Here is a 57,671-nt window from a genome sequence, read left to right as displayed (position 1 = left end):
CTGTAGAGCTCCGTTCCATCAGCGGCCACATGCAGCGGACGGCCAGATTTCAGGATCAGGTTCACCGCGTTCTGGATCACTGTCAGGGTCTTGAGACCGAGAAAGTCGAACTTTACCAGTCCGGCCTGTTCCACCCATTTCATGTTGAACTGCGTCGCGGGCATTTCGGAGCGTGGATCGCGGTAGAGCGGCACCAGCTCGTCGAGCGGGCGGTCGCCGATCACGACCCCGGCGGCGTGGGTGGACGCGTTCCGGAGCAAGCCTTCGACCTGCTGTCCGTATGTCAGAAGCCGGTCGACCACCTCTTCGTTTTTTGCCTCCTCCGCCAGACGCGGCTCGTCCTTCAGCGCCTTTTCGATGCTGACCGGCTTGACGCCTTCGACCGGGATCATCTTGGACAGGCGGTCCACCTGTCCGTAGGGCATCTGCAACACGCGGCCGACATCACGCACCGCAGCCTTGGAAAGCAGCGCACCAAAGGTGATGATCTGACCCACCCGGTCATGCCCGTATTTGTCCTGCACGTAGCGGATCACCTCTTCGCGGCGATCCATGCAGAAATCGATGTCAAAATCGGGCATCGAGACCCGTTCGGGGTTCAAAAACCGCTCGAACAGGAGCGAATACCGCAGCGGGTCCAGATCGGTAATCGTAAGCGCATAGGCCACCAGCGAGCCCGCACCGGACCCCCGTCCCGGCCCCACCGGGATGCCCTGATCCTTGGCCCACTTGATGAAGTCTGCCACAATCAGGAAGTAGCCGGGAAAGCCCATGCCCTCGATGATCCCCAGCTCGAACTCGAGCCGCTTTTCATACTCGTCCACAGAAGCGGCGTGCGGGATCACCGACAGGCGCGCCTTGAGCCCTTCGACAGCCTGCCGACGCAGCTCCACCACCTCGTCATCCGCAAATCGCGGCAGGATCGGATCCCGCCGATACGCCATGAAGGCGCAGCGCCGCGCGATTTCAACGGTATTTTCAAGCGCTTCCGGAAGATCCGCGAAAAGCACCGCCATTTCCTGTGGCGTCTTGAGGTAATGCTGTGCCGTCAGGCGTCGGCGCGGTTGTTGCTGATCGACATAGGCGCCTTCGGCGATGCAGATCAACGCATCATGCGCCTCGTACATCTCCGGTTTCGGGAAATACACGTCATTGGTCGCAACCAACGGCAACCCCATGTCATAAGCGATCTCGACAAGCCCGCTTTCCGACAGGCGTTCCGCTTCCGGGACTGCACCGTCCTCGTCGCGGTGGCGTTGCAACTCCACATAAAGCCGATCGCCGTAAATCTCCGAGAGCCGCGCCATCAGCGCCCGCGCCGCCGGACGCAGACCCGCCTGCAAGAGCCGGCCCACAGGTCCGTCCGGACCGCCGGTCAGACAGATCACGTCCTCGGAATGCCGGGCCAACTCGTCCACGGTGACATGCGGCAATTCCGAGCCTTCGCGCAGGTAAAGGCACGAGTTGAGCTTCATCAAGGCCTCGTATCCCGCCTCCGTCTGCGCGAGGCACACGATGGGCGCCGGCGCTTTGGGCCGTTGACCGGGCTCCGGCTCCTGATAACGCAGATCGATCTGGCATCCGATGATCGGCTGCACACCGGCTCCACTTGCCATCACCGAAAATTCGAGCGCGGCAAAGAGGTTGTTGGTGTCGGTGACCGCCACAGCGGGCATGCCCATGTCTGCGATCAGACCGGGCAGCTTCTTGAGCCGGAGAGCGCCTTCCAGGAGCGAATACTCTGTATGTGTGCGCAGGTGAATGAATCGGGGATCGGACATACGGCCACGATAGGCTGTGTTGAAAGGCTGTAAAACCCCAAGATATGCCGAGATGTCCCAAGCCGCATCCGGCCATGCTGTCCGCCGGACACACGAGATCCGAAAGTCGGCCCAAACGGATACCCGGAGCAGGAACAGCCCTGTGGACTCGCGACGCGGCGTTCCAACCGCCGCACGCGCGCTTTGCCTGACTTCTGCCCAGCAAGCAGTCTTGGCACGGGCAGCCCTCATTAAGGCCATCCACGCGGGTCAAGCGACCAAACCCGGGAATGCCGTCCGCACGCCCGGTGCGCCGCTTGGTGGCCGCCACACCACATTTGATCGTTTCAGCCCTGTCCGCGATGCAGAAACCGCGCGCAGGCGGCCACAACCGGCTGCACCGCCCCGAGGCCGGTCAACAACGCGCTCCGCGGATCGACCGACGCGGACGGTTGAATGCAGGGCGCGCGCGCTCCGCCGGATCATTTGGCGGATGAGCAGCCGGACGCGGCACAGATCCGAGACGCGAAAGCCCCTCCATGGCGGGCTTCTCAGGACCAAAGAGGGTGCACGCCATCGAGCCGTGCCGGCCCCAAACCGACAGGCCTCCCCGATCAGGGCATCTGGATGCTGCGCAGATAGGCGACAATATCGGCAATCGGCTGCGATACCAGAACCGGCTGACCGGAATCCGCCTTCATCGGCACATCCATGACGCCCTGAAAGAAGGGGCCAAATACCGGCATTGGGGATCCGTGGCTTGCCAGAGGGTCTTGCCCGTCAATTCTTTCGATCACCCGCTGCATCGGAAAGATCCCGTCATTGCGCGCACTCAGAGCCGTCAGGTCCGGCGGTGTGATCAGCAAGGCACCGCTCAAGGGGCCATCCCCTTCCGCCGCTGCACCGTGACAGCTTGCGCAATGCCGCTCGAACAAGGCCTCGCCTTCGCTTGGTTCCTGCGCGGTTGCCTGTCCGCCGATGATCGTTGCGGCCGTCAAACATGCCAGAAATATTCGCATAATGGTCTCCATCCCGTTGTGACTGGTTCAGTATGGGCGCGCGCGCGGCATTCCGCGTTGATCCGCCTCAAATGGCGCGGTAGCCTCTGACATGCTCAGATTTCTTCTCATGGTGTGCCTGATCAGCCTTGCCCTGTCCGGGCGCGCGGCGGCACAGGACACCGACCTCGAACTCGTTCTTCTGGCGGATGCGTCGGGATCGATCGACTCCCGCGAGATCGCGCTACAGCGTGAAGGCTATGCGCAGGCGATGACCGATCCGGAAGTGCTCGCCGCAATCCGCAACACCGCCTATGGCTCGATTGCCGTGACCTATGTGGAATGGGCCGCCAATCAGGCGGTGGTTGTGGATTGGATGCGGATCGAGGATGCCGCTTCCGCCGCCGCGTTTGCCAATGCGCTGCAGGACAAACCGCGGCAGGCCTATGGACGCAATGCCATTGGGGCAGCGCTTCTGGAAGGGCTGCGCCTGATGGAAACCAACAGCTTCGACGGATGGCGCCGGGTGATCGATTTCTCGGGCGACAGTGTCAACAACTACTCCGGCCCCTCCATCGCAAGCGCGCGGGAGACCGTTCTGGCCGCCGGTGTGACGATCAATGCGCTGCCGATCCTGCGTCCCAACGATCCCGGTCGGGCGCATGGGGGACTCGAAGCGGCCTATGAAGCACAGATCATCGGCGGGCGCGGCGCGTTTGTGGTCACCGCAGAAGATCGCTCCAGCTTTGCCGATGCGGTGAAGCGCAAACTCATCCTCGAGATCACGGGACCATCCGGTCTGCCGCGCGATGTCGCCACGCGGTGAACCCGGCTGATCCTGACATGATCGGGAGGGGCTCCGTTGTTGGTCTGAGACGCTGAACCGCCAGAGCCACCGCCACTCGCGGCGGCACCGACGACGCTCGCGGACGTATATACGGCCAACCCGCCGGGGCTCATCCCTCCGCCATCCGCACCAATTAGTGGTATGGCTCCAATTCCATTGGTGGTCGTTCCGGCGCCACCCGGCACGATCGCACCCGCGTCATCGTCGTCAAACACTCCGGCGGCAGCAAGACGCGCAGCGCGCTCGCCCGCGCGCTCTCGGCATCTTCGATACTGGCCGGAAAAGCTCCGGAATAACCGGGCGCAAAAAGCACGTCCCGATAATGATACCCTTTGAGATTGGGGGGGGAGCGTGCCTGGCACGCCGCTGGTCTATCCCGTGATTGGGGTTTATCACCCGGCAGGTATCGGGCATGCGGTGGTAGCGCCCGCACCCTGTCAGCATCAAGCCGACCGCTGTCGCGGCTACAATTCCTACCATCCCTTGAATTGTCCTTCCTCGGGTTGGCCTCCGGCGCTCCGATAGCTGCGGAGCGTCTTCACAGGCAGCTTTGCCACGCAGGCTTTTTCGATATCGAAGAGCGTCCGCCCGCATCTCTTGCTTTTCAGCGTGTCACACCGCGAGACCTGCGCGCAGAAGCCCACCCCCCAAAACATCCGCGGAAGTGCGGTCATTGGCACCGGCGTCCTTGCCCGCGAGGGCGGGTCCAAAAGGTCGGCGGCGGCGATGCCAGATTGGTGCCGTCATTCAGTGGCGATATGCGCCTTTGCAAGACCCTGCGCTTGTCAACACCGTCACCCAGACGTCCACCCTGTTCGCAAATGACAGGGCGGGCAGGACCGGTTTCGGAGGCGCGCCGAACGCCGCGATCTGAGGCATTGAGACGGTTCACCGTCCCCAAACGCGGTTTTTGGCTTGCCAAGTTCCGTATCGGCCTTCTACGCTCGGACCCGGAAATCAAGATGGCGCAGCTTCTACGCCGCATCGAAGGCGCCACCCTCGAACAGGGGCAGTTTTGGTATAGCGGCAGGTTTTTCACAATGGATATCACCTTTCTTCTGAACGGAGAGAGCGTGTCGCTACGCGATGTGGCCCCGACCGTCACGCTGCTGGATTGGCTGCGCGAGGAACGCGGTCTCACGGGCACAAAGGAAGGCTGCAACGAAGGCGATTGCGGCGCTTGCACCGTCATGGTGGCGGATGTGGAGGGGGCCAAGGCTCTGAACGCCTGCATTCTGTTCCTGCCGCAACTCCACGGCAAGGCGGTGCGCACTGTCGAAGGGCTGAGCGGCCCTGATGGCGGCCTGCACCCGGTGCAATCGGCGATGGTGGATCACCATGGCTCGCAATGCGGGTTTTGCACGCCCGGCTTCGTGGTTTCGATGGCCGTGGCACATCTCAATGGGGACACCGCGCATGACGACGCGCTGGCGGGCAACCTGTGCCGCTGCACCGGCTATGCGCCGATCATCCGGGCCGCACAAGCAGCCGAACAGGCGCCCGTGCCGGATTGGCTCGAACCCGCCAAGGGCTTTCGCATGCCACAACAACCGGCGCCGCTCGACATGGCTCCGGACAGCGCCGATGCGCTCGCAGACGCGCTTTTGAGGACACCCGATGCCACGCTCATCGCAGGCGCCACCGATGTGGGCCTCTGGGTGACCAAAGGGCTGCGCGATCTGGGGCCGGTTCTGTTTCTGGGACGGTGCACGGACTTGCAGCAGATCGAGGAGACCGAAGACGGGCTCCGGATCGGGGCGGCGGTCACCATGGATCGGATGCTTTTGGCGATGCGGGACCGACACCCGTCCTACGCGGAAATGATCCGCCGCTATGGCTCGGCGCAGGTGCGGGCGGCCGCGACGATTGGCGGCAACGTGGCCAACGGCTCCCCCATCGGGGACAATCCACCCGCGCTGATCGCGCTCGACGCGCGACTGCACCTGCGGTGTGGGCAGGATCGGCGCGTCATGGCCATTGAGGACTTCTTCATCGCCTATGGGCAACAGGACCGCGCCCCCGGAGAGTTCGTGGAGGCCATCACGATTCCTGTCCAGAAAGACCGCCTGCGGGTCTACAAGCTCTCGAAGCGCTTCGATCAGGACATCTCTGCCGTCTGTGGGGCGTTTTCGATCACCGTGGAGGACGACATAGTCACCGCCGCACGCATCGCCTTTGGCGGCATGGCCGGCATTCCGAAACGCGCGAGCCACGTGGAGCGCGCGCTTGTCGGCAAGCCCTGGAGCGACGCCACACTCGCCAGCACACAGGATGCCTGGGAAGAGGACTTTGCGCCGATGACGGATATGCGGGCCTCCGCCGGCTACCGGCTCGACAGCGCACGCAACATGCTACGGCGGTATTTCCTCGAGGATCGGGGCGAAGCGGTTTCCGTGCTTGAGGTGACGCCATGAGCGTGAGCAAACCCCTTCCCCATGATGCAGCACGGCTGCACGTCACCGGTGCGGCGCGCTATGTCGATGATATTCCGACACCGGCCAGGTGTCTGCACCTCGCCTTCGGCCTGTCGCAAGTCGCGGCGGGTCGGATCAAGTCCATCGACCTTGAGGCCGTGCGTCATGCGCCGGGCGTTGTCGGCGTATGGGAGGCCAACGACCTGCCCTCCGACTGTGATTGCTCGCCATCGGCCCATGACGAGCCGATGCTGTCTGGCAAGACGATCCATTATTTTGGCCAGCCGGTCTTTCTCGTCGCCGCAACCTCATACCTCGCGGCACGCAAGGCCGTGAAGGCCGCCGAGATCCTGTTTGAGACGCGGGATGCGATCCTGACCATCGATGACGCTCTGGCCGCGGAGTCGCGCTTCGAAGACGGCCCCCGTGTCTGGAGCAAGGGCGACGCGGGAGAGGCGATCGATACAGCCCCGCACCGGATCGAAGGCGAGATCGAGATGGGTGGGCAGGAGCACTTCTATCTCGAAGGGCAGACCGCCCTCGCGATACCGCAGGAAGGCGGCGACATTCTTGTGCATGCCTCGACGCAACACCCGACCGAGATCCAGCACAAGGTTGCTCATGCCCTGCATCTTCCGATGCACGGCGTGCGGGTCGAGACGCGCCGCATGGGCGGCGGCTTCGGCGGCAAGGAAAGCCAGGGCAACGCGCTTGCGATCGCCTGCGCGGTGGTTGCGGCAAAGACGGGCCGGCCCGCGAAGATGCGTTATGATCGCGATGACGACTTCATGATCACCGGCAAACGCCACGATTTCCGGATTGCCTACCGCGCGGGGTTTGATGCAGAGGGGCGGGTCCTCGGTGTCGAATTCGTGCAATATGCGCGCTGCGGCTGGGCGCAGGATCTCTCGCTGCCGGTGGCCGACCGCGCGATGCTGCATGCGGATAACGCATATCACCTGCCGGCCATCCGGATCGAAAGCCACCGTTTGCGCACGAACACCCAATCGGCCACCGCGTTCCGGGGGTTTGGCGGACCACAGGGGATGCTTGGCATCGAACGCGTCATGGATCACGTGGCGCACCACCTGGGCACGGATCCCTTGGCGGTCAGGCGCGCGAATTATTATGCCGCGGCGCAGGATGTGGACGCAGGCGGGGGGCCAGCCCCCCGTTCGGCGCAGCCGAACGCCCCCCGGGATATTTCAGGCCCAAAGAAAGACGCGGACAGCACCACGCGCGGTGCGTCACCAACTGTGTCGCAGATGCCCGGCGCCCCGCAGCCGGACAGGGTTCGGGCGCCGCAGCACCAGACGACGCCTTACGGGCAGGCCGTGACGGACTTCATCCTTCACGCGATGACCGACCGGTTGGAACGCGATGCAGACTATACCAAGCGGCGGGAAACAATTGCGGCGTGGAACGCGCAATCGCCCGTGCTCAAACGCGGCATCGCATTGACCCCGGTGAAGTTCGGCATCTCTTTCACCCTGACCCATCTCAATCAGGCCGGGGCGTTGGTGCATGTCTACCAGGACGGCTCCATCGCCATGAATCATGGCGGCACCGAGATGGGGCAGGGTCTGTTCCAGAAAGTGGCGCAAGTCGCTGCCAGTCGCTTTGGCCTATCCCCCGAGGCGATCAGGATCACCGCCACCGACACCGCCAAGGTGCCCAACACCTCTGCCACGGCGGCGTCATCGGGGTCGGACCTCAACGGTATGGCCGTAAAGGCCGCTTGCGACACGATCCGCGACCGGATGGCGGAGCATCTGGCACGCCTGTATCAGACGGAGCCCGGGACGGTGCGGTTTGCCGACGGGCACGTGCATGTGGGCGACGCCGTTCTGTCCTTCGGCGAAGCGGCGACGCTGTGTTACGAGGGGCGGGTCAGCCTCTCCTCCACCGGGTTCTACAAGACGCCCGGATTGCAATGGGACCGGATCAAGGGACGGGGCCGGCCGTTTTTCTACTTTGCCTATGGTGCGGCCTGCACGGAGGTAGTGGTCGACAGCCTGACGGGCGAATACCGGATCCTGCGGGCCGACATCCTGCATGATTGCGGTACCTCGCTGAATCCGGCTCTGGATATCGGCCAGATCGAGGGTGGCTACGTTCAGGGTGTCGGGTGGGTCACGACCGAAGAGTTGGTCTGGGACAGTGAAGGCCGGCTGCGCACGCATGCCCCTTCGACCTACAAGATCCCGGCCTGCTCCGACCGACCGGACGTGTTCCATGTCGCGCTTTGGGACGGGGCCAATCGCGAAGACACGATCTATCGGTCCAAAGCCGTGGGTGAGCCCCCTTTCATGCTTGGCATTTCTGCATTGATGGCGCTGTCGGATGCCATTTCCGCCCATGGCTCGCGTTATCCGGACCTTCATGCGCCGGCAACGCCGGAGCGGGTTCTGTCGGCGATCCAAAGGGTGCGCGATGGCGATTGACCTCGAAGAGCTGCGCGACGCGGTGAAGCGCCATGGAACCGTCGCCCGCGTGGTGATCGCGGCGGTGCAAGGCTCCAGCCCGCGCGAGCCCGGTGCGGCGATGCTCCTCTGGCCCGGCGGGCAATCAGGGAGCATAGGCGGCGGCACGCTGGAATACGAAGCCTCTCGACAGGCCTTTACGCGACGCGGGGCAAGCCGCCACGCGCTTGGGCCGGAACTCGGTCAATGCTGCGGCGGTTCCGTCACCCTCTGGACCGAGACCTGGGACGCGGACAGCCTGTCTGAGATCAGAGACAGCGCCCTGCTCGCGCGCGGCCCCGGCGCGCGGCCGCTGGCCGTTGCGCGCATCGCGGAGCGTGCGCGTTCGCGGGGTGCGCCCGTGCCAACCGGTCTTGTGGATGGCTGGATGGTGGAACCGGTCCTGCACCCCCAAAACCCGGTCTGGATCTGGGGCGCGGGACATGTGGGACGCGCGATTGTCTCCCTCCTGGCGCCGCTGCCCGATCTCGCGATCACGTGGGTCGATACGGCGAACGACCGCTTTCCCCAACAGGTTCCGCAGGGCGTCACGGCGATCCCCGCGGCGGAACCCGCGCTGTTGATGCCACGCGCACCGGGCGATGCGGCGCATATCATCCTCACATATTCCCACGCATTGGATCTCACCCTGTGCCATGCGGCACTCGGCCACCGCTTCGGGTTTTGCGGCCTGATAGGGTCACGGACCAAATGGGCGCGTTTCAAGTCACGGCTCGCCGATCTCGGGCATGATCGCGCGCAGATCGACCGCATCACCTGCCCGATCGGACAGAAATCGCTTGGAAAACATCCTCAGGCCATCGCCATTGGTGTGGCCGCGGAGATCGTTGACCATTACACCTCAATCACCAATCGATCCGAGAGGACCAGCAGCGCGTGGCCGACACACTCCTCAGCATCACCGGCCTGACCAAGGCTTACCCGGGCGTTGTCGCCAATGACGACGTGTCGTTTGACATTCGCACGGGCGAGATTCACGCGCTTCTCGGAGAGAACGGTGCGGGCAAGTCCACGCTGGTCAAGATGATCTACGGTCTGGTCGCTCCTGACCGCGGCAGCATGCGCATCGATGGCGCGGCCTTCGCCCCCGGCAGCCCGTCAGAAGCACGGCAATCCGGCGTTGCCATGGTGTTCCAGCACTTCTCGCTTTTTGACGCGCTTGACGTGGCGGAGAATGTCTCGCTCGGCATGGATGATCCGCCCAAGCCCGGCGCTCTGGCGGCACGGATCCGCGACGTGTCGGAAGCCTACGGGCTGCCGCTCGATCCGCACCGGCTCGTCGGAACGCTGTCGGCCGGGGAGCGCCAGCGCGTGGAAATCATCCGGTGCCTGTTGCAGGACCCACGGCTCCTGATCATGGATGAGCCGACATCGGTGCTGACCCCGCAAGAAGTCGAGATCCTGTTCGAGACGCTTCGAAAGCTGAAAACCGAGGGCACGGCCATCCTCTACATCTCCCACAAGTTGGAGGAGATCCGCACGCTCTGCGATCACGCCACCATTCTGCGCCGCGGCAAGAAGGTCGCGACCTGCACGCCAGCGGAGGAAACCGCCCGCAAGCTCGCCGAGATGATGGTTGGGTCCAGTTTTGCCACACCGGTCGCACAGAGCCGCACACGCGGAGACGTCCTGCTGGAAATCCGTTCCTTGAGCCTGCCAGCACCGGATGCCTTTTCGACACCGCTGCGCGATGTGTCCTTTGCCGTGGCCGCCGGCGAGGTTCTGGGCATCGGGGGCGTGGCCGGGAACGGGCAGGACGAATTGCTTGCCGCCCTGTCCGGGGAGCGCATTGCGCCTGCCGGGACGGTGGCGCTCAAGGGCAAGGATATCGCACGGCTCGGTCCCGTTGCCCGACGCGATGCGGGCTTGCTCTCGGGGCCTGAAGAACGGCTGGGCCATGCGGCCGCGCCAAATATGAGCCTCATCGAGAATGGCGTGCTGACCGCCGCCCGGCGAGAGAACTTGGTCAGCCGCGGATTTATCGGCTGGGGCGACGCGCGGCGTTTTGCCGAACGTGTGATCGACGCATTTGACGTGCGCACCCCCGGACCCGGCGTCGCGGCGCGGGCGCTTTCCGGGGGCAACCTGCAAAAATTCGTGGTGGGTCGAGAAATCCTGCAACGCCCGGACGTGCTTGTCCTGAACCAGCCGACCTGGGGCGTGGATGCCGCCGCTGCCGCCGCCATCCGTCAAGCCATCCTCGACCTCGCCGCCAAGGGCGCCGCGATCGTGGTGATCAGCCAGGATCTTGACGAGTTAATGGAAATCTCGGATCGCTTCGCCGCGCTGAATGAGGGGCGCCTATCTGCCGCGCGGCCCGTTGCAGAGCTCGACATGGAGAAGATCGGGCTGATGATGGGTGGTGCGCATGACATGGAGGTGGCGCATGATGTCCACTGATCCCGCGCAATCCGCTCGCGGTCCCGCCAACGGGACGGCCCCTCAGGATTTGCGGCACGAGAGCCGGATTCCCGCATCGCCAGATCCCGCCGGATGGGCACGTCGTGAAAGCCGCGCTCCGGTGGCCGCGTCTTCGGTGTCCCGGCCCGGAGAACCACGCCACGACGCGACGCCGGATTTGATCGGCGCGGGAGGGTCGACATGATACGGCTTGAGAAACGCCCCGAACCGTCGCGGTTCTGGACCGCCGTGACCCCCTTGATCGCGGTGGCCCTGACGATGGTCGTCGGCGGGATGCTCTTTGCATGGCAGGGTGCCGATCCTGTCGAGGCCATCCGGACGATCTTCTGGGATCCGATCTTCAACCCGCAATTTGCCGCCTTCACCCGTCCGCAATTGCTTGTGAAGGCGGGCCCGCTCATCTTGATCGCGATCGGGCTGTCCATCGGCTTTCGGGCCGGGATCTGGAACATCGGGGCAGAGGGCCAATACATCATGGGCGCCATCTGCGGCGCCGGCGCAGGGCTGGCCTTCTACCCGTCCGAGAGCGTGCTGATCTTTCCGCTGATGATCGTTGCGGGCGCCTTGGGCGGCTGGGCCTGGGCGATGATACCGGCGGTCCTGAAGACGCGCTTCGGAACCAACGAGATCCTTGTCTCGCTTATGCTGGTTTACGTTGCCGAGAACATTCTGGCTTCGGTGTCGTCCGGGTTGCTGCGAAATCCCGAGGGCATGGGCTTCCCGGGCTCGCGCAATTTCAAACAGTGGGACGCGACCCATAATGCGGAGCTGATCTCGGGCACGGGCATGCATTGGGGCGTTGTCTTTGCCTTCATTGCCGTGATCGCCGCCTACGTGCTCATGGCCCGCCATATTCAGGGGTTTCATATCCGTCTCACGGGAGAGGCGCCGCGGGCGGCGCGATTTGCAGGGGTGAACCCGACGCGGATCGTGATCCTGTGCCTTGGCATTTCCGGGGCGCTTGCGGGCTTGGCGGGCCTCTTCGAAGTCACGGGGCCTGCCGGACAAATCAGCATCGATTTCAATTCCGGCTACGGCTTCACGGCGATCATCGTCGCCTTTCTCGGTCGCCTGCATCCGGTCGGCATCCTGCTGGCCGGGCTGCTCATGGCGCTGACCTATATCGGCGGCGAGCTTGCGCAGCTGATGCTGGGCGTGCCGGGCGCATCGATCCAGCTGTTTCAGGGCATGTTGCTCTTCTTCCTGCTGGCAACGGATGTCTTCACCAACTACCGCCTGAGGTTTGCGGCACGGGAGGTTTCGTAATGGATCTGGGCTCGATTTCCGTTGTCCTTCTGGTCGCTTCGATCATGGTTTCCGCAACGCCGATCCTGCTTGCCGCCATTGGCGAGATGGTGGTCGAAAAGGCCGGCGTGCTGAACCTCGGGGTTGAGGGCATGATGATCACGGGCGCCGTGGTCGGCTTTGCCTTTGCGGTCAACTCCGGCAGCCCGATGTTCGGTTTCGTCGCCGCGGCGCTGGCCGGTGCGCTTCTGTCGTCGGCCTTCGCGCTGCTGACGCAGTTCCTGTTGTCAAATCAGGTCGCCACCGGGCTCGGGCTCACACTTGTGGGGCTCGGGCTTTCTTCGCTGATCGGCAAGCCTTACGAGGGCATCAAGTCCCCGACCCTGCCCAAGCTGGACATCCCGATCCTGAGCGATCTGCCCGTGGTTGGACGCATGCTCTTTTCGCATGACATCATGGTCTATCTCAGTCTCTTGCTGGTGGTCTGCGTCTGGGCCTTCCTGAAATACACCCGCGCCGGTCTGATCCTGCGGGCTGTGGGCGAAAGCCATGACAGCGCCCATGCGCTTGGCTACCGTGTGGTGCGGGTGCGTTTTCTGGCCATCCTTTTCGGCGGGGCCTGCGCTGGGCTGGGCGGCGCGTATCTCAGCCTCGTCCGCGTGCCGCAATGGACCGAAGGCATGACCGCAGGGGCGGGCTGGATTGCTCTGGCCATCGTCGTGTTTGCAAGCTGGCGCGCGGGTCGGATCCTTGTCGGGGCGTATCTGTTCGGCGGCGTCACCGTGCTTCAACTCAACCTTCAGGCCGCGGGGGCCAATGTGCCAGTGGCGCTCTTGTCGGCATCGCCCTACCTGATCACGATCCTCGTTCTGATCGTGATTTCCGCGCGCGGCGCGCATGGCGCCCCGGCATCGCTCGCGCGTCCGTTTCACGCATCCAGCTAGAGACTGATGAAACATAACCCGAACGAACCTGCGTCTTCGCGCTTTTGGCGTCTCGCCAGCCTCGGGCTAATCCTCATCTCGTTGGTGGTGATCACGCTGGAGTCGGTTCCGGAAATCCGAGCGGGACGCGAAATCCTGTTCCGACAGATCGAGAACGGCTTCATCGCGATTTTTGCGGTTGAATACTTCCTCCGCGCGGCGCTTGCGGGTCGACCGTGGCGCTACGTGTTAAGCTTCTGGGGGCTTGTTGACTTGCTGGCATGGCTGCCGGCGCTGGTCTTCGTTTCTCCGCAATTCGTGGTGCTGCGCGCCCTGCGGGTCCTGCGGATTTTTCACTTGCTGCGCCTGCCCGCATTCGACGCCGCGAGCAAGCGTCTGCTGCTTGCGATGTCGCGCACCAAGGAAGCCCTCGCCCTGTTTGCGATCCTGGGCTTCGTGACGATCTTTCTCGCCGCGGTGGGGATCTATGTGTTCGAGCACGAGGCGCAGCCGGAAGTCTTTGCGTCGATCCCGCATGCGCTGTGGTGGGCGGTGGTGACGCTGACAACGGTCGGCTATGGCGATGCCTATCCCATCACGCTTGCCGGGCGGCTCTTTACAACTGCCATTGTTTTCATCGGTCTCGCCATTATCGCCATTCCAACGGGCATCGTGACCGCGGCCTTGCTTGCAGCCGATGAGGAACTGACAGTAAATAACGCCGAAACGACAAAAACCAAAATAACGACCAACTCGGGAGAATCGCAATGATCCGAAGAACACTCATGACGGGCGCCGCGCTGGCGCTGGCGCTTGGCTCATCGGCTTTCGCCGCAAGCCACAGCGAGACCACGAAGGCCTGCTTCATCTATGTCGGCCCGATCGGGGACGGCGGCTGGACCTATCAGCACCATCAGGGTGCGCTGGCCGTGAAAGAAGAGTTCGGCGACAAGGTCGAGATCGCATGGCAGGAGTCGGTGCCCGAAGGCGCGGATGCCGAGCGCGCGCTGACTCAGATGGCGCTTTCCGGCTGTGACATCATCTTCACCACGTCTTTCGGCTACATGGATGCGACCAACGCGGTTGCCGAAAAGTTTCCCGATATCAAATTCGAGCACGCTACAGGCTACAAGCGCGAGCATCCGAACGTATCGACCTATGATGCGCGCTTCTACGAGGGCCGCGCCGTGGTCGGTCACATCGCGGGCTCGATGACCGAAACCAACAAGATCGGCTATATTGCCTCCTTCCCGATCCCCGAAGTAATCCAGGGGATCAACAGCTACTTCCTGCACGCGCAGAAGGTAAACCCGGATGTGGAGCTGGTTGTGACCTGGGTCTACACGTGGTTCGACCCGGCCAAGGAGGCCGACGCCGCGCGCGCCATGATCGATCAGGGGGTCGATGTGATCACGGCACATACCGACTCGACCGCGCCGCTCGCCGAAGCCGCCAAGGAAGGCGGCAAGGTCATCGGTTTCGGACAGGCCTCCGACATGGCCGCGTTCATGACCAATGATGACGGCACGCCCGGCCCGCGCGTTGCCTCGATCATCGACAACTGGAACCCCTATTACATCAAGCGCGTGCAAGCGGTGATGGACGGCACATGGGAGCAGCAGGCCAGCTGGGCCGGGATGCCCGAAGGCGAGGTGGTCATCGGTGAGATGAACGCGCTGGTCCCGGAAAACGTGCAGCAAGAGGTCAACGACATGGTCGCCGCGATCACCGCGGGCGAATATCACCCCTTCACCGGTCCGATCAACAAGCAGGACGGTTCGGCATGGCTCGGCGAAGGCGAAGTGGCCGATGACGGCACGCTTGCCGGGATGAACTTCTACGTGGAAGGCATCACGGGCGAAATCCCGAACTGACCGACCGCACCAAAGCGACGCACCATCATGAAGCCCCCGGTCCGCGCCGGGGGCTTTGTTTTTGGCGCTCTCGGATGGCGCGATCCGGACGGGCTGGGCCTGTCAGTCGCCCCCGTCCCGAACACCCGTCAGACATGGCGCATCCCCATCCGGCTCCGCCCAACCACGCAGTCGAGGCCGCACGAGAGACGGCCCCAAAGGTGAGAGCTTGATCCCGCCTGTTCATTGCCAATGGTCGTATCGCGGTGCGCTGACAGACTAAAACGCGGGTCAGCATGGGCTGGAAACCCCGTCGTGCAACGCCGCCGAGACAGGATCAGCGCCGCAAGATGCCGTCTTCTCCTGCATCGGCATCGGGGCGACCGGAATAAACCGAGCAGCCAAGCGTGACCCGCAGCGCGCCGACCAACTCCGGAACCGTTTCGGCAGAAAGATACTGTCCGCCGGTTTGATCCGCGAGGCAGCGGGCAACAGACACCGCGTCCTTGTAGTCGAGCCCGTCATCCCAGCCGAAATGCTTGCCCCGCACCTTGAAACCGATCACGTGCACGGTCAGGCCCGGAGCGTCCGCCGCGAATTCGGCTGCGAGTTGGCAGGGTGCGCCACCGCACGTCTCATCGCCATCGGTGACGAGGACAATCGCGCCGGGCTGATTGCGGTAGTCCAACGCCTCGGCTGCAAGGCGCACGCTTTCGGTAAGGGGAGTGCCGCCAACCGGGCGCAGGGCATCCACATCGCCGAGGATTCTCGGGGCTGCTTTCCATTGCGGCCCAAACCGCATGTCGATGTTTGAACAGATCCCGTCACCACCCGGCCCGTAGATCACAAGACCAAGCCTGCGTGCTTCTGCAATGGGCGGGATCGCGGTATGCAGCGCTTCGCGGGCCTCGGTGATGCGCGGCGTTCCGATCAGATTGAACCCGATTTCGGCCATGCTTCCCGATCCGTCGAACACGATCATGGCATCTTCGGTGCAGCGCGGCCCTGTCGCAGCCGCGCCCACCGGTGCCAAGGCAAGCGCCAGACACACGCCCAGCCCGGCGACGCGCTGTGGCAGTGTTCGGATCGCAACGGTCATCCGGTGCTCCTTTTTCATCTCTCGCCACGCGCCCGGCATCGACGCCGGCTGTGTGGGCCTTTGCCATGGCACTTTCTCCATGGCATGATCGCAACATGACACAGGTTACCACAGTTTCGGGGAAATCCGTGCGCCCTTATGCGTTCGGAACCATGCAATTCGGAGGCCGGGCGGACGCGCAGGCCAGCGAGGCGTTGTTCAACGCCGCGCTTGATGCGGGGATCACGCATTTCGATACAGCTTATCTTTATAACGGCGGCGAATCCGAGACCTTGCTCGGGCGGTTTGCCGGATCCCGCCGAGAAGACCTCTATATCGCGACCAAGGCCTGCTATCACGCGCCCGCCACCGCCGAAGCGCTGCGGACCAGCCTCGCTGTGAGCCTTGAACGCCTCGGCATGGATTTTGTCGATTTGCTTTACCTGCATCGGTTCGACCCCGATACACCTCTGGAAGAGACCTTGTCTGGCTTTGCCGAACTTCAGAGCGAGGGATCGATCCGACATATCGGGTTGTCGAACTTCGCGGCGTGGCAAGTGATGAAAGCGCAGGGCATCGCCCGATCGCTCGGCACGCGGATCGACGCCATTCAGCCCATGTACAACCTGGTCAAGCGGCAAGCCGAGGTGGAGATCCTGCCCATGGCCGCCGATCAGGCAATTGCCGTCTACAGCTATTCGCCGCTTGGGGGCGGCTTGTTGACCGGGAAATATGCGCGCGGCGAAGAGGGCCGGATCACGACAGACGCGCATTATGCCAAGCGCTACTCGGACGAGAAAATGCATCAGGCCGCCGGGCGGTTGACCGAATTGGCCAAGACCTATGACGTGGAACCCGCAACGCTGGCCGCCGCATGGGTTGCGCATCACCCGTTGAGACCCCGGCCAATCCTGTCCGCGCGCAGTGTCGAGCAGCTGCGTCCGTCCCTTGCGGCAATGAGTTTCGAGATGGACGCGACGCTGTATGCCGAGCTCTCCGCGCTGATGCCGGCACCACCTCCGGCCACCGACAGGCTTGAGGAACAGATCGGCTGATCCGTCCGTCGCCGGGTGCAGCGGCCGAACGGGGTCATCACCCGGTCCAGCGTGGCGCCCTGCGCTGCACCCCGTCGCCCGGCGCGTAGCCCATTCCGAAGCCCCGGACGGCGAAGGCCAGCGCGCCCGACTTCGCGGACAAGCCTGCGGATCAGCCTGGTCAGACCCGGTGGGACGGCTGCGGACCCGCGCCCAAATCTTCCGTCGTCTCGGGCAGGACAATGGATGCGCAGCACCGCAGAACAGGCATGCCCAAAGTCACCTGAAAAACGTCAGCCATTCTTCTTTCCGTGCGTCGGCGCGCTGCGGATATTTTCGACGATTGCGGTCCGGTGTGTGCCGGGCTCTCGTGGAGCATGTCGGCGCGCCGAGTGCCCCTTTGGAGACAGACCGAAGGCGCAGTTTGCTTCACCGATTCGAAATCCTGCCCCGCGCAAAGGCAAAGGGAACAGCGCACGCCCCACGACAAGATCCAGAGGCGGTGGTCGGCGGGCGCACGCCGAGGGGGCGCGCCGCAGAACCGCTACCCGATTGCTTCGGCTATACCCAGCGCACAGCCTCTTCGGGCGCGGCCCTGTCGGTCCGGAAGGTGTTTGCCGGGTGATCGGGATCGGCATAACCGGTTGCGATGCCACAAACGAGATCGCGGTTTTCTCCAAGATCGACCGTATCGCGAAAGAACTCCGCATAGCCTGCGACGGACGCCATCGCGATGCTGCCCAAACCGCGCGCCGTCAGCGCAAGCAGCACCGCGGAAACATAGGCGCCACAATCCAGCACGCCATAGGGGCCCAGGGCCTTGGGGCTGGTGATCAGCATCACATGGGGCGCGCCGAAAAACCGAAAATTCTCGGCCATCTGGCGCGCTGATCCAATCCGGTCGCCTTTTGTCACCCCGACCGCCTCGTAGAGTTGCCAGCCGCAGGTGCTGCGGCGATCCTTGTAGACGCCCTCATAGCGCTGCGGAAACGGAACATCGCTTTGCGGCGCCGCGGTTGTTACATGCGCCATGAGCGCTGTCGCCAGCGCCTGCGTGCGCTCTTGCGAGAAAACGGTGACCTGCCACGGTTGCGAGTTGCACCATGACGCCACGTGCTGGGCATCCGCCAAGGCCGCGTTGATGCGTTCGGCGGGAACGGGGTCGGGCAGGAAGGCACGGCAGGAATGGCGCGCGCGCAAAAGCGCGGAAAATGCGTCCGGATCGTGGGTCATATCCATCCCTTCCGTTGCAGATCCGCCCGGATCGCGGCGCCCTGCGCGCCGCGCTCGGGAATGGCCCCCGGGCTGCGCAGCTGGTTGTCAAATCTCGGGGCGGGTTGCGGGGCGCCATCGTTCCAGACGCCGCGGGCGGCAATATGCGGATCGCGCATGGCCTCGGCCGGGCTCAGCACCGGACCGACACAGGCATCACTGTGCGCGAACAGCGCCAGCCAATGGTCGCGCGACCGGGTCGCGAAGATGTCGGACAAGCGCCGCGTCTGCTCTGGCCATTGCTCGGGATCGTTCTGATCGGCGAAGCCGGGATCGCCCGAAAGCCCCAGCCGCTCCAAAAACAATGCATAGAATTTCGGCTCGAGACACTGCACGGTGATATGCCCGCCACAGGCGCATGGGTAGCACCGCGACCAATGTGGGCCGTCGAGAAGGGAGCGTCCCCGCGCGCTCATGGAAAACTGCGCCCCCATGGAAACCAGCAGCGCCATCATATGGCTTGCGCCATCAACAATCGCGGCATCCACGACGCAGCCCTTGCCTGTTGCGCGCGCGTTGAGAATGCCCGCAAGCAGACCCACGACCAGATAGAGCGCCCCGCCCCCGATATCGCCCAGCATCGTTGGCGGCGTCGCCGGTATTCCCTCGGGCAACCCGCCATAGAACAGCGCACCGCTCAGCCCGAGATAATTGAGATCGTGACCGGCCTGTTGCGCGCGCGGCCCGTCCTGGCCCCAGCCTGTCATACGGCCATAGACCAACGATGGCCGGAGTGCCCTTGTCTCTTCCGGTCCGAGTCCAAGCCGTTCCATCACCCCCGGGCGCATGCCTTCGATCACGGCATCCGCCGAGCGGATCAAAGCCAGTGCCACGGCGTGATCCGAGCGGTCCTTGAGATCGAGCGTGATCGATTTCTTGCCGCGATCCAAAAGCGGCTCTGCAGTGACCCCGGGCACGCCGCCGCCTTCGGGACGATGCACGACAATCACCTCCGCCCCGAGGTCTGCCAACAGCATCCCTGCAAATGGCGCAGGGCCGAGCGCTTCGAACTCGACAATCCTGATCCCGCTCAGCATGGCTTCCTCCCTTGATGGGCAAGGTTGCGCATTTGAAACAGGATGGAAAGGGGCTTTGCCCCTCTGCCGCCAGGGCGGCATTCACCCCAGGATATTTTTGGCCCAAAGAAGCCCGACGCGTTTTGCATTCCGTCCCGGCGCGTTAGATCATCGACCATGACAGCGCTTCCGTCTTCTCTCCAATCCTGGTTCGATGCGCGTGGATGGCAGGTCCACCCGCACCAACAAATGATGCTGGACAAGTCCGGTGCGCCAGCCTTGTTGCTGATCGCGCCCACGGGGGGCGGCAAGACGCTTGCCGGGTTCCTGCCCACGCTGGCGGACCTTGCCGATGGCGCGCATGACGGTCTTCACACGCTGTATGTTTCCCCGCTCAAGGCGCTGGCGGCGGATATCCGGCGCAATCTGTTGGTCCCGATCGAAGATGCGGGCCTGCCGATCCGGGTTGAGGACCGAACCGGAGACACGCCGGCAAGCCGGAAGCGGCGCCAAAGGGCAGATCCGCCGCATATCCTGTTGACCACGCCGGAGAGCCTCGCGTTGCTGACCAGCTACGAAGACGCGCCCCGGATGTTCGCCGGGCTGAAACGTGTGATCGTCGACGAGATTCACGCGCTGGCCGAAAGCAAGCGGGGCGACCAGATGATGCTCGCCCTTGCCGCGCTTCAGGAGCTATGCCCGGACATGCGGAGGGTGGGCCTTTCCGCGACAGTGGAGGACCCGCAGGCCGTGGCACGGTTTCTGGCGGCGCATCCCGACCCTTGCGAGATCGTGATGGCCGATCCCGGTCCGGAACCGGATATCCAGATGCTGGTGACCGATGAAGCGCCGCCATGGTCCGGGGGCGGCGCGCGCTATGCGATACCCGCGGTGCTGGAGGCCGTGAAGCGACACAAGACAACGCTGATCTTCCACAATACACGGGCGCAAGCGGAGATCTTTTTTCACAACCTCTGGCTCGCAAATGACGATGGGTTGCCCATCGGCATTCACCACGGATCGCTTGACCGGCAACAGCGGGAAAAGGTCGAGATGGCCATGGTGCGCGGAGACTTGCGGGCAATCGTCTGTACCGGCAGTCTCGATCTCGGGATCGACTGGGGTGATGTGGACCTTGTGATTCAGGTTGGCGCGCCGAAAAACGTCAAACGCCTGGTGCAGCGCATCGGCCGAGCCAATCACCGATACAACGCGCCGTCCAAGGCGCTTCTCGTGCCGGCCAACCGGTTCGAGATCGTGGAATGCGTGGCCGCGCTTGAGGCTGTAAAGGCGCATGACCTGGACGGTGCGCCACGCGGGCGCGGGCCGCGCGACGTGCTGTGCCAGCATATCCTGATCGCCGCGGCGGCGGGGCCGTTCTCAGCGGATGCGCTTTATGCGCGGATGTCGAGCGCGGGCCCCTATGCCAGCCTGACCCGCGCGGAGTTCGACGCCTGTCTCGATTTCTGCGCCACGGGAGGCTACGCGCTGCGCGCTTACGATCAGTGGAAACGCCTCATGCAGCGCCCCGACGGGCTGTGGCAGCTGCGCGATCCACGCTCCGCCACGCGCATCCGGCAGAATGTTGGTACAATCCAGGACACGGATACGCTCAAGGTGCGCTGGCGCGGTCGCGGCGGAGCGCCTCTTGGCGAGATCGAGGAAGGGTTCGCCGCGTCGCTGAGCAAGGGGGATACTTTCCTCATCGGGGGCAAGATCGTGCGCTACGAAGGGTTGCGCGACCTCGTGGTCGAAGTCTCCCGCGATGCCACGCGCAAGCCCAAGATCGCGACATTTCTCGGCACGAAATTCGCCACATCGACACAGCTGTCGAACCGGATTCTCACCATGTTCCAGCAAGAGCGCTGGCCGGAGTTGCCGGCGCACACGGCGGAATGGCTGTCGCTCCAACGCGCGGTGTCGCGTCTTCCGGAGCCCGGTCGGCTTCTTGTTGAGACCTTCCCCCGAGACGGGCGGGCGCAGATGGTCGTCTATGGCTTTGCCGGACGTAATGCGATGCAAACCCTCGGACTTCTGCTCACCAAACGGATGGAAGAAGAAGGCCTCGCGCCCATGGGGTTCGTGGCGACGGATTATGCCACCCTGATTTGGGGGCTCGACCATGTGACCGACCCCGCGCCACTTTTTGACATCGCGGCGCTGGAACGGGGCTTGGATGGATGGCTTGCGGGCAATGCCGTGATGAAACGGACCTTCAGGGCCTCTGCCACCATTGCCGGGTTGATCGAACGACAGGTCGGCGGCCAGCGCAAAACCGGCCGTCAGGCGACGATGTCCTCCGATATCCTCTATGACACGTTGCTGAAATACGATCCCGACCATCTTCTCATGCAAATCACACGCGAAGAGGCCATGCGCGGCCTCGTGGATTTCGAACGCATCCGGGAGATGAGTGCCCGCGTGGGAGACCGGATCGACCACGTGACGCTTGATCGCGTGACACCGCTGGCCGCGCCGCTGTTTCTCGAACCCGGTCGCGTGCCGATCCGGGGCCTTGCGGATGAGCGGCTGCTCGAGGAAGAAGTCACGCGGCTGATGGAGGAGTCCGGTCTGGCAAAGGTCGATGCCGGACCGTCGAAACCAAAATGGCGCGTGCCCTATTGACGCCGTCCGGCCTCTTGCTCCCGCACCGGCTGCGCTGCTAGAACAAGACATGAACGTTTTCGACTTCACCTTTTGTGGCACGGCTTTGCAGGCGCTCTCGTCCGGCGCTCTCCATTGGCCTGATCAGCGCTTGCTTGTTGTTTCCGATCTGCATTTCGGAAAATCGGCACGCTTGTCGGCCATCGGCGGGGCACAGCTTCCGCCCTACGAGACGCGCGAGACACTGACCCGGCTGGAGACCGATATCGCCGCGACGCGCGCGGAGGCCGTGATCTGTCTGGGCGACAGTTTCGATGCGGTCGGGCTCGACGGGATGTTGCCGCAGGCGGAACGGGACTGGATCACGCGGCTTGTGACAGGTCTGCGGTGGACCTGGATCGAGGGCAACCATGACCCCGCGCCGGTGGCCTTTGGCGGTGCGCATTGCGCGGAGCATCACCTCGGTGCGATTGCCTTTCGGCACATCGCGTCGCAGGTGGATGACGGAACCGGAGAGGTCAGCGGGCATTACCACCCCAAAGCTGTGATCTCGGCGCGCGGACGCGCCATTTCGCGCCCTTGTTTCCTTGTGGACGACCGGCGTTTGATCCTGCCTGCCTATGGGACCTATACGGGCGGATTGCGCTGCGACAGCCCGGTTTTCAGCACGTTGATGCGACCGGGTGCACGGGCGATCCTCACCGGCCCGCGTCCGAGGGCGATCCCCATGCCACGCGGCGTGCCGGCTTAGCCCCAAGCCACCGCACGACACGGAGAGACGCGCCGACTGGACAAGGGCTGCGCAGCATGCTCCCTTGCCGCCATGGACAGAGCCAACGAAGACCGCATCCGAGACAGTTTCAACAGGCAAGCGCTTTTGAAGACGCTTGGCGCGTCGCTCGGCGCCGTGCGTGAAGGCCATGCCGAGATCGTCGCTCCGATCCTCGATCTTGCCAAGCAGCAGCAGGGATTCGGCCATGCAGGGCTGGCCTTTTCGATCGGAGACAGCGCGGCAGGCTATGCGGCGCTGACCCTTCTCGAGTTGGACAAAGAGGTTGTGACGTCGGAGATCAAGATCAACTTGCTGGCTCCGGCCATGGGCGAGCGCCTGATCGCGCGCGGGCGTGTCATCCGCCCCGGTCGGCGTCTTCTTGTTGTCGCGTCAGATGTCTATGCCGAAAGAGACGGACAGGAGATCCATATCGCGATGTTGACCGGCACGATGGTGCCCGTCCCCGTCTGACGATCAGGCGGTCAGCCCTTGCGGCTCTGCCAGCCCGTTGGCGCGGCAACAGGCCGTGACCGTGTTGGCCAACAGGCAGGCAATCGTCATGGGGCCAACCCCGCCAGGCACGGGTGTGATCGCGCCTGCCACTTCGGCGCAGCTCGCGTAGTCGCAATCGCCCACAAGCCGCGTCTTGGCTTTGCCATCCTCCGTCAGCCCTTTTTCGGGGGCCTCGATGCGGTTGATGCCGACGTCGACCACCACGGCACCGGGCTTGATCCAGTCCCCGGTAACCATCTCCGGACGCCCGACCGCCGCCACGACGATATCGGCCTGTCGCACCACGGCGGGCAAATCCGCCGTGCGCGAATGTGCGATCGTCACCGTGCAGCTGTCGCCGAGCAAAAGCTGCGCCATCGGTTTGCCGACAATGTTAGACCGCCCGATCACAACGGCGCTCTTGCCCGAGAGAGACCCGAAATGATCCCGCAGCAGCATCAGACAACCAAGCGGGGTGCACGGCACCATGCTCTTCTGGCCGGTTCCGAGCAGGCCGACATTGGAGATATGAAACCCGTCCACATCCTTGGCCGGGTCGATGGCGTTGATCACGAGGTCGCTGTCGATATGAGACGGCAAGGGGAGCTGAATGAGAATGCCATGCACCGCAGGATCATTGTTGAGCCTGTCGATCAGCGCCAGAAGATCCGCCTCCGTCGTGTCGCGGTCGAGCTTGTGCTCGAAGCTTTTCATGCCGACTTCGACGGTCTGCTTGCCCTTGGACCGGACATAGACCTGGCTGGCGGGGTCTTCGCCCACAAGCACGACGGCCAGGCCCGGCGTGATGTCGTGATCGGCCTTGAGCCGGGTGACGTGCTCTGCCACCTGAGTCCGGACATTGGCCGCGAAGGCCTTTCCATCGATCCGTAGCGCTGTCATCGCTGCCTCCTCTTCGTTTCCTCGTGCCCCCTCCGCTGCGACACGGGGGCGCGCGGTTTCAACCGTCCTTGCCGCCTTTGCCGATGATCGCCTCTTCACGGGCGATCACCGTATCGATCATGATCCGCCAGAGGCGCTCCGCGAGATCCGGATCCAACCCGTGCCGCTCTGCCTTGTCGCGGACAGAAGTCAGGACCGCCGCAACCCGCCGCGGCGCATTGGCCGCGATGCGCTCGCGGGCCTTGAGCTCCGGCGCCCGATCGGTAAACCGCTCACGCTCCGCCAGCAAAGCAACCAACGCGCTGTCGATCTGATCGATACATGCGCGCAGGTCCGCCATGGTCTCAATCGTCTCGGGGTCCGGTCGGGTCATGGCGCTGTGTCCTGTTTCCATATCGAACCCCCGTATCGGCCGGAGCGCGGCGCGGATCAACCGTGCCGCGCGCGTTTTCTAGAACAGACCTTCGATCTGACCGTCGTCATTGAGATGAATGGCTTCCGCAGACGGCACCCGGGGCAGGCCCGGCATGGTCATGATTTCTCCACAGACCACCACGACAAAGCCCGCCCCGGCCGAAAGCCGGACTTCACGCACCGGCACGGTGAACCCGGTCGGCGCTCCGCGCTGGGATGGATCCGTCGAGAAGGAATACTGCGTCTTGGCCATGCAGACCGGGAGTTGACCATAGCCCTGATCCTCCCAGAGCTTCAGCTGATCGAGGATCTTCTTGTCCATCACGGCCTCGTCGGCACGGTAGATCTTCTTGGCGATGGTCTGGATTTTCTCGGCAAGCGGCATGTCATCGGGATAGATCGGCGCAAAATCTGCCTCGCCGCGTTCTGCGACTTCGGCGACCTTGGTTGCCAGATCCGCGGAACCTTCGGAGCCCAGCTCCCAATGGCGCGACAACACGGCCTCTGCCCCTTTGGAGGCGACAAAATCCTTGATCGCCTGCACTTCCGCGTCGGTATCCGTCACGAAATGGTTGATCGCCACAACCACCGGCACACCAAAGCTTTTGACGTTTTCGATATGGCGTCCAAGGTTCGGACACCCCGCCTTGACGGCATCCACATTTTCCGCCCCGAGATCAGCCTTGGCCACGCCGCCGTTCATCTTCATCGCGCGCACGGTGGCAACGACCACGACAACCGAGGGCGCAAGACCGGCTTTGCGGCATTTGATGTTGAGGAATTTCTCCGCCCCGAGGTCGGCACCGAACCCGGCTTCGGTGACCACGTAATCCGCCAGCTTGAGCGCGGTTGTCGTGGCGATCACGGAATTGCAGCCATGCGCGATATTCGCAAACGGCCCGCCATGCACGAAGGCCGGGTTGTTCTCCAGCGTCTGCACCAGATTGGGTTGCATCGCGTCCTTGAGCAACACGGTCATTGCGCCATCAGCCTTCAGATCGCGGCAATAGACCGGTGAGCGGTCACGGCGATAGGCCACGATCATGTCCCCGAGACGGGACTGCAGGTCCTTGAGGTCCTTCGCAAGACAGAGGATCGCCATGACTTCGGACGCCACGGTGATGTCGAACCCGGCTTCGCGCGGAAAGCCATTGGCCACGCCGCCAAGGCTCGCCGTGATCTGGCGCAGGGCGCGGTCATTCATGTCCACGACACGGCGCCAGACAACACGCCGGATGTCGATTTCCAGCTCGTTGCCCCAATAGATGTGGTTGTCAATCATCGCAGACAGCAGGCTGTGCGCCGATGTGATGGCGTGGAAATCCCCCGTGAAATGCAGGTTCATCTCTTCCATCGGAACGACTTGCGCGTGGCCCCCGCCCGCAGCACCGCCCTTCATGCCGAAATTCGGCCCGAGCGAGGCTTCGCGAATGCAGATCATCGCCTTCTTGCCAATTCGGTTCAGACCGTCCCCAAGCCCCACGGTTGTGGTGGTCTTGCCTTCGCCCGCCGGCGTCGGATTGATCGCCGTGACAAGCACCAGTTTGCCGTTGGGGCGATCCTGAACCGAGTTGATGAAGGACTGGCTGACCTTGGCCTTGTCATGTCCATAGGGCAGAAGATGCTCGGTTGGGATACCGAGCGTATCGCCGATTTCCTGGATCGGCTTCTTGTTTGCCTCGCGGGCGATTTCGATATCCGACTTGTAAGCCATGTCACGCCGTCCCTGTTTGTCATATGCGTTTTGTCACGCATACCGTGGCATGCCAGCGTTGCGCCAAGCGAATCCGACATTTCTCGGCCTTGCAGCGTCGCAAGACCGAACACATGGGGCCTATTGGAAACAGGACGCTTTCAAGGGAACCTTTTGAGGCGTCCGAAACGGCTCATGCGCCGCCTCGCCAAGCGCGCTGATCCGGGACGTGCAAGGTGACCCGGTCTCCGAGCCGCAGCGTGCCCGGACGTTCAACCCAGGCCGTAACACCCCGGCGATGCCGCGCCGCCGCCTTGAAAGCAGCCCCATGGCCGGGGTGCCGCGCGTCGATCTCGCGACCGGGCAAGACGCAGGGGCGATTTTCCATATCAACCACCAGCGTCAGCCCGTCAGGCCCCTGTAGCCGCGATGACGGCGGCAAAAAGGTGAAGTCCTCCAGCCCTTCAAGCACCACGCTCGCCCCGAGAAGGGCCGGGTCCAGCGCCTCCAGCCCGATCGCCGCCGCGATCTGCGCGAGGTCCTCCGCCGAAATCAGGCTGAGCTGGCGTGTATTGGCGATTTCGGTGCCCTTGGCGTGTTGCGCAGTCACCCGAGAACAGGACGGACGGGTGCGCCCCGAATGCTTGGCGCCAACCGGACCGTCCCAATCAAGCACCAGCGATTGCAACGCTGTGGAACAAAGCTTGTCACGCGGATCGACGCGCCCTAACCAAGTGACTTCTGCGCCAAACGGTGTCTTCTTCAAAGCGGGCATGCGCGGTCCTTCATGCGAGTTGGCACAGCCTCTTTGCCGCGTTCCGCAGACACGCGCAAGCGCACGGTGGCCGAATGCCGACCATACCGGCGCGCCGGGCGCCGCGCAGATTAATCCGCGCGCTGCAATATGAAGAACAGCCGACGGAACGGAAACAAAACCGAGCCATCCGCAGCCAGCGGATAAGCCTTGTCGATGACCGCGTCATAGGCCCGGCACAACGCATCTTGATCCGCCGGATCGAGCGCGTCGAGCACCGGTCGCGCATAGGTCGCCTGGGTGAAATGGCGCACCGGGTGACCGTCGTCGGATGGGTCGAGATGCTGATAGTACTCGGTTTCCCACATCGAAACCGGCCCCATAGGCGTCAGCATGTGATGGTATTGAGCCGGCAGCAGGATGCTCGGAGCGTCCTCGGGATCAAACGCTCCGGGAAAGAGATCGGCAACAAGGCTGTGCCACATCCGGTGCGAGGCGGCATTGTTCTGATGCGGCATCTGGACAGCCAGAACGCCATGCGGCGCCAGTGCCCTGGCCAGCGCAGGGATCAGCGTCTCATGATCCCCAACCCAGTGCAGCGCAGCGTTGGAGAACACCAAGGCGGGCGGTTCAGCCGGGGTCCATTGCGCAATATCGAACGGGTGCAACCGGTCGTAGAGCGCCAGATCGGCCGCTTCTTCCAACATGGCTGGCGATTGATCCACGCCGATCAACTGCGCCTTCGGAAAACGATGCCGCAGACCCCGCGCCGCATCGCCAGCGCCGCAACCGAGGTCAATGACATCACCCTCCGGCACGGCGGGAATACGCGCCATCAAATCGACGGCAGGCTGCAAACGAAGACCCCGAAACCAATGGTAGGTTTCGGGGTCCCAGTCAGTGTTCGTCAGGTCCGCGCTCATGCAGACGGCTCAGGCTCCATGCCACCATCGTCTTTGGCCGGCTTGGTCTTTGCCTTGGTCTTGGGGATCGCGGTCAGAGACGGTTTCTTTTCCACCTCACCCGCATTGCCATCATCGTCATCCGCCGAGGTGGGCGGCTCGCCCCGCATCACGCGCTTGATCTCTTCGCCTGTCAGGGTCTCGTATTCGAGCAACCCCTGTGCCAGCCGTTCCCAGTCGTCCTTGCGATCGGTCAGGATCTGGAATGCACGGTCATACGCGTCCTGGATGAAGCGCCGCACCTCTTCTTCGATCAGTTCCTTGGTCTGCGCCGAGACGGACAGGCCCGCAGTGTTACCCGAATACCCTTCGGCCGCTTCGCGATAATCGATATTCCCGACCTTGTCGGACATGCCCCATTGCAGAACCATTGCACGCGCCAGCGCGGAGGCTTGCTGAATGTCACCCGCCGGGCCGTTGGAGACGTTCTCCTCCCCGTATTTGATGATTTCGGCCGCCTTGCCCGCCATTGTCATGGCCAGCTTTTCCTCGCATTCCGACTTGTGCCAGTTGAGGCGGTCAATCTCGGGCAGGGAGACCACCATACCCAGCGCGCCGCCGCGCGGAATGATCGTCGCCTTGTAGACCGGATCACATTGCGGGAGCGTCAACCCGACGACCGCGTGTCCGGCTTCGTGATAGGCGGTCTTTTCCTTCTGATCGTCGGTCAGGACCATGGAGCGGCGCTCGGCACCCATCATCACCTTGTCCTTGGCGTTCTCGAAGTCTTCCATGGTGACAAAGCGACGACCGTAACGCGCAGCCATAAGCGCCGCCTCGTTCACGAGGTTGGCGAGATCCGCACCTGAGAAGCCGGGCGTGCCGCGCGCAATGAGGCGCAGGTCCACATCCGGGCCAAGCGGCGTCTTGCGGGCATGCACACCGAGGATCTTCTCGCGACCCTTGATGTCGGGATTGCCCACCGTCACCTGGCGGTCAAAGCGCCCCGGACGCAACAATGCCGGATCCAGAACGTCACGACGGTTGGTTGCCGCGATGATGATCACACCCTCGTTCGCCTCGAAACCGTCCATCTCGACCAGCAACTGGTTGAGGGTTTGTTCCCGCTCGTCATTGCCGCCACCATAGCCTTGCCCGCGGGCCCGACCAACGGCGTCGATTTCGTCGATGAACACGATACAGGGCGCGTTTTTCTTGGCTTGCTCGAACATGTCGCGCACGCGGCTCGCACCTACACCGACAAACATTTCCACGAAGTCAGAGCCTGAGATGGTGAAGAAAGGCACGCCTGCCTCTCCCGCCACCGAGCGGGCCAACAGCGTCTTGCCGGTGCCCGGCGGTCCGACGAGCAAGGCACCCTTCGGGATCTTGCCGCCAAGCCGAGAGAACTTCTGCGGGTTGCGCAGGAATTCCACGATTTCCTCAAGTTCTTCCTTGGCTTCGTCGATGCCGGCGACATCATCGAATGTCACGCGCCCGTGCTTTTCGGTGAGCAGCTTGGCCTTGGACTTTCCAAAGCCCATCGCGCCGCCTTTGCCGCCCCCCTGCATCCGGTTCATGAAATAGATCCAGACGCCGATCAGAAGCAGGAACGGCAGCAGGCTCAGCAAGAAGGACTGGAACCCGCTTTGTTCTTGTTGCTCGGCGCGGAGCGGGACGTCGTTCTCAAGAAGGAGATCCGTGACATTGGCATCCTCGGGGCGGATCGCGATGAAATCCTGCCCGTCATTTGTCCGGTATCGCACCTGCTCGCCATCGATCGTCACCGAGCTCACGCCCTGATCCTCGACCGCGCGCACGAAGTCGGAATAAGACATTTCGCGGCTTTGCATCGTGCTGCTGCCGCCGGAGAACAGGTTGAAAAGCGCCAGGATCAGCAAGAAAAGCACGACCCAGAACGCGATGTTGCGTGCGTTGCCCAAAACGCGAACTCCTTCATGGAAAGGTTCAGTGCGCCCGAGCGGGCGCCTTTGTCCCTTAACATAGCCACTCGGCGGGTCGGTTCAATGCGAAAGCAGGAATGCCCCGAATGTCGGACCGGTTTCCCTGCCCATGGGCCAAAGGGCCATTTGCGCCGCCTCGCCAAAGGCAAGCGCAGGGCAGGCAATCAGATTTGCCCCCCGCCAGAGCGCCGGCAGCGACCGTGCAGACCGAAAGGGCGGCGCCTCTTCGGGCTTCTGCGGCACTTGACGCCAACCATCTTCGCCCAGCGCGCGAATCTCGACGCCCGGGTCGGCGGTCGCGGTCGCTCGCCAACGCCCGTCCCAAAGCACGCCGGACGCGGCCCCGCACGTTTCCGAGCGCACGGCCTGAAATTCCCGGAACACGCACAGCCTGTCGCGCTCCATCACCGCTTCGCACCCCTGCAAGGTGCCGGCGCCGCCCCCCAGAACCCGATCAAGCAAACCCTCCAGAGCCTCCATGCGGGGGCGCAGCACCGTGGACGATACCCATTGCACCCCTGCCGCGAGAAGACGCAACTGTGTGTCGCGCTCAACCGTTTCGAACCCGTCGCGGTCAAACAGCAGCGCACCGGTCGCAATGCGTCCGACGCGCTCCTCCTGCCCGATGGTTGCCCAGACCTGCGCCGCACGTGCGCGCAGGGCCACCTGCGCCCGCGCCATGCGTGCCGCCGTGTCGCTGAGCGTCGCGGCATCCAGGCCCAATGCTTCAAGCGTTTCCGCCGCCTGGCGTATCCGCACCCGGGCAAACCGGGGATCGTCGTTTGACGGGTCTTCAACCCATCGCCCCTTCAACGTCTCAAGGTAATGTCGCAAGTCTGACCGGCTTATCTCAAGACACGGTCTTACGATATGAAACCCGCGCGAAACCGCGGGAACGCCCGCCACACGACGCGCAGGCGACGGCGGATCAGCAGTCTGCGTCACCTCATCGGGCGACAGGGCATTCTTGCCGGCATGCGGATGCGGCACGACGTAACGCGTCGCCGCCATGGCCGACAGGCCCTCGACACCGGAGCCGCGCGCCAGACGCATCAGGAAGGTCTCGGCCAGATCGTCCCGGGTATGCGCCATGAGCACATGCTCGATCCCGTTTCGCCATCGGTCAATGAGCGCCAGGCGCCCTCGGCGGGCCGCATCCTGCAAATTGCCCTGTCCGTCCCAACGCCAACGCAGCGTCGCGTGCGGATGCCCAAGCAACGCGCATTCTTGCGCAACCATCTCTGCCTCGGCTGCCGATCCGTCACGCAACCCGTGATCCACCGTCACAACCCAGAGCGAGACGCCCCAACGATGGGTCCAGTTATGCGCCAGCGTGAGCATTGCCATGCTGTCACCGCCCCCGGAGACGGCCAAGGCAAGATGCTCGGGAAAATCCGGCCCGATCAAGGCGCCCATGGCATCGGCGAAACGCTGGTCGAGACTCATGGTTCGCCTTCAGGCCGCGCCTTGGAAAGAACCGGACGGCAATGAGCCAACGTCACAACAGCCAACGCCATCTTTGAACATCCTGAAATGCGCGACGGGCGCACCGGCCGGATGGACCAGACCGAACCGAGCCTGTCAGGAACAGCCAAGCTCGGCCTTGCTGGCCGCGGCGCGCGCAACGAATTCCGATTGCGGGTAGCGATTGGGCAACTCCGCCAGCGTGACGCAGGCTTCCGGCACGGAGCCAAGCGCGGCCAATGCCGTGCCCAGACGCCAAAGCGCCTCTGGTGCGACCGTCGCGCCGGGATAATTCGAATAAACCGTCAGGTAACGCCTTGCGCCCTCGCGGGTGTCGCCGCCGGCCTCAAGCGCACGCCCTTCCCCAAGCAAGGCTGCCGCTTCAAGTGGACCTTGCGGGTAGTTCTGCCGAAACAGGGCAAAAAGCTGCGCCGCCCCGCTGTAATCTCCGGCCTCAAGTGCGGTTTGTGCTTCGCGGAAATCAGCCTCTTCGCTGACCGCAAGCTCTCCGCTGTTCAGAACAAGCGCATCCGTCGCATCCTGCGCCGGTGGCACCGCAGCGGCCGGCGCCGGGACGGTATCGCCACCAAGGCGCCCCGGATCCGGAAGGTTGGCGATATCGCAATCGGGTTCGACTTCGCACAAGCGAAAGTTGAGGTCTCCGACCCGGTTGCTGCCATCCTCGACCACCTGTCCAATGCGGAACTCGAGGTTCTCCGCCTTTGCCGTCACGCGCTGCAATTCGCTTTCTATCGTGTTGATACGGTCCAGCATGGAACCGGACACCTGCACACCGCTGCTGCCCGTGGTGTTGAGCTCCTGCTTCAGGCGCTGCAACTCCACCGACAGCACCGCGAGGTCCTGACGGATATCGGCAAGCGTCGCCGATTGCTGCGCGGCACCCGGCTGGGCACCGCATAGGAGAAAAACCGCCAGCGCCGCTGCGATACCCGCTTTCATGCGCTTATCCCGTCAGACCCTGGCTGATAATCGTGACCGACCGGCGGTTCTTGGAGTAGCACGCTTCTTCGGAGCAGATCTCGACCGGCCGTTCCTTGCCATAGGAGATGAATTTCAGCCGGTTCGCCGGAATTCCGCGCGAAATCAGGTATTCCATCACGGTGTTTGCGCGGCGCGCGCCAAGGGCGATGTTGTATTCCCGGGTGCCCTGTTCGTCCGCGTGGCCCTCGATGACCGCAAGGTAGTCCGAATTGGTGGTCAACCACTGCGCCTGCGCGTCCAGCGTGGCGCGCGCCTGAGCGGTCAATGTGGATTGGTCCACCTCAAAGAAAACCCGGTCGCCGATGGTCTGGTTGAAATAGGCCGGCGCGCGCGGATCGTTCACGCTGCCCGGAATGATGCCATTGTCGATCCGGGTTGCGGCGGCATCCTGGCCGACCATGTCATCGTCGAAACGGTTGGCATTGCTGCACGCGGCCACAGCGAGGGCCGCACCCAGTAGAAAAGCCTTGGAAATGTGTTTCATCTGTCCTGTTTTCCGTCGGTTGGATACTGTTCTTGTAATCGGTGCTCGGTTGCCTTGGGCTTGACCCTATCACAGCGCGCGGCACGTGTGAATCGCCTACTGCAACGGTCCCCAGCTTGGATCGGACGCACCGGCGGGTGTCCGCACACGCTTGAGATTCCGCCCGGAGATATCGACGGAGTAAAGCGCCGATGCCCCTTGTGCGCCCTGAGTTTCGCGCGAGAACATGATCACGCGCCCGTTGGGTGCCCATGTTGGCCCCTCATCGAGGAAGGACGCGGTCAAGAGGCGCTCTTCGCTGCCATCGGTGCGCATGACACCGATATGGAAGCGACCCGCGTTTTGCTTCGTGAAGGCGATGAGGTCGCCGCGCGGGGACCATACCGGCGTGCCATACCGCCCCTGCCCGAAACTGATGCGCGTTGCCTCACCGCCGCTGGCGGGCATGATGTAGAGCTGCTGCGTGCCGGAACGGTCGCTTTCAAAAACGATCTGGCTACCGTCGGGGCTGTAGCTCGGCGCGGTCTCGATGGCTGGCGAAGCGGTCAGCCGACGCGGTGTGGCACTGGCGATGTCCATGGCCCAGATATCGGTATTTGACCCTTGTGTCAGCGAATACACAACGGTCGCCCCGTCAGGCGAGAACCGCGGCGCAAAGCTCATCACGCCATCATTGGGCTGCAGGATGCGGCTCTGCACATCCCCGACATTGAGCACATGCACCGCCGGGAACCCGGTCTCGTAGCTGGTATAAAGGATCCGCGAGCCATCCGGCGAGAACCGCGGCGCCAGAACGATCGAGGCGCCATTGGTCAGGTACTGCACGTTGGCGCCGTCGTAATCCATGATCGCCATACGCTTGACGCGCTCGTTCTTGGGGCCGGTCTCCGAGATGAAGACAACGCGGCTGTCAAAATATGGCGCCTCGCCTGTCAGGCGGGAATAGACCTGGTCAGCCACCTTGTGCGCCAGCCGTCGCACGCCGTCAGGGGTCGAGACAAACTGCATCCCCTGCCCGAGTTCCTGCCCTGCAAAAACGTCCCACACCCGAAACTTCACGACGACCCGACCATTGGCGTCGGTGGATACGGCCCCGGTAACAAGGGCCTGCGCATTGATGGCTTTCCAATCGGCAAATGGCACCGGCGCATTGAAGCTGCTGATACGGCTGATATGCGCGTCGCGCGGGATTTCCCGGAACAGGCCGGTGCCGTTGAGATCATCGGCGACCACCCGGCTGACCTCTTCGGTGAAGGCCGCGGCCCCGTCGGTCTCCGCCACGAAGGCCGGCACCGCGTAGGGCATCGGTTCGATCACGCCTTCGGTGATCTCGATCCTGAGCGGTCCGTCCTGCGCGAGAACCGGTGTGGCGAGAATACCGAACCAGAGACTGAGCGCGGCGCTCGCCAAAAGACCGAGCCACGTCAAGACTGGCACCAGAATTGCTTTCATGGACCGGTCCCTCCCTGAAGACCTGTGTGGGGTCGGCAAATCGGTCGCGACCCTCGGATGCTGCACACCATAGCGCGGTGTCTTGCCCTGCAAAACACCCCCTCCATCACGACTAAGCGGGGAATTCCCGGGCAACTGCATCATCTCAGGCGCATCTCGCTGGGGTTGAAGGTCATTTCGATCTCCTTCCACTGATCATATTTTTCCGGCGGCAGCTCGTAGCCGCTCCGCTGACAGCGCAGCAAAGCACGGCGCGCCGCCTGAAAGGCGGTCTCGACCGCGGCCCCGGACCCGCCCGAGGCGTCGATCATGCGCAGGCTGCCTGCGACGACGGTGCCGTCCCGGGCCATTTCAAAACCGAGGACAACCGTGACATTGGCGGCCTGCGAGCCGACATCCACGACCCAGCAATTCTGCACCGCAAGACGCAACGCTTCGCGTTCTCCACGCGTCAGCGGCGGGCCGGACGGCGCGGCGTTCGCAGCATCTGCCGCGCCACCCAGAATATCGGCCAACGCCGCATCGACCGCGCTTCCGACCTCTTCAGCAACAGCGGCCACCGCCTCTTCGTCTACCTCTGCCTCAGGCGCCGGGGCGGCTTCGGCCAAACGCTGCGGGCGCAGTTGCGGGCGCACCGACCGGCTCGGAGCGCTTGCCGCGGCTGGTTCCTCGGCCTCGGTCACGATCTCGGTGGCGGCCTCTTCCGGCGCGGTCTGCTCCTGTTCGATTTCCGCCTGCTCCGGCGCATCGGCCACGTCATCGGCGGCCTCGCTGATGTCGGGATCGATGACGGCATCCGGCGGTGGCGGGGCCACAGGCGTCGGCGCAACACGCGGAGCGGGGCGCGGAATCGGCCGCAGCGACGCCTCCGGTGCATCAATCTCGGGCGCGGGCTGGGCCAGAGGCTCCGGCGCGGCGTCCTGCACATCGGTCGGCGGCGCAGGCACCAGCGGAAGCGGCTGCGGCACCGGGTCAGGCTCCGGCTGCGGCGCAGGGTCCGGCTCTGGCACGGGTGCTGGCGCAGGTTCGGGGGCCGGCGGCTCGGGCGCAGGGTCAGGTTCCGGCACAGGCGCCGGTGCCGGCGGGCCGGTATCCGGTTGCGGCGCCGGATTCGGCTGTGTCAGCGCGGCAAACTCCGCTTCCGACAGCACCGTGACGTCGGCAACCTGCATCTCGGGCGGATCCGCCCGAAAGACATTGCCCAACAGCAGCCACAAGATCAGCGCCGCATGCAAGCCTGCGGATATGGACGTTCCGGGTGTCACGGGGCGCGGCCTAGTTGCCCTGCCCGTCGAGCGCGGGTCCACCAATATCCGTCACCAGCCCGATGGAAGAAAAGCCTCCGGCATTCAAGGCGCCCATCACCTCGGCGACCTGAGCGTAAGGCACCGCCCCGTCCGCCCGCAGGAACACGCGGTCGTCGCTGCGTTCCGCGGCGATGGCGCGCAGGCGCGGGATCAGGTCATCGCGCGCGATTTCCGTGGTCTGCAACAGCACCGTGCCATCCACGGCCAATGTGACGGTCAGCGGTTCTTCCGTCTCCGACGGCAGCGCTTGCGCAGCGGTCTTGGGAAGCTCCACCGGCACACCCACGGTCAACAGCGGCGCCGCCACCATGAAGATAATCAGCAGCACCAGCATCACGTCGACAAAGGGCGTGACGTTGATCTCGCTCATGGGCTGCGACTTGCCGCGCCGCCCGCGCCTGCGACGGCTGCCCCCGCCGTCACCGCCTTTCATGACACCCGCGCCCATCGGTCAGGCGTCCAGCTGGCGGGAAAGGATGGTGGAGAACTCGTCGGCAAAGGATTCATACCCGGCCACGATGCGATCGCTGTCTGCGCTGAGCTTGTTGTAAAAGATCACGGCCGGGATCGCAGCCAGCAGGCCAAGCCCCGTTGCCAGAAGGGCCTCGGCGATGCCGGGCGCCACAACCACAAGCGACGTATTCTGTTGTTCCGCGATTTCGATGAAACTGTGCATGATCCCGAAGACCGTGCCGAACAGGCCGATAAATGGCGCGGTAGACCCGACCGTCGCCAGAACCGGCAGTCCCTTCTGCAGTGCTTCGCTTTCCTTGAGGATCGCCACGTCCATGCTGCGATCAATACGGGACTGCGCGCCCGGGATCAGCCCGCCATCGTCACGGTGTGACCGTTGCCACTCGATCATTCCGGCGGCAAAGATCCGTGCGGCGCGCCCTTTTGGTTCCGGGCCGATCTCGTCGAACAGTTCGTCGAGCGGCTCGCCGGTCCAGAAACGCCCGTCAAAGGTCTTGGCCTCGCTGCGCGCGCGCCGATAGGCGATCAGCTTGTCGAAGATGATTGCCCAAGCCCAGACCGACGCCACGATCAAGGACAACATGACAAGTTTAACGGTCAGTGTTGCGCGGGCAAACAGCCCCCACATCGAAAAATCGATTTCCTGCGCGAGCGCAAGCGTCTCTGCTTCCATGAACCTGCTCTTTCCACCTGTTCGGCCCTCTTGCGGGACCGTATATGTGGGCACTGTAGCCGATTTGCAGGCCCAAGGCCAATAGAATGCCGTTTCACGCGTTCTGACGCGCTTTGCACGGTGCATCATGGGCGGATGTCCGCCAAAACCGGGCGCATGGTGGCCACAAAAGGCCGCCCGCAAGACGGATTGAAACAAAGGCGCCCCTTTCGCGATCCACAATGCGCATCACCTGCTGGCGCGCGGCCTGCCCGGCGCTCACACGCGCAGCTTTGGACAATCCGCGCGCCCCGTGGCACATCTGGCAAGTCAGGCAACCGCGAGGCAGAGATGGTCAGCGTTCAGGAACAGTATGAAGCCTATCCCTACCCGGACCGCGATCCGAAAGACGAAGCCAAACGTCTGATCCTCGGCTCGCCTTCGCATCCTCTGGAACTGGACCATTGGCTCTTTGGGGGCGCGCGCGACTGGTCGCAGCCTTTCAGAGCGCTTGTCGCTGGCGGCGGCACCGGTGACGGGCTGATCCAGCTTGCCCAGGTGCTTGCCTCCGCGGACGTTCCGTATGAAATCACCTACATCGATCTCTCAACCGCTTCGCGCCAGATCGCCGAGGCAAGGGCACGGGCCCGCGGACTGAAGGGGATCCGCTTCGTGACCGGGTCGCTGCTCGATGCGGCCAACCACGGCACATTCGACTATATCGACTGCTGCGGTGTGCTGCATCACCTGCCCGATCCGGGCGCGGGCTTTGCCGCGCTGCGTGCCGCCCTCGCGGAGGGCGGCGGCATGGGCTTCATGGTGTATGCCCCGTTCGGGCGGTCCGGCGTCTACCCGCTCCAGGAGGCCTTCGCCGCGCTGTTCGATGATCTTGACCCGAAGACACGGCTGAAACGTGCAAAAGCGATCGTCGCCGCACTGCCTGATGCGCATCCTTTCAAACGCAACCCGCTGCTTGTCGACCATCACGAAAGCGACGCGGGCTTCTATGACCTGTTGCTGCACGGGCAGGACCGGGCCTTTGCGATCCGTGAACTTGTGGAGGTGATGCATGACTCCGGCTGGCGATTGCAGGGCTTTGCCACGCCCGCACTTTATGACCTCGCCCGCATCACGGAGCGTCCCGAGGGTATGGACGAGACCACTTCCATGGCCACGGCTGAAAAGCTTCGTGGCACGATCCGGATGCACATCGCCTATGCCGTGCCATCGGAGGACACGCGCAAACCTGCGCGCGGCAGCACCCGCACGCTCATCCCGCATTTGCGCGGTGTGACCGCACGAGCTCTGTCGCAGGCGGTGTCACAGGGAAAGCCGATCCCCATTCGCATGAAAGAAGCACAGACAAGCCTGCGTTTGCCGCAACAGGCCGCGCCGTTGATTGCCGGGATCGACGGTCGGCGCAGCATCGCGACGCTGTCGCAAGCGGCGGGGCTCGATCCGCTGCAAGCCGGGACGCTCTGGGCGCAGGTCGAACGCGATCTCGTCGAATGGGGGCTTCTGCTCTATTCCGCGCTCCCGCAGGGCGGGCGCTGACATGTGCGGACGGTTTGCCCTGACCCTGCCCACCGACGCCATGGCGCAGCTCTTTGACGCGGTGCCGGCCAACGACCTTCCGGACGTGCCGAATTACAACATCTGCCCCACCAACCAGGTCCACACCGTCCGCACCGAGGAAGGCCAGCGCCGCCTTGCCCCGATGCGGTGGGGGTTCCTGCCGCACTGGTACAAGGCAACCAATGGCGGCCCGCTGCTGATCAACGCGCGTGCCGAAACCATCGCGGAAAAGCCCGCGTTCCGCGCTGCCGTGCGCGAGCGCCGCTGCCTGATCCCGGCGTCGGGTTTTTACGAATGGACCAAAGATGACGACGACAAACGCCTGCCTTGGTACATTCATCCAACCGGAGAGGCGCCGCTGGCCTTCGCGGGCATCTGGCAGGATTGGGAGCGAGAAGGCGAAGCCTACCGCACCTGCGCCATCGTGACCTGCCCGGCGGACGGTCCGATGGCGTCGATCCATCACCGGATGCCGGTGATCCTCGCTGCAGGCGACTGGGCAAAATGGCTGGGCGAAGAAGGCCACGGCGCGGCCACCCTCATGAAAGCCGCTCCCCATGACGCGGTGCGGTTCTACCGGGTTGATCCAAAAGTCAATTCCAACCGGGCAAGCGGCAAAGACCTCATCGCGCCTCTCGCCTCTTGACCCCGCCTGCGGGCCATCTCTAAGCGCCAAGCGCCCTGCGTTCGCGGGCTTTTTTGCGCCTCGATACGGCACAGGCTTTCCCTGCCGCACCGTGTTGGCCGTGCCGGCCTCCAGAGCATCGGCAGCATCGTTTTTCTTGACCGCAGCCCCCACCATGGCCCACGCTCATCCCAAGGTTTTTTCAAAGTCTTTCAGGCGCTGCTGTTTGGCGCGCCGACCGCTGGTTCAGGGAGTCATTCATGAGCACGACATCCAACGCCTCTGCGCTCGAACAGGCTGTCTGCAACATTGAGGATTTCGACGCCGCTCTGAACACCAGCCTTGGCCATGTGACCGAAATCCGCGGCGGCGTTGGCAGCGTGCTCGACACGCTCGGCACGGTGGACCGCGCCATCGACAAAGTCGAAGAGCTACGCGACGAAGTCGCGGCCTTTGGCGACGACCTTTCCAAGCTCGAACTGGTGTTTTCCCTGATGGGTCTGGTCTCTGCACTGCGCCCCTTCGGACGTGTCGGTGACAGGATCGTCGATGCGGTCAAACCGGTGGTCAACCGGCTGGAGAGAACCCTGGACGACGCGGTGCAGACGCTCCGCGACAACCCGGCCAAGGCCGCGCTCGACCGCGTTGTGTCCAGCCTGGAGACGGCCGACGGCTATCTTGAAACCGTGGAAACGGAAATCGCGCAGCAGGTCGAGAATTTCGAAGCCGTAACAAGCTTCGCAGGCCGCGCCGCGATTCTCGCCGACGAACCGATCCTCGCGCTCGGCACCATTCTGGAACAACCGCTCGCCGCAATCGAGGCGGTGAACGCCGTCTACAACAACCCGGCCACCCCTGAAACCGACAGCGTTCGGGAATTTCTGGCCGGGTTTCAGCGCGACGTGCCCAGCGCGGAGTTCCGCCAGCTGATCGCGGTCGAACAAGCCATGAACCGCGTATTCGACGTGCTGGACGATATTCGCGGACCGCTCAACCAGATCTACAACATCCTCAAGCCGATCGAGCCCGCGCTCAATGCGCTGTCGGCCATCTCCGCGCTGACAATCGACCGCGCGGTTGATTTCATCACAAACACGATCGGCGTGGAGGACCTCCTCAGGGCCGCCGAGGAACGCGTTCTCGAGCAACTCCCCGATGTCGATGTCCTCGATCTCTTCGAAGCGGCGTATGAACAAGCTGCAAATGTGCTTGCCGAGTTCGATCCGGCAACGGTGCTGCGCAGCTTTGACGACGACCGCGATGATCCCGACGGCGATGGTCGCACAGAGAGCGGCGGCGCCGCGACGCCGGAAGTGCCGGACCCGTTCGGCATCGGGCAGTGGGTGCTCGAAGACTTGCAGGCGCGGGTGCTGGAGGTCGGGTTCGACACCGTCAACGGCGTGATCCAGTCCCAGATCGGATCGGTGAGCACCGGCGGGGTCGGCATTGCCATCGAACTGCCCGCGAATGTGCGCGGCGGCGACGAGGATGACGATCTGACCGCCGCCTTTGACCCCGACGGCGCAGGCGGGCTCGCCCCGATCCCGATCGAAGACCTCTTGATGCTGGGCGACGCGAACAGCAACATCATCACCGCAAGCGGTGGCGAAAACGTCCTTTTCGGATTCGAGGGGAACGACACCCTCATTGGCGGTCCGGACGAGGATATCGCCGTGTTCGCCGGGCCGCTCACCCAGTATCAGTTCAACCGCAACGACGAAGACGGCACTGTGGTGATCGAACACACCTCCCCGATCAGCGGCGTTTCGCTGGATGGTCGGGACACGCTTGTCGGTATTGAGCGTGTGACCTTTCTCGGGGGCGCCACGGGCCGGGTTGAAACGCTCTCGATCGACGCGCTGTTCGACCAGGTTGCCTCGGTCCCGGCGGGCGGTGCGCTGGACCGCAGCGACGAGGGCGACGCGGACAATGACGGCCAGATCGACACCGTTTATCTTTTTGCAACGGGCAACGCGTCAGGCATTACGACACTCACCGGTGGCGGGGGCGACGATCAGTTGACCGGCACGCTCGGGCGCGACCTGCTGATCGGCAATGCGGGCAACGACATCATTGACGGTTTTGGCGGCGATGACACGATCAACGGGGGTGCCGGGCTCGACACCTATGTGTTTTATGACGATGGCGCAGGAGGCGGCAATCCTGCCTTGCTTGACCTTGCCAGCCCGTCCCCCCTGAGCGGAGCGCATTTTTCCATCTCCGGCGTTGTCAGCGCGCTGCTTGAAAATGTGGAAAACGTGTCGGTGAAGGATCAGCGGGAGGCCTTCCTTTTTGGCGATGATGCCGACAACGTGTTGTCCTCGGCGGATCTGCGCGACGTGCTCGACGGGCGCGGCGGCGATGACACGCTGAGCGGCGGCGGGCGGAATGACGTTCTGATCGGCGGGCCGGGCATTGATCTGCTATATGGTCAGGGCGGAAATGATGACCTTGTCGTCGCAGACCGCGCGGTACCTGGAGGCGCGCAATATTATGACGGTGGTGCGGGCAATGACCGGCTGGTCTATTCCGGCGATCTGGGTGGTCAGGGTGGCAATGAGGGCCGGCCGTTTGACCAGACCTTCATCCAACAGGCGCGCGAGAATTTTGTCCTTCAGAGAGGCCGCGATCAGGACAGCTCCGGCCCCATTCGCCTGCGCGGCGATGCGCGCATCGAACGCCTGTCCGATGACGGGCAAACCGTTATCGCCACAGATCGCGCCGTCAACATCGAAGGCTTCGTTGGTTCGGATTTCGACGACGTGCTTTTCGGCGCGTCGGGCAACCAGCCTGCCTACCACATCCTCGACGGTGCGGAAGGGAACGACACGATCCACGCGCGCGAGACATCGCAGATCGTGCGCGGCGGCGACGGGCAAGACCTGATTTATGCCGGAACGGGGGGCGCCGCCTATGGCGGCGACGTGAATGACACGCTCGATTTGTCCACTATACCCGATGTGCGCTGGCGGATCGTTGATGTGAACGGCGGAAACCGCCAAATTCAGGCTTACTCGGCGATTGACCGGCAAGACCTTGCGGCCGATGACGCGGTGACCAGCTTCACTGTCGGCTCCCTGACGGATGGCGGCTTCGGCACGTTCATCGGCAGCGATTTCGACGATCTGTTTGACATCACTCAGGGTCAGGATGTGGTCATCCGCGCCGGGTCGGGTGACGATGAGATCCGCGTCCATGTCAGCGGCACCGGCAACAGCAATGGCCAGAGCTACACCGTCGCGGGCGAGACCGGCAATGATACGATCAGCGTCGCGCATACCGCCGATGTGGACGGCGGCACAGGCGATGATGAGATCTTTGTCGTGGCCGGCAGTGCGCGGATCCTGACCGAAGTCGACGGTGGCGCGGGCAACGATGCGCTGTTCCTGTTGCGCGCGACGGGCAGCTATACGGGCGGCGCGGGAGAGGATATTCTCTCAGCCCACCCGGTCATTCCGGGCGCGGGTTTGAACGTCGACCTTGCAGCGGGCACGGTGACGGATATCGGCTCCGACGATATCACCGCCACGGTCGCTGGCTTCGAAATCGTGATCGGGTCCGACCGGCATGCGGACACGCTGGCCGGCGGTGAGCAAACCGATATCCTGATCGGTGCCGGTGGGCGCGATTGGCTCGAAGGGCGCGGCGGCAATGACGATCTCTATGGCGGCGCCGCGCCCGATACCCTCTATGGCGGGAGCGGAGACGACGTGCTCAACGGCGGCTCCGATAACAACACACTGGATGGCGGACCGGGGGTGGATACGGCCAGTTTCGATTTCGGAACGCCCGGCGGCAATCGCGCGCGGTTCGAGTTCCTCGCGACCGTGGCGGATTACAGCGCCGTGACCGCGGATCTGGTGGAAGGTCTCGCCACCAAAACTGGCGGCGGAAGCACCCGCACCACCAGCATGACCGGGATCGAGAACCTGACCGGCACGTCGCTCGACGATGTTCTGCGTGGCGATGGTGCAGGGAACGTGCTGATTGGCGGGGCAGGCAATGACACGCTGATCGGGCGCGGTGGCGACGACCGGCTTGTGTTGGTCGGTGACGACAGCGCCGATGGCGGTGCCGGCGACGATTACTTTGTCGTTGGACACGGTCGGTCCATCATAGACGGTGGTGCAGGCTCCGACACGCTGGAGTTCGACCGCAGCGCCCGCGTCACGTATGACGCGCATCAAGGCACCTTCGAAGGGGTGATCGATGTGGCGCAGCCGGTATGGGCCGACACCGGCACAAGCGAGGCGCGCAGCCCCGCGGGCAATGGCCCCGCCCTGACCCCGCAGGATGTGCTGGAGGCTGATCCGGCCTTTGCCGACAGCTTTGATGATGCGTCCCGCGTCGTGCCCGACACGGCGGCGTTCCAGATCGCCTTTTCCGATGTCTCCATGGCGATTTCCGGCAGGTTTTCCGGCATTGAGACCATCCTCGGCGGGCTGAGAACCGTTGGCGGCACCGACGAATCCGAGCGGCTCGACGGAAACAGCCAATCCGAAACGATCACCGGCGCAGGCGGGGACGACACCATCGATGCCCGCGCCGGGAGCGACGTGATCGACGCAGGCTCCGGCAATGACAGCGTGCGGGCCGGGATCGGCTTTGATACCGTCACCGGGGGGGCCGGCGACGACACGCTGATCGGGCTTGACGGGTTCGACAACCTGTCCGGCGGTGCGGGCAATGACCTGATCCGGGGGAATAACGGCTTTGACCATCTGCGCGGCGAGGCCGATGACGATACGCTTGAGGGCGGCCTGGGCCTGGATACGCTGGAGGGCGGCACCGGGCGCGACCTTCTGAATGGCAATGCCGGGTTCGACAGTCTCAACGGAGGCACTGAGGCGGATACCCTGAACGGCGGAGCAGGTGCCGATACACTTGATGGCGGCGCCGGCGGCGACCGTCTCTTTGGCGGGATCAACCACGATCTGCTGATCGGCGGGCTTGGCAACGATACGCTGGAAGGCAGCAATGGGATCGACACGCTCGAGGGTGGCCCCGGGGCGGACATGCTTTTTGGCAATGCCGGACCGGATACGCTCGATGGCGGGCCCGGCAATGATACGCTTAATGGCGGCATCGCTCGCGATACCTTCATTTATAGCGCAGGATCCGGACAGGACAGGATCACCGATTTCGCCAACAATTCCGACACCGTGCAGATTGACGCCGCTCTTCTTGGCACCGCCAACCCGACAGCAAACGACTTGCGTTCATTTGCGGCGCGGGATGCGGAGGGCTTTGTCGTGTTCGATTTCGGGAACGGGCAAACCCTGACCTTTGTCGGGATAGAGACTGTAACCACGCTTCTGGATGACATCGTGTTTGCCTGATGGCGCGGTGCCCGGAGAGCAAGCATTGCGCGCGGCAACCTCCGCGCATTACGATCAGGCGCAGAATTTCGCAGGCAGTCCTGTACCTTCCCGAGGCGGACGCCGTTGAGAGGGTCGGCCTTTGCCTTCCAAGGAAAGCATTTGAGTTGATCTCTCCCTCGGTGCGGACAAACAGGCGGCCGCCCTTCCTTTTTTGCGGACGTGCTGGTCGCGATGCGATGGACCCTCAGATCAGGGGCGTTCGCTGCCCGGCGGTCGGGACGGAATTTTGAGGAGAGAGGATCATCACACTCTTCAGCTCGCCGAGCTTGGCGGTCAGTCCAGCCATCATCCGGTCAAAGATCCCTTTCTCACTCCAACGCGTCCAACGACTGTAGAGCATCTTGCGCGGCTCATGGATCGCAGGAACGTCACGCCATTGCAAGCCATTGTAATTAAACGGGATATCTCCAAGTGAAACCCGCCTGCAGTCCATGCGCGGCTTGCCGCGGGGACTACGGAAAGAACGGGTGCGGACGCGCATTCTGCGCATCCCCTCTCGTGATATTGCTGTGCAATGCACTGCCGGGCCGTGGTCCGCCAGAAAAGATCTTTCCTGTCACCGCTCCGCGAGTTGTAGTCGTGAGGCACGCAGCGTGGCGGAGATCAATCCCTCCCGACCCTTGGCCCTCGGGACGATGCTTTGCGGTGCGGGCGTATCGCAATGCACTATGCCGGCCTGACTGTATTGTATGGAACGCGCCCTTACCCGATCAGGATCTGGGCGGCTCGCAGGCTCTTGAACAGTTCCCCGTTGAACAGCTTTTCACGGACCCGGGCCTTGCCGAACACGCATTGCAAAGCCGCAGAGATCACCGCGGAAACCTGCCCCTCGCCCCATGCGGTAAGTGTTGCGCAGGCCATGAAAGGCCGGCGTCCGGACCGAAAGGTTCCCCCGGCCCGGCCCGTCACCATGGCGCACGGTGCCCCGCGATCAGACGAAGGTCACATCGTCGAGGATCGCGCTGGTGTTTGTCACACCCACGAAGGTCAAGGTCGTGCCGCCGCCAAAGTCCAGCATCAGGTTGCCGGCGTCATCGAGCCGCGAATAGCTGCGCAGATCATCCGGCACAGGCATCGCTTCCGAAAGCAGGCTCGCGGCAATCTCAATGGCATCGATGTTGTTCTGGAAATCGGCAATCACATCTGCGCCTGCGGCAAAGACGAAGGTGTCGGCTCCAAGACCGCCCTGAAGCGTGTCGTCTCCCGTGCCACCATCGACGCGATCATTGCCCGCGTTGCCAAGCACAGTGTCATTGCCATCGCCTCCTTCCAGCGTGTCGAAACCGTTGGCTCCGCTGAGCCGGTCATCGCCCGCGCCCCCGATCAGCACATCGGCGCCAAGCCCGCCTTGGAGCACGTCATCACCCGCGCCCCCGTCAAGGCTGTCATTGCCATTGTTGCCCTCAAGCGTATCGTTGCCCGCACCCCCTTCAAGCGTGTCGAAGCCGTCGCGTGCCTGCAAGCTGTCGTCCCCGGCATCCCCCATCAGGCTATCGAAGCCGAGCCCGCCTTCCAGTGTGTCATCGCCCGCTCCTCCCGAGGCGGTGTCGTTGCCGAAATTTCCGACGAGACTGTCATCGCCCGCATCGCCGGACAGGCTGTCAAAGCCGTTCTGCCCGATCAGCGTGTCATTGCCGGCGCCGCCGCGTAGATCGTCGAAACCGATACCCCCGGACAGGCTGTCGTCGCCAAGCCCTCCGTCCAGCGTATCGCCCCCGGAGCCGCCAGACAGCGTGTCATTGCCGGTCCCGCCCGTGATGCTGTCCGCGCCCGGCGTGCCGGAGTCGAGGAGTCCCGGCTCCGGCGGCGGCACGATCAACCCGCCTTCGCTGCCGACCCCGCCAGAGGGGCGCGTTGGGGTCGGATCGAGCTGGACGGTCCTGTCGCTGAACCGGATCTCGGCAATCGAACGCAGTTCAATCTGGTATTCGGGATCAAGGAAGCGCTCGTTGGTTGCGAAATCCTGCTGATATTGCTGCAAGAGATAATGGTCACCCATACGCGTGACGAGGTAGTTTTCCGACTCCAGCGGGATATCGAGGATATCGACCCCTGCCCCGCCGTCGATGCTGTCAAAACGGTTGAGGTTGAACAGCGACACGGTGTCGTCGCCCTCTTCGGCGTGCACGTCCATATTGCTGCCGGAAATCATGTCGTCACCCAGAGTGCCGATAATCGCGTCCATACCCTGAAGGTTGAAATCCTGACCCTGAACCAAAGGCACCGTCATGGTCGAGTAATCGAGCGTGTCATATCCGGCCCCGCCGCTGCCGCGGAGCTCGCCGCCTTCGGTATCGAGCACAAAGCGGTCGTCACCCGCGCCGCCGAACCAGCTCTCGAACACACCGCCGGTGCCGATGAAATTGCCGGACGGAAAGAAGATGTCGTCCCCCTCTCGGCCATAGACGTCATCGCCGTCATCGGTGGCGTTGAACGTATCGTCGCCATCCGAACCCAGAACCGTGTCCGGCCCGTCGGTGCGCACACCTTCGGGGAAACTCTCAAGGGTGATGACAGTGCCAAAGATCTCGTTTGTGCCTGCTCCGTTACGGTCGGTGGTATCAGTCCAGCCGATGAACACGCGCCCGTCCGCGCCCGCGCTCACAAATGGCGGCGCGATATCGGTGCCCTGAACCCCTGTCGCAATGGTCTGCACCTCTGACAGGGCTAAGAGGCCCGCATCAATCAACTGGGCGAAGAGAGAAAATTCCGGAGCGGCCTCGGTGCCGCCTGAGACCTGCGTCCAGACCACCACCAGATCGCCGTCCGGCAGCGCCGCAATCTTCGCGGCGGGGGCCGGCGGCCGGAAGTCGAGCGTCCCGACATCGACAAAAATGTTCAGCGTATTGGTTACGTTGTTCTCCGATTGTTGAAGAACGGTCTCGAAATCCGGGCGGGGCGTGCCGTCGGGATAGGGTTCCTGGTTGAAGGGCACCTGCCTGACCGAGTCGCGCACCTGAACCTGAATACCGCCGCCATCACCGACTCCGACATAGGCCACGCGCCCATCCCCGAAGGCAATGGCGTCATCCTCGAAACCGCCCGTCCGGCCATTGCCGGCAAAGCTGGAAAATCCAAGCATCGTCGGAATGTTGCGGCCCGAGGAATCCTCGTAGGTGTCGAGGTTGAAGGTCGTGCTGCGTTCCGCCGACAGATGGAAAACGCCGTCGCCAAGGGTCACCAGCGCACTGTCCTCAGACGCGGAATCCGGAGCGAGGTAGATTTCATCCCCCACCCGCGCGCCCGTCGCGTCAAACCGCTGCGCATACCAGATCTCGGAGGTGTTGGAGGTGCGCCCGTCCGACCAGGTCGCCACAAACCCGCCGTCCGACGTCGGGGCCACCTGCGGAATGCGCTGGTCATTTGCAGTCGTCGTGGCAAGCTGGATCTCGCCCGTCACTGGCGCGCCGGTTGCCGTGAGGATCCGGCCATACGCCTCCACCGCGCCGCCATTGATCGACGGCCCGTCGGTCCAGACCACGGCAACCCTGCCATTGCTCAGAACGGTGATATCCGGCTGACCTTGCCCCGATGCCGCAACGGACTCGTTGACCTGGAACACAGCGCCCTGCGGCGCGCCACCCGCGTCAAACACCCGCCCAAGAACCGCTGTAAACTGATCGTCCTCGACATTCGGAATTGGAAACAGGGGCGAGACAAGCTGCGTCCAGACAACCATGAAGCCGCCGCCGGGTAAGGTTACGACTTCACCATTGTTGGAACCGGCTCCAACAGGAGCGAGGGGTTGGGTCATGGAACAATCCTTTTCAAGTAGTGTCGCATCAGCGCTGTCAGTAGCAGAACACAGGGGGGCTGGTGGTCGCCTCAGCCGGCCGTCCGGAACACGCACAGTTGCGGCACAATCAGCGCCTCAGGGCCATGGTCGGACCCGGCCCTCTACCGAGGTTTCAAGCTGTAAGTGTGGAAAAGCGGGATCAAGACGCGAGATCGGTCGTGCGCAAAACCGCGCAGAATCTCGGTATAAGCTCAGGTAACATCCCATGTCGGTTTCAATGAATAAAGTGTTACCCTGCTCCAAAAATCCATACCAGCAAAAAATACTCTGACCACGCAGCCGGTCGACGCGCCGATGACCCGCTGAGAGGCGCAGTTTCATTCGACCACACGATGGGATCGAAGACCGCGTCTCCAAGCGCCCATCCGGCCACCCGCACCATTAATTGCTGACCACCGTCCCCGGTATCGACCAGATCAACGCCCTGACCATTCCGGCCAAAGCAGGCGATCTGCAACGGTTCGGACACCAAAGCCAGTTCCCCAAGTTCTGCGGTCTGGACCTCGCCTCGGTGCCATCCAGCGTGTTCCGCGGACCGAGACGGCTCTCGAAATGAGGCAATGCCCGAATGTGCAGTGCCTTATAGATGGCTGGTCACGGTCCAGTGCTGAAACCCACCAACGGCTTATCCGGGCACCGCTCTCCGGGGATGATCCCGGCTCGATGCAAGCTGCTTGGGCGTCAACGCTGGCGACCCGGTTTTAGGCTGCGCTCTGGCGAACGGCGCGTTGTGGGTCCCGATCGCGAGATTGGCAGGCACTGACAGGCTTGCGGGCATACGCGGAGATGACCGGCTGTTGCGCGACCTCCGGGCCGGCAATCTTGTATTTGAAACAGGCTCATCCGGGACCGTTGATGCCCAGCGCGATATGCATACCATGCGCATTTTTGGGGCAACGAAGACAGCCGCGCAGCAGCGATCCGGTTGCGGGGCATTACTGTGGCTGTCACGCGATTATCATTGGTAAACGAATGATCAACGGCTAACGTCAGTGCCAAACGGGGGTTGGACACGAATGTCGGGCCTGAAAAACGATTTTATCAGGAGATTTCCATGCCCACGACACCTGAAACCTGGCTCGACCAGTTTACCGTCAACAACACCACATCCGGCACTGGCGGATCCACCCAGGAGAAGCCGGTTGTCATCCAGCTGACCACCGGCAACATCGTCGTATTCTGGGCGGACGATTCCGACGCGGTCGGCGACACCGGCAACGGGTTTGACATCATTGGCCAGATCTATGACCCGCTTGGCAACGAGATTGGCAGCGAATTCATCGCCAACGGATTCCAATCGGATGATGAACGCGAGTTCGATGCCGCGGCGCTGGAAGATGGCCGATTTGTCGTGGTCTATACGGATGATGACGGCACGGCCACAAGCAACAGAATTCGCGCCTCGGAATGGTCGACCAATGCCGATGGCACCATCGGGTCACGCGACAGCCTGACCATCGCATCCACTCCGACGGCGGGCGATATCGTCTCTAAACCGTCGGTGGCGTCTCAGAGCGATGGCAGCTACGTGGTGGCCTATCAATTCACCGATGAGTCGGACGCCGACGAGGCGGACACAGAGGTCCAGACAGTGCGCGTGGCCGCGGATGCGACTGTCGGATCGGCTACGAAGGTCCTTTCCGGGTCCGCCTTCAGCAACATGACCGATATCGCGGCGCTGTCGGACGGCAATTATGTCGTGGTGCACGAAGACCGGGAAAGCGGTCGCGAAGACGCCCTCGGGTTCGCGATTGTCAACGGCACCACGGGCGACTTTGTCGGTGCGGCGTTTGTGAGCGGCACCTTCACGAATGGCGAAAGTGATGTGGATGCATCCGTCATCGGGTTGACGGGGGGCGGTTTTGTCATCGCCTGGCAGAACAGCGACAGCAGTGACATCGATCTCCAGTTCCAACGGTATGACAATGCCGGTGTGGAGCAGGGCGCTGTCACTCTGGTCGACAGCGATGGCTCGACCGACGACAACAACGAGCCGCACCTGATCGCGCTGGCCGATGGCGGCTTTGTCGTGGCCTATGACGATGATGAGGCCAACACCTTTGCCATGCAGCGCTTCAGTGCGACGGGCACCGCTGTGGGTGCGACTGTGACGCGCGATCCCGGCGTCGAAAGGGATATGGGCGGGATTGGCCTGGCCGATGGGCGCTTTGTCACCACGTTCAGAAGCGGGAGCGACATCGAGGCGGAAATCTTTGATACCCGTGATACGGTGAATAATCCGGTCTACAGCCCCGATGGGTGGCAGATCGGCACCATCGGCAACGACAGCTTTGCCGCCTCTGCAGACAGCGTGTTCGGTCATGATGGCAATGACACGATCACGGATGGCGCGGGTGCAAATCAAGTCTTTGGCGGCGACGGGAATGACAGCATTGGGATTTCAGCTGTGTCTGACAGTGAATCCCGCGATGGCGGCGCTGATGTCGACTGGCTCTTTGGCAGCGGCATGTCCAATGGCACGATCTATGACCTTTTGAATGAAGAGGTCCGGTTCGGTACCCAGATAGAATCCGCGACCAATTTTGAAAACGTCCGCGGCAGCGACGCCAACGAGGAATTCATCGGCGACGACGGCGTCAACGAGATAGACGGCGGTGGAGGCAATGACACCATCAATGGAGGCCTCGGTTTTGACAGCCTGAACGGTGGGGGTGGCAACGACCTGTTTTTCAATGCGGCCAGTCATGGCTTCGACAGCATTGACGGCGGCATCGGGGACGATACGCTGAATATCCAGGATACCTATCTCATAGACCTCAGCTTCGACCTTGATCCTGGCACCTGGGGCGTCAGTTTTAACCCTAACCGAACGCTTCTCGGGGTGGAGAACATCGACGCGGCGGCGGGCAACGATGTGATCAACGGCGTCGTGGCCGATATTGGCGTCACCTTTACATTTCTGGGCAAGGGCGGGCGTGACACCATCACCGGCGGTGCCAATGTCGAAATCATCGATGGCGGAGAGGGGAATGACAGCCTCGATGGCGGCGGGGGGAATGACAGCCTTTTTGGTGGCATCGGGTCCGACACCCTCGACGGCGGCATTGGGGCCGACAGCCTCGAAGGCGGTGAGGGCAACGATACGCTGCTTTCGGGAGAAGAGGGGGACGCGGCCGATACGCTGCGCGGTGGGGAAAATGACGACATCCTCGAAAAGCAGAGTTTTACCGCGTCTTCAGCCATCGGCACGTTTGATGGCGGCTCTGGAACCGATCTGTTTTTCTTCTCTGCGTCAGGCAGTATCTCTCCTGCGTCTACCCAGGTTGTCGATCTGAGCGTGGGCCGGATCCTGTTTAGCGGTCTTGACCGGGATATCGTCACCAATATCGAGAATGTGCGCGTAGCCGGTGAAGCCGGGATACAGGGCGACGACGGGGATAACGCGCTTTCGGCGGTGGGTTCCTTCGCCAATGTGATCCGTGGTGGCGGTGGCGATGACACGCTTGAGGGCGGCGCGGGTGGCGATACGCTGGACGGCGAGGCTGGGTCCGATACCGCATCTTACGAAAGCTCCGGGGCACGGGTGGTGATCAATCTCGCGGCCAATTTCGAAGCCGGCGGCGATGCCGATGACGATACCCTTATTTCCATCGAAAACCTGCGCGGCTCAGGCTTCAATGATATTTTGCGGGGCGACGACGAGGCCAATGTGATCGAAGGCGGCGCCGATGGCGACCAGATCGACGGTCAGGGCGGATCCGACACCGCGTCTTACGAACATTCTGACGCGCGCGTGGTGATCAATCTTGGCGCGGGTTTCGAATCCGGTGGGCATGCTGCGGGTGACACGCTGACGTCCATCGAAAACCTGCGCGGGTCCGCGTTTGACGATATCCTGCGCGGGGACGAAGCGGCCAACGTGATCGAAGGCGGCGCCGATGGCGACCAGATCGACGGACAAGGCGGCTCCGACACCGCGTCCTACGAGCATTCGGACGCGCGCGTGGTGATCAATCTCGGTGCCAATTTCGAAGCCGGTGGGCATGCTGCGGGTGATACGCTGACATCCATCGAGAACCTGCGTGGGTCCGCCTTTGGCGACGTGCTGCGCGGCGATGGCTCCAACAATGAGATCGAAGGTGGCGGCGGTGCCGACGAGATCGACGGTCAAGGCGGCGTCAACGTGGCGTCTTATGCGCATTCGGACGCGCGGGTGCTGATCAACCTGAAACAGGGGTTCTTCGGCGGCGGCGATGCGGTGGGAGATACGCTGCTCAATATCCAGAACCTGCGCGGATCGGCGTTTAACGATGTGATCCGGGGCGACGACGGCGCCAATGCCATCGACGGCGGCGACGGTCATGACGAGCTGGACGGGCTCCTCGAAAACGACACACTGCGCGGCAATGACGGTGAGGACACGCTACTCGGCGGAGCGGGAGAGGATCGTCTCGAAGGCGGCGACGGCATCGACAGCCTGTCGGGCGGCAGTTTTGCGGATCGCTTGAACGGGGGTCTTGGCGATGACATGATCGATGGCGGCACCAATTTCGACACGGTGCTTTATGTCGGTCTGGAGTCCGCGGTGGTCGTCAATCTTGAAGCGGGCACGGCCACGGGCGGAGGCGGCAGCGATACGCTTGTTCGTGTGGAACACGCGTTCGGGTCGGGCTTTGACGACGAGATCACCGGCACGGAGATTCATGGCAACCGGCTTGAAGGGTCGTTTGGCCAAGACACGCTGAACGGACTTGCGGGCAATGACGTGCTGCTCGGCGGGGCCAACAACGACCGGCTGCTGGGCGGCGCCAACAACGATCAGTTGTTGGGCGGTTCGGGCGCGGACTTCCTCGACGGCGGGCCGGGGCGCGACCTTTATACCGGCGGCAGCGGCGCGGATGTGTTCCACTTCGCCGCGATTTCGGAGATGGGGATCGGGCAGTTCGGGCGCGACGAGGTGCGCGATTTTTCTCGTGCAGAGGGCGACGTGATCGACCTGTCCCAAATCGACGCCAATACGGGTATCGGGTTGGATCAGTCGTTCGTTGTGGTTGCGAGCTTCTCTGGAACGGCCGGTGAAATGACGCTGCTGGAAACGACCAAGGCTGGCGTTCCAGTGACAATTGCAAGCCTCGACGTGAATGGCGATGCCACGACAGACGCCCAGGTCTATGTGGTCGGGACCGTGGATCAGTCCGATTTCATTCTCTGAACAAGCGCGCTGAGGGCAGCACGGGCAATAACGTGCCGTCAATGTTGCACTGATTTGCAAGGCATGTGCCCGGCTTGGCCGAATTGCGCCGGTCCCGCCGAAGGAGCGCGGAGCGGCCTTTGGCATGTGTTTAAATTCGCTCCGTGGGTGGCATGCCGCCCCCGCGGACCTTGCATAGTATCCCAGAGCTGGCTCGCGTCCATCGCGGCTCGACATGCCGCCACTGTCATCTCGCCCCGCAAGCACGCCAAACCCTGGAAGCCCACGAGCCCAGATGCGCGGGCTAAGAACGAGACCGCGCGTGCCCCGCGATATCTCGGCGGCGCCCTGTGGTGGAGGTGGTCTGGCTACCACGGTCGGAGCCGCGCCGAGAGCCAGAAGAATTGCGTCAACCTGCCCGGTCACGCCCTGATGACACGCGACTTTGCTCGCCAGGTCGCCGAGTTGCAGGTCCGCATCACCCTTCTGAACGGCTACACCGCGCCTAGCGGACCCATCAGAGAGCTCAAAGGCCGGGTCCGTCCGGGGACACGGCAAATCCGGCGCACAGCCACTTTGCGCAACAAGATCTTGTCAGACAAAATCTTAACCAATTTGATCGGGCCTCGTCGCTCATCCCAATAGGCTGACATCCGTACAAGACGCGGCATCTGTCACAATGGGCTCGTTGAGGACCTCGGAGGACCCGCAGCATCCATAGCCACGTGGCGCGGATCAGCGTCCATTTCGGTCCATAGCTGCCGTTCGGAACGAGGCGCGACGCTGCGATTCAGTTCCGTCAAGGCTTGCGTCGTCCGTCAATGCTGCATTGAAGGGTTTTGGACGGTGGCACGGCATAAAGTGCAGTTTGGTGCGGCGACAGAAATGAGATGGAGATTCCTTTGGGTTCGGGTATCGTTGCCTGAATTGACCGACTGACTTTTGGCGAAAGACGTAGGCTATGAGTTTTGATTTTGGACCGATCACATCCGGTTTCGACGTTTCCTTTGGCGCGGCGGAATTTGTGGATCGCTTTCTTGGGCTGGAAACGACGCTGCCAGGATCGGCGTTTGCTCTGACGGGCGTGACGGTGGACGGGGACACCTCCAGCCTGACGGCGGTCGGCGTCAGCTACAATGCGGGCGCGGGCGAAGCGGGGGAGCTGATCATTGCCACCGAAGGAGCCATGGCTTTTCAAGGGCTAAGCTCGGGTAGCACCGCCGCCGTTGTTGTGTCCTACCAGATCACCACCGGGAGCGGGATCGAGACCGGTACAGTCACATTCGACGTGGATGCCACGCCGCCACCTGCCGGTGTTTCCGCCAATTACGATGTCGAGATCGACCTGCGCGACAATCCCGACACCGAAACCACCATCGAAGCCTCCGCCTCCGCTCTGGCAGGAGAGGCGGCTGTGCATTTTGCGCTGGCGCTTGATGACGATCTACAGACCATCCTGACGGCCTTTGACCTGACGGGCGCGCCAACCATCGACACCACCATCCAACGCGTGGACGCTTCGCCATCTGCGGCCTATGAGGGGACCATCGCCCTCGCCGTCGCGCTGGATGATGCCACATCCACCGCCCGCGCGACGTTCCAAACAGGCGCCGACGCCACAGCGTTTTCCAGAGGGAACAGCACCGCCTCGGCCACGGCCGGTGAAGGGGGCTCGGCTACGGCGTCAGCCGATGCGGATTCGACCGCAACGGCAACCGCGGACAACCAGTCTACGGCCGTTGCAACCAGTCGTGACGCATCTCAGGCGGAGGCCGTTGCCGACAATTCTTCCATTGCAGCCGCTGATGCACTGGAAGCGTCCGCCGCGAGCTCTGTGGCGGATGGGGGCAGTTCAACTTCCGCGGTTTCATCCGACAGATCCGATGCAGGGGCTTTGGCAGCAAACGGATCCGTCGCAACGTCGACGGCGACCGATACAAGCAGCGCGACAACGAGAGCAGACAACGCGAGCATCGCGAGTGCGACCGCTGATGTAGGCTCCGTCTCCGTTGCAACCTCTGATGATGGATCAAGTGCGACAGCGCTTGGGGGGGACAATTCGGTCGCGAATGCTGATGCATTGAATACCGGGGTTTCCAACGCCGCCGCGCTGTATCGCTCTGCCGCGTCGGCCAATGCATCGGACACATCGGACGCCTCAGCCCTTGCCATGTTTACCAGTGCGGCCGAGGCCACGGCAGATGATTTTGGTTCGGCCGGTGCCGTGGCGCAGCGTGAGTCCAACGCGACCGCAACGGCGTTGATGGACTCCACGGCAATGGCCCTCGCCTTTGAACTGGCACAGGCCACCGCCAGGGCGGCGGAGGAGTCTTCTGCCCTGTCCGCAGCGATAGAATGCGCCATATCCAGCGCTGTCGCAGAGGACATGGCTGGCGTAAGGGCCGTGGGCAGCCTGAACGGCGCGCCGGTTGCCAACATCATGGCGGGCGCGCTCGCACAAGAGATCGGGGGGTGGCGCAGCGTGACGCTCCCGCTCACCCTCGCGGAGATCGCAACAGATGTGACCGCGGCCAAGGCGGTGTCTGCCGATACGGCGCAGACCGCGATCTCCGGTTACTTCGTGAATGGCGTCACCACCTTGTCTGATGAAGCCTCCGTCGCGGGTCAGATCCGCGCTCTGACCACCATCGGCCCGGTGCTGGCCCTGACAGGCGAAAGCGGTGACGACACCATCGACGGCTGCCTGAACGACGACAGCATGCGGGGTAATGACGGCAACGATTCCCTGAGCGGCGCAGCCGGCAATGACCTGATCCAGGGCGATGGCGGCAATGACGCCCTGCAAGGCAATGACGGCGCGGACACGCTGCTGGGCGGCGCCGGGACCGACACGCTCACAGGCGGATCAGGGAGCGACTCCCTGAACGGCGGTGATGGGGCTGACACGCTGTTCGGTAATGGGGGGCTGGATCTGATGACAGGCGGCGCCGGGGATGACAGCCTCAATACCGGCATCGGGTTTGACACCGCCACAGGGGGCGCAGGGCATGACACTCTGATCGGTCTTGACGGCTACGACAGTCTTGAAGGCGGATCGGGCAACGATAGCCTGACCGGCAATAACGGCTTCGACTTTCTGCGCGGCGGATTGGGCAATGACACTCTCGCCGGCGGGCTAGGCCTTGATACCTTGCTCGGGGATGGCGGGAATGACCTGCTCTCCGGCTCCGCGGGTTTCGACAGCCTTCTGGGCGGCGGGGACGACGACACGCTTTTCGGCAATGCAGGCGCCGATACCCTGCGCGGCGGAGACGGGCGCGACCTGCTCGAAGGCGGGATCAACAATGACGTTTTGTCTGGCGGTACAGGGCAAGACACACTGAGAGGCAACAACGGTTCGGACACGCTTGAGGGCGATGAGGGCAACGATTTGCTGGCTGGCAATGCCGGGGCCGACAGGCTGGATGGCGGTGCCGGAAACGACACCCTGAATGGCGGGATCGGTGCGGATGCATTTGTGTTCCAGTCGGGTGGCGGGGCCGACACCATCGCCGATTTCCAGAACAACATTGACAGTGTTGAGATCGACGCCGACCTGCTGACGGAGGCCAACCCGGTTCCCGGAGACCTGTCGAGCTACGCCACCCGCAATGCAAATGGCGATATAGTGTTCGACTTTGGCAATGGCGACACACTGACCTTCACCGGCATCACGGCCACGTCCAGCATCATTGATGACGTTGTGCTTGTGTAAGGCCAATCGTGACAGGGTGTGTCCCGGGCATCCGCGACAACCGTTGGAAGGGCAAACAGGTCCAATCGAACCGGCATACCGTTGCCAGGCGTTGTATCTGCCATCGCTCAGGAACGGCCCGTGCGCCGATGCAGTCGCTGAGCTGACCGGCGGTGACGCACAGGTTCAGCGGGCGCCCCTTGCCGGTTCAGATGGCGTGCAGCTTTGTGTTCATGCCGCCCTTGGTCCGGCCGATCCCGCGTCCCCGCCCCCTTTTGCGACGGTCATGCCGGTTGCCGTGCGGTGTGCCCTCAGATTCGGTGCGTCCATTGACCGGCAGTCGCGGCGTCGTTTCGAAGAGACGTGTCCTCACGGTCGTTTCTTTGCCGTGCTCGGCAGCCAGACCCGCCAACATCTGGGCGAAAATGCCCTTCTCGCTCCACCGCTTCCAACAGTTGTAAAGCGTCTTGTGCGGTCCATAACATGCGGGCGCATCGCGCCATCTTAAGCAATTGCGATTGAACAAGGTAATGCCGCTCAAGACACGTCTATCATGAACGCATGGCTTGCCGCGGGACTTCGGGAAAAAGAGCGCAAGGCGCGCCATCTGCGCGTCCTTAAGCCAGAAAAGATCAGACGTGTTCACCGCTCGTTTTCGGACCGTGAACCACGCCCTACGCGGAAATCAATGGGTCCTGACCCTTCTATATCTCTGATCTGTTATTGATACCCCATCACCGGGCTTGGCGAAGATCGGTGATGGGGTGGTGTTTG

38 protein-coding genes and 4 pseudogenes (1 of these 42 running past the window's edge) are annotated in these 57,671 nt (G+C 63.2%); 20 read left to right on the top strand and 22 right to left on the bottom strand.

What is annotated here, in order from left to right:
* Together dnaE and J1C49_RS15080 are read right to left on the bottom strand one after the other, a co-directional pair.
* A protein-coding gene (gene dnaE, locus J1C49_RS15085) for a DNA polymerase III subunit alpha (RefSeq protein WP_227446664.1) crosses the window boundary here: on the bottom strand, window positions 1–1,781 show its 5' portion. The gene continues 1,732 nt to the left of window position 1, outside the view; only the first 1,781 of its 3,513 coding nucleotides appear in the window; the start codon lies at window positions 1,779–1,781; its stop codon lies off the left edge, out of view.
* 593 nt (window positions 1,782–2,374) lie between these two features.
* Window positions 2,375–2,779, bottom strand: coding sequence for a cytochrome c (locus tag J1C49_RS15080; RefSeq protein WP_227446663.1), 405 nt, complete (start codon window positions 2,777–2,779; stop codon window positions 2,375–2,377).
* A gap of 91 nt (window positions 2,780–2,870) precedes the next feature.
* Here J1C49_RS15080 and J1C49_RS15075 point away from each other — a divergent pair, with 91 nt between their 5' ends.
* From J1C49_RS15075 to J1C49_RS15035, 9 genes are all read left to right on the top strand, one after another.
* Complete coding sequence (locus J1C49_RS15075; protein ID WP_227446662.1) at window positions 2,871–3,584, top strand: DUF1194 domain-containing protein; 714 nt, start codon at window positions 2,871–2,873, stop codon at window positions 3,582–3,584.
* A 1,061-nt stretch (window positions 3,585–4,645) separates the two neighbouring features.
* Window positions 4,646–6,019 (top strand): xanthine dehydrogenase small subunit, encoded by a 1,374-nt coding sequence (xdhA, locus tag J1C49_RS15070; RefSeq protein WP_227446675.1) that lies wholly within the window; start codon window positions 4,646–4,648, stop codon window positions 6,017–6,019.
* On the top strand, window positions 6,016–8,463 hold the full coding sequence (gene xdhB, locus J1C49_RS15065) for a xanthine dehydrogenase molybdopterin binding subunit (protein ID WP_227446661.1): 2,448 nt from the start codon (window positions 6,016–6,018) through the stop codon (window positions 8,461–8,463). Before xdhA ends, xdhB begins: the two co-directional genes overlap by 4 nt.
* Window positions 8,453–9,412, top strand: coding sequence for a xanthine dehydrogenase accessory protein XdhC (xdhC, locus tag J1C49_RS15060; RefSeq protein WP_227446660.1), 960 nt, complete (start codon window positions 8,453–8,455; stop codon window positions 9,410–9,412). Before xdhB ends, xdhC begins: the two co-directional genes overlap by 11 nt.
* A complete protein-coding gene (locus J1C49_RS15055) occupies window positions 9,379–10,902 on the top strand; it encodes an ABC transporter ATP-binding protein (RefSeq protein ID WP_227446659.1) in 1,524 nt (507 codons plus the stop codon). The genes xdhC and J1C49_RS15055 overlap by 34 nt, the downstream gene beginning before the upstream one ends.
* 201 nt (window positions 10,903–11,103) lie before the next feature.
* On the top strand, window positions 11,104–12,189 hold the full coding sequence (locus tag J1C49_RS15050) for an ABC transporter permease (RefSeq protein WP_227446658.1): 1,086 nt from the start codon (window positions 11,104–11,106) through the stop codon (window positions 12,187–12,189).
* Complete coding sequence (locus tag J1C49_RS15045; protein WP_227446657.1) at window positions 12,189–13,112, top strand: ABC transporter permease; 924 nt, start codon at window positions 12,189–12,191, stop codon at window positions 13,110–13,112. Before J1C49_RS15050 ends, J1C49_RS15045 begins: the two co-directional genes overlap by 1 nt.
* Before the next feature lie 6 nt (window positions 13,113–13,118).
* Window positions 13,119–13,862: an ion transporter gene (locus J1C49_RS15040; protein WP_227446656.1), complete on the top strand. Its 744-nt coding sequence runs from the start codon at window positions 13,119–13,121 to the stop codon at window positions 13,860–13,862.
* On the top strand, window positions 13,859–14,965 hold the full coding sequence (locus J1C49_RS15035; protein WP_227446655.1) for a BMP family ABC transporter substrate-binding protein: 1,107 nt from the start codon (window positions 13,859–13,861) through the stop codon (window positions 14,963–14,965). The genes J1C49_RS15040 and J1C49_RS15035 overlap by 4 nt, the downstream gene beginning before the upstream one ends.
* Window positions 14,966–15,281: 316 nt before the next feature.
* Here the strand turns inward: J1C49_RS15035 and J1C49_RS15030 are convergent, their stop codons facing one another.
* Window positions 15,282–16,043 carry a VWA domain-containing protein gene (locus J1C49_RS15030; RefSeq protein ID WP_227446654.1) on the bottom strand — a complete coding sequence of 254 codons (762 nt, stop codon included), beginning with the start codon at window positions 16,041–16,043 and terminating at the stop codon, window positions 15,282–15,284.
* A 95-nt stretch (window positions 16,044–16,138) separates the two neighbouring features.
* Between J1C49_RS15030 and J1C49_RS15025 the strand changes: the two genes are divergently transcribed.
* Window positions 16,139–17,077: an aldo/keto reductase gene (locus tag J1C49_RS15025; RefSeq protein ID WP_227446653.1), complete on the top strand. Its 939-nt coding sequence runs from the start codon at window positions 16,139–16,141 to the stop codon at window positions 17,075–17,077.
* Between the two features lie 540 nt (window positions 17,078–17,617).
* Here J1C49_RS15025 and J1C49_RS15020 read toward each other — a convergent pair.
* Both J1C49_RS15020 and J1C49_RS15015 read right to left on the bottom strand, forming a co-directional pair.
* The gene (locus J1C49_RS15020) at window positions 17,618–18,289 is read right to left on the bottom strand and encodes a nitroreductase (protein WP_227446652.1); all 672 of its coding nucleotides are present in this window, start codon (window positions 18,287–18,289) and stop codon (window positions 17,618–17,620) included.
* Window positions 18,286–19,365: a CaiB/BaiF CoA-transferase family protein gene (locus J1C49_RS15015; protein WP_227446651.1), complete on the bottom strand. Its 1,080-nt coding sequence runs from the start codon at window positions 19,363–19,365 to the stop codon at window positions 18,286–18,288. Before J1C49_RS15015 ends, J1C49_RS15020 begins: the two co-directional genes overlap by 4 nt.
* A gap of 156 nt (window positions 19,366–19,521) precedes the next feature.
* Between J1C49_RS15015 and J1C49_RS15010 the strand changes: the two genes are divergently transcribed.
* The 3 genes from J1C49_RS15010 to J1C49_RS15000 all read left to right on the top strand — a co-directional run bounded on the left by J1C49_RS15010 (window position 19,522) and on the right by J1C49_RS15000 (window position 23,191).
* Window positions 19,522–21,969 (top strand): ligase-associated DNA damage response DEXH box helicase, encoded by a 2,448-nt coding sequence (locus J1C49_RS15010; RefSeq protein ID WP_227446650.1) that lies wholly within the window; start codon window positions 19,522–19,524, stop codon window positions 21,967–21,969.
* 49 nt (window positions 21,970–22,018) lie between these two features.
* The gene (gene pdeM / locus J1C49_RS15005; protein ID WP_227446649.1) at window positions 22,019–22,699 is read left to right on the top strand and encodes a ligase-associated DNA damage response endonuclease PdeM; all 681 of its coding nucleotides are present in this window, start codon (window positions 22,019–22,021) and stop codon (window positions 22,697–22,699) included.
* A 72-nt stretch (window positions 22,700–22,771) separates the two neighbouring features.
* Complete coding sequence (locus tag J1C49_RS15000) at window positions 22,772–23,191, top strand: PaaI family thioesterase (protein WP_227446648.1); 420 nt, start codon at window positions 22,772–22,774, stop codon at window positions 23,189–23,191.
* Between the two features lie 3 nt (window positions 23,192–23,194).
* Here J1C49_RS15000 and folD read toward each other — a convergent pair whose 3' ends face one another.
* The 13 genes from folD to tolQ all read right to left on the bottom strand — a co-directional run bounded on the left by folD (window position 23,195) and on the right by tolQ (window position 36,695).
* A complete protein-coding gene (gene folD / locus J1C49_RS14995; RefSeq protein WP_227446647.1) occupies window positions 23,195–24,112 on the bottom strand; it encodes a bifunctional methylenetetrahydrofolate dehydrogenase/methenyltetrahydrofolate cyclohydrolase FolD in 918 nt (305 codons plus the stop codon).
* A 58-nt stretch (window positions 24,113–24,170) separates the two neighbouring features.
* A complete protein-coding gene (locus tag J1C49_RS14990) occupies window positions 24,171–24,485 on the bottom strand; it encodes a chorismate mutase (protein ID WP_227446646.1) in 315 nt (104 codons plus the stop codon).
* A 78-nt stretch (window positions 24,486–24,563) separates the two neighbouring features.
* Window positions 24,564–26,240 carry a formate--tetrahydrofolate ligase gene (locus tag J1C49_RS14985; RefSeq protein ID WP_227446645.1) on the bottom strand — a complete coding sequence of 559 codons (1,677 nt, stop codon included), beginning with the start codon at window positions 26,238–26,240 and terminating at the stop codon, window positions 24,564–24,566.
* Window positions 26,241–26,412: 172 nt separating this feature from the next.
* On the bottom strand, window positions 26,413–26,994 hold the full coding sequence (locus J1C49_RS14980; RefSeq protein ID WP_227446644.1) for an MOSC domain-containing protein: 582 nt from the start codon (window positions 26,992–26,994) through the stop codon (window positions 26,413–26,415).
* Between the two features lie 110 nt (window positions 26,995–27,104).
* A complete protein-coding gene (locus J1C49_RS14975; protein ID WP_227446643.1) occupies window positions 27,105–27,896 on the bottom strand; it encodes a methyltransferase domain-containing protein in 792 nt (263 codons plus the stop codon).
* Window positions 27,893–29,818 (bottom strand): ATP-dependent zinc metalloprotease FtsH, encoded by a 1,926-nt coding sequence (ftsH, locus tag J1C49_RS14970; RefSeq protein ID WP_227446642.1) that lies wholly within the window; start codon window positions 29,816–29,818, stop codon window positions 27,893–27,895. Before ftsH ends, J1C49_RS14975 begins: the two co-directional genes overlap by 4 nt.
* A gap of 81 nt (window positions 29,819–29,899) precedes the next feature.
* Window positions 29,900–31,285, bottom strand: coding sequence for a tRNA lysidine(34) synthetase TilS (tilS, locus tag J1C49_RS14965; protein WP_370639422.1), 1,386 nt, complete (start codon window positions 31,283–31,285; stop codon window positions 29,900–29,902).
* Between the two features lie 135 nt (window positions 31,286–31,420).
* Window positions 31,421–32,263 carry a tetratricopeptide repeat protein gene (locus J1C49_RS14960; protein ID WP_227446641.1) on the bottom strand — a complete coding sequence of 281 codons (843 nt, stop codon included), beginning with the start codon at window positions 32,261–32,263 and terminating at the stop codon, window positions 31,421–31,423.
* A 4-nt stretch (window positions 32,264–32,267) separates the two neighbouring features.
* A complete protein-coding gene (pal, locus tag J1C49_RS14955; protein WP_227446640.1) occupies window positions 32,268–32,789 on the bottom strand; it encodes a peptidoglycan-associated lipoprotein Pal in 522 nt (173 codons plus the stop codon).
* 96 nt (window positions 32,790–32,885) lie between these two features.
* Window positions 32,886–34,241 carry a Tol-Pal system beta propeller repeat protein TolB gene (tolB, locus tag J1C49_RS14950; RefSeq protein WP_227446639.1) on the bottom strand — a complete coding sequence of 452 codons (1,356 nt, stop codon included), beginning with the start codon at window positions 34,239–34,241 and terminating at the stop codon, window positions 32,886–32,888.
* Window positions 34,242–34,381: 140 nt separating this feature from the next.
* On the bottom strand, window positions 34,382–35,506 hold the full coding sequence (locus J1C49_RS14945) for a cell envelope biogenesis protein TolA (protein WP_227446638.1): 1,125 nt from the start codon (window positions 35,504–35,506) through the stop codon (window positions 34,382–34,384).
* Window positions 35,507–35,516: 10 nt separating this feature from the next.
* Complete coding sequence (tolR, locus tag J1C49_RS14940) at window positions 35,517–35,996, bottom strand: protein TolR (RefSeq protein WP_227446637.1); 480 nt, start codon at window positions 35,994–35,996, stop codon at window positions 35,517–35,519.
* A 3-nt stretch (window positions 35,997–35,999) separates the two neighbouring features.
* Window positions 36,000–36,695, bottom strand: coding sequence for a protein TolQ (tolQ, locus tag J1C49_RS14935; protein ID WP_227446636.1), 696 nt, complete (start codon window positions 36,693–36,695; stop codon window positions 36,000–36,002).
* 330 nt (window positions 36,696–37,025) lie between these two features.
* Here tolQ and J1C49_RS14930 point away from each other — a divergent pair, with 330 nt between their 5' ends.
* From J1C49_RS14930 to J1C49_RS14920, 3 genes are all read left to right on the top strand, one after another.
* Window positions 37,026–38,228 carry a bifunctional 2-polyprenyl-6-hydroxyphenol methylase/3-demethylubiquinol 3-O-methyltransferase UbiG gene (locus J1C49_RS14930; RefSeq protein ID WP_227446635.1) on the top strand — a complete coding sequence of 401 codons (1,203 nt, stop codon included), beginning with the start codon at window positions 37,026–37,028 and terminating at the stop codon, window positions 38,226–38,228.
* A gap of 1 nt (window position 38,229) precedes the next feature.
* Window positions 38,230–38,895, top strand: a complete 666-nt coding sequence (locus tag J1C49_RS14925) for an SOS response-associated peptidase (RefSeq protein WP_227446634.1) — start codon at window positions 38,230–38,232, stop codon at window positions 38,893–38,895.
* Between the two features lie 239 nt (window positions 38,896–39,134).
* Window positions 39,135–44,213, top strand: coding sequence for a hypothetical protein (locus J1C49_RS14920; protein ID WP_227446633.1), 5,079 nt, complete (start codon window positions 39,135–39,137; stop codon window positions 44,211–44,213).
* A gap of 142 nt (window positions 44,214–44,355) precedes the next feature.
* Here J1C49_RS14920 and J1C49_RS14915 read toward each other — a convergent pair.
* The 3 genes and pseudogenes from J1C49_RS14915 to J1C49_RS14905 form a co-directional block, all read right to left on the bottom strand.
* Window positions 44,356–44,770 (bottom strand): annotated as a pseudogene (locus J1C49_RS14915) (transposase); the annotation flags it as partial.
* Between the two features lie 187 nt (window positions 44,771–44,957).
* Window positions 44,958–45,116 carry a hypothetical protein gene (locus J1C49_RS14910; RefSeq protein ID WP_227446632.1) on the bottom strand — a complete coding sequence of 53 codons (159 nt, stop codon included), beginning with the start codon at window positions 45,114–45,116 and terminating at the stop codon, window positions 44,958–44,960.
* A 70-nt stretch (window positions 45,117–45,186) separates the two neighbouring features.
* Window positions 45,187–48,009, bottom strand: a complete 2,823-nt coding sequence (locus tag J1C49_RS14905) for a calcium-binding protein (RefSeq protein ID WP_227446631.1) — start codon at window positions 48,007–48,009, stop codon at window positions 45,187–45,189.
* Window positions 48,010–48,436: 427 nt separating this feature from the next.
* Between J1C49_RS14905 and J1C49_RS14900 the strand changes: the two are divergent.
* The 4 genes and pseudogenes from J1C49_RS14900 to J1C49_RS14885 form a co-directional block, all read left to right on the top strand.
* Window positions 48,437–48,604: pseudogene (locus tag J1C49_RS14900) on the top strand (transposase); the annotation flags it as partial.
* 501 nt (window positions 48,605–49,105) lie between these two features.
* Window positions 49,106–53,224, top strand: a complete 4,119-nt coding sequence (locus tag J1C49_RS21835; RefSeq protein WP_304522432.1) for a calcium-binding protein — start codon at window positions 49,106–49,108, stop codon at window positions 53,222–53,224.
* Window positions 53,225–53,422: 198 nt separating this feature from the next.
* A pseudogene (locus tag J1C49_RS14890) lies at window positions 53,423–53,737 on the top strand (IS5/IS1182 family transposase); the annotation flags it as partial.
* Between the two features lie 427 nt (window positions 53,738–54,164).
* A complete protein-coding gene (locus J1C49_RS14885; protein WP_227446630.1) occupies window positions 54,165–56,918 on the top strand; it encodes a hypothetical protein in 2,754 nt (917 codons plus the stop codon).
* Window positions 56,919–57,030: 112 nt separating this feature from the next.
* Here J1C49_RS14885 and J1C49_RS14880 read toward each other — a convergent pair.
* Window positions 57,031–57,504: pseudogene (locus J1C49_RS14880) on the bottom strand (IS5 family transposase); the annotation flags it as partial.
* Between the last annotated feature and the right edge of the window lie 167 nt (window positions 57,505–57,671).

The sequence above is a fragment of the Cognatishimia sp. F0-27 genome, assembly GCF_020667845.1.
Classification (GTDB): domain Bacteria; phylum Pseudomonadota; class Alphaproteobacteria; order Rhodobacterales; family Rhodobacteraceae; genus JAFMPQ01.
Note: the sequence above shows the minus strand (reverse complement) of the source record. Positions and strands in the feature narration are given on the sequence as shown.

Excerpts from the sequence above, each read along its gene's own strand:
- J1C49_RS14920 (WP_227446633.1), top strand. The coding sequence starts at position 39,135 with ATGAGCACGACATCCAACGCCTCTGCGCTCGAACAGGCTGTCTGCAAC.
- J1C49_RS15030 (WP_227446654.1), bottom strand. The coding sequence starts at position 16,043 with ATGACCGTTGCGATCCGAACACTGCCACAGCGCGTCGCCGGGCTGGGC.
- J1C49_RS14960 (WP_227446641.1), bottom strand. The coding sequence starts at position 32,263 with ATGAAAGCGGGTATCGCAGCGGCGCTGGCGGTTTTTCTCCTATGCGGT.
- folD (WP_227446647.1), bottom strand. The coding sequence starts at position 24,112 with ATGACAGCGCTACGGATCGATGGAAAGGCCTTCGCGGCCAATGTCCGG.
- J1C49_RS14885 (WP_227446630.1), top strand. The coding sequence starts at position 54,165 with ATGAGTTTTGATTTTGGACCGATCACATCCGGTTTCGACGTTTCCTTT.
- J1C49_RS15000 (WP_227446648.1), top strand. The coding sequence starts at position 22,772 with ATGGACAGAGCCAACGAAGACCGCATCCGAGACAGTTTCAACAGGCAA.
- J1C49_RS14990 (WP_227446646.1), bottom strand. The coding sequence starts at position 24,485 with ATGACCCGACCGGACCCCGAGACGATTGAGACCATGGCGGACCTGCGC.
- tolB (WP_227446639.1), bottom strand. The coding sequence starts at position 34,241 with ATGAAAGCAATTCTGGTGCCAGTCTTGACGTGGCTCGGTCTTTTGGCG.
- J1C49_RS21835 (WP_304522432.1), top strand. The coding sequence starts at position 49,106 with ATGCCCACGACACCTGAAACCTGGCTCGACCAGTTTACCGTCAACAAC.
- J1C49_RS15040 (WP_227446656.1), top strand. The coding sequence starts at position 13,119 with ATGAAACATAACCCGAACGAACCTGCGTCTTCGCGCTTTTGGCGTCTC.
- J1C49_RS15075 (WP_227446662.1), top strand. The coding sequence starts at position 2,871 with ATGCTCAGATTTCTTCTCATGGTGTGCCTGATCAGCCTTGCCCTGTCC.
- xdhA (WP_227446675.1), top strand. The coding sequence starts at position 4,646 with ATGGATATCACCTTTCTTCTGAACGGAGAGAGCGTGTCGCTACGCGAT.
- J1C49_RS15010 (WP_227446650.1), top strand. The coding sequence starts at position 19,522 with ATGACAGCGCTTCCGTCTTCTCTCCAATCCTGGTTCGATGCGCGTGGA.
- J1C49_RS15050 (WP_227446658.1), top strand. The coding sequence starts at position 11,104 with ATGATACGGCTTGAGAAACGCCCCGAACCGTCGCGGTTCTGGACCGCC.
- J1C49_RS14925 (WP_227446634.1), top strand. The coding sequence starts at position 38,230 with ATGTGCGGACGGTTTGCCCTGACCCTGCCCACCGACGCCATGGCGCAG.
- J1C49_RS14985 (WP_227446645.1), bottom strand. The coding sequence starts at position 26,240 with ATGGCTTACAAGTCGGATATCGAAATCGCCCGCGAGGCAAACAAGAAG.
- J1C49_RS14930 (WP_227446635.1), top strand. The coding sequence starts at position 37,026 with ATGGTCAGCGTTCAGGAACAGTATGAAGCCTATCCCTACCCGGACCGC.
- pdeM (WP_227446649.1), top strand. The coding sequence starts at position 22,019 with ATGAACGTTTTCGACTTCACCTTTTGTGGCACGGCTTTGCAGGCGCTC.
- J1C49_RS14980 (WP_227446644.1), bottom strand. The coding sequence starts at position 26,994 with ATGCCCGCTTTGAAGAAGACACCGTTTGGCGCAGAAGTCACTTGGTTA.
- pal (WP_227446640.1), bottom strand. The coding sequence starts at position 32,789 with ATGAAACACATTTCCAAGGCTTTTCTACTGGGTGCGGCCCTCGCTGTG.
- J1C49_RS14975 (WP_227446643.1), bottom strand. The coding sequence starts at position 27,896 with ATGAGCGCGGACCTGACGAACACTGACTGGGACCCCGAAACCTACCAT.
- J1C49_RS15045 (WP_227446657.1), top strand. The coding sequence starts at position 12,189 with ATGGATCTGGGCTCGATTTCCGTTGTCCTTCTGGTCGCTTCGATCATG.
- J1C49_RS14910 (WP_227446632.1), bottom strand. The coding sequence starts at position 45,116 with ATGGCCTGCGCAACACTTACCGCATGGGGCGAGGGGCAGGTTTCCGCG.
- J1C49_RS15035 (WP_227446655.1), top strand. The coding sequence starts at position 13,859 with ATGATCCGAAGAACACTCATGACGGGCGCCGCGCTGGCGCTGGCGCTT.
- J1C49_RS15015 (WP_227446651.1), bottom strand. The coding sequence starts at position 19,365 with ATGCTGAGCGGGATCAGGATTGTCGAGTTCGAAGCGCTCGGCCCTGCG.
- tilS (WP_370639422.1), bottom strand. The coding sequence starts at position 31,285 with ATGAGTCTCGACCAGCGTTTCGCCGATGCCATGGGCGCCTTGATCGGG.
- tolR (WP_227446637.1), bottom strand. The coding sequence starts at position 35,996 with ATGGGCGCGGGTGTCATGAAAGGCGGTGACGGCGGGGGCAGCCGTCGC.
- tolQ (WP_227446636.1), bottom strand. The coding sequence starts at position 36,695 with ATGGAAGCAGAGACGCTTGCGCTCGCGCAGGAAATCGATTTTTCGATG.
- xdhC (WP_227446660.1), top strand. The coding sequence starts at position 8,453 with ATGGCGATTGACCTCGAAGAGCTGCGCGACGCGGTGAAGCGCCATGGA.
- J1C49_RS15020 (WP_227446652.1), bottom strand. The coding sequence starts at position 18,289 with ATGACCCACGATCCGGACGCATTTTCCGCGCTTTTGCGCGCGCGCCAT.
- xdhB (WP_227446661.1), top strand. The coding sequence starts at position 6,016 with ATGAGCGTGAGCAAACCCCTTCCCCATGATGCAGCACGGCTGCACGTC.
- J1C49_RS15025 (WP_227446653.1), top strand. The coding sequence starts at position 16,139 with ATGACACAGGTTACCACAGTTTCGGGGAAATCCGTGCGCCCTTATGCG.
- J1C49_RS15080 (WP_227446663.1), bottom strand. The coding sequence starts at position 2,779 with ATGCGAATATTTCTGGCATGTTTGACGGCCGCAACGATCATCGGCGGA.
- J1C49_RS14905 (WP_227446631.1), bottom strand. The coding sequence starts at position 48,009 with ATGACCCAACCCCTCGCTCCTGTTGGAGCCGGTTCCAACAATGGTGAA.